The organism is Candidatus Photobacterium acropomis (assembly GCF_030685555.1).
GTDB lineage: Bacteria > Pseudomonadota > Gammaproteobacteria > Enterobacterales > Vibrionaceae > Photobacterium > Photobacterium lucens.
The window spans coordinates 1,038,086-1,095,756 of record NZ_CP131608.1 but is presented as its reverse complement, the minus strand read 5'-3'; the positions used below and the strand labels follow the sequence as shown (position 1 = coordinate 1,095,756).

Annotated in this window: 53 protein-coding genes (2 of these 53 running past the window's edge); 31 read left to right on the top strand and 22 right to left on the bottom strand. The window is 39.0% G+C overall.

The window, feature by feature from the left end; translation table 11 throughout:
* From Q7657_RS04940 to Q7657_RS04860, 17 genes are all read left to right on the top strand, one after another.
* Positions 1-16, top strand: the 3' portion of a protein-coding gene (locus Q7657_RS04940) for a DUF3450 domain-containing protein (RefSeq protein WP_107165841.1). The gene continues 758 nt to the left of window position 1, outside the view; 16 of the gene's 774 nt are visible here — the last part of the coding sequence; its start codon lies beyond the left edge, outside the window; its stop codon occupies positions 14-16.
* Positions 16-1,383 (top strand): MotA/TolQ/ExbB proton channel family protein, encoded by a 1,368-nt coding sequence (locus Q7657_RS04935; protein WP_107165840.1) that lies wholly within the window; start codon positions 16-18, stop codon positions 1,381-1,383. Before Q7657_RS04940 ends, Q7657_RS04935 begins: the two co-directional genes overlap by 1 nt.
* The gene (locus tag Q7657_RS04930; RefSeq protein WP_023934383.1) at positions 1,383-1,916 is read left to right on the top strand and encodes a MotA/TolQ/ExbB proton channel family protein; all 534 of its coding nucleotides are present in this window, start codon (positions 1,383-1,385) and stop codon (positions 1,914-1,916) included. Before Q7657_RS04935 ends, Q7657_RS04930 begins: the two co-directional genes overlap by 1 nt.
* Positions 1,913-2,317, top strand: a complete 405-nt coding sequence (locus Q7657_RS04925) for an ExbD/TolR family protein (RefSeq protein WP_008989397.1) — start codon at positions 1,913-1,915, stop codon at positions 2,315-2,317. The genes Q7657_RS04930 and Q7657_RS04925 overlap by 4 nt, the downstream gene beginning before the upstream one ends.
* The gene (locus Q7657_RS04920; RefSeq protein WP_107165839.1) at positions 2,317-2,973 is read left to right on the top strand and encodes an energy transducer TonB; all 657 of its coding nucleotides are present in this window, start codon (positions 2,317-2,319) and stop codon (positions 2,971-2,973) included. The genes Q7657_RS04925 and Q7657_RS04920 overlap by 1 nt, the downstream gene beginning before the upstream one ends.
* Positions 2,973-4,157 carry a tetratricopeptide repeat protein gene (locus Q7657_RS04915; protein ID WP_107165931.1) on the top strand — a complete coding sequence of 395 codons (1,185 nt, stop codon included), beginning with the start codon at positions 2,973-2,975 and terminating at the stop codon, positions 4,155-4,157. Before Q7657_RS04920 ends, Q7657_RS04915 begins: the two co-directional genes overlap by 1 nt.
* Positions 4,158-4,359: 202 nt before the next feature.
* Positions 4,360-5,541 carry a DUF481 domain-containing protein gene (locus tag Q7657_RS04910; RefSeq protein ID WP_107165838.1) on the top strand — a complete coding sequence of 394 codons (1,182 nt, stop codon included), beginning with the start codon at positions 4,360-4,362 and terminating at the stop codon, positions 5,539-5,541.
* Between the two features lie 144 nt (positions 5,542-5,685).
* Entirely contained in the window at positions 5,686-6,249 is a 564-nt protein-coding gene (locus Q7657_RS04905; protein WP_053989131.1) for an RNA polymerase sigma factor, read from the top strand.
* 589 nt (positions 6,250-6,838) lie between these two features.
* Positions 6,839-7,465 (top strand): PepSY-associated TM helix domain-containing protein, encoded by a 627-nt coding sequence (locus tag Q7657_RS04900; protein ID WP_107165837.1) that lies wholly within the window; start codon positions 6,839-6,841, stop codon positions 7,463-7,465.
* Between the two features lie 17 nt (positions 7,466-7,482).
* A complete protein-coding gene (locus Q7657_RS04895) occupies positions 7,483-8,007 on the top strand; it encodes a DUF2271 domain-containing protein (protein WP_107165836.1) in 525 nt (174 codons plus the stop codon).
* A 13-nt stretch (positions 8,008-8,020) separates the two neighbouring features.
* Entirely contained in the window at positions 8,021-8,851 is an 831-nt protein-coding gene (locus tag Q7657_RS04890; protein ID WP_045071290.1) for a DUF4198 domain-containing protein, read from the top strand.
* 91 nt (positions 8,852-8,942) lie between these two features.
* Complete coding sequence (locus Q7657_RS04885; RefSeq protein ID WP_107165835.1) at positions 8,943-9,266, top strand: hypothetical protein; 324 nt, start codon at positions 8,943-8,945, stop codon at positions 9,264-9,266.
* Positions 9,263-9,859: a DUF6162 family protein gene (locus Q7657_RS04880; RefSeq protein ID WP_107165834.1), complete on the top strand. Its 597-nt coding sequence runs from the start codon at positions 9,263-9,265 to the stop codon at positions 9,857-9,859. The genes Q7657_RS04885 and Q7657_RS04880 overlap by 4 nt, the downstream gene beginning before the upstream one ends.
* Positions 9,860-9,914: 55 nt before the next feature.
* On the top strand, positions 9,915-10,835 hold the full coding sequence (locus Q7657_RS04875; RefSeq protein ID WP_107165833.1) for a metal ABC transporter solute-binding protein, Zn/Mn family: 921 nt from the start codon (positions 9,915-9,917) through the stop codon (positions 10,833-10,835).
* Positions 10,832-11,590: a metal ABC transporter ATP-binding protein gene (locus tag Q7657_RS04870; protein WP_181319832.1), complete on the top strand. Its 759-nt coding sequence runs from the start codon at positions 10,832-10,834 to the stop codon at positions 11,588-11,590. The genes Q7657_RS04875 and Q7657_RS04870 overlap by 4 nt, the downstream gene beginning before the upstream one ends.
* Positions 11,590-12,465: a metal ABC transporter permease gene (locus tag Q7657_RS04865; RefSeq protein WP_008989385.1), complete on the top strand. Its 876-nt coding sequence runs from the start codon at positions 11,590-11,592 to the stop codon at positions 12,463-12,465. The genes Q7657_RS04870 and Q7657_RS04865 overlap by 1 nt, the downstream gene beginning before the upstream one ends.
* A 43-nt stretch (positions 12,466-12,508) precedes the next feature.
* The gene (locus Q7657_RS04860) at positions 12,509-13,393 is read left to right on the top strand and encodes a metal ABC transporter solute-binding protein, Zn/Mn family (protein WP_107165929.1); all 885 of its coding nucleotides are present in this window, start codon (positions 12,509-12,511) and stop codon (positions 13,391-13,393) included.
* Positions 13,394-13,573: 180 nt separating this feature from the next.
* Here the strand turns inward: Q7657_RS04860 and Q7657_RS04855 are convergent, their stop codons facing one another.
* The 3 genes from Q7657_RS04855 to Q7657_RS04845 form a co-directional block, all read right to left on the bottom strand.
* Positions 13,574-14,089, bottom strand: coding sequence for an NUDIX hydrolase (locus tag Q7657_RS04855; protein WP_107165832.1), 516 nt, complete (start codon positions 14,087-14,089; stop codon positions 13,574-13,576).
* An 11-nt stretch (positions 14,090-14,100) separates the two neighbouring features.
* Positions 14,101-15,153 (bottom strand): GGDEF domain-containing protein, encoded by a 1,053-nt coding sequence (locus Q7657_RS04850; RefSeq protein WP_107165831.1) that lies wholly within the window; start codon positions 15,151-15,153, stop codon positions 14,101-14,103.
* A gap of 228 nt (positions 15,154-15,381) precedes the next feature.
* A complete protein-coding gene (locus Q7657_RS04845; RefSeq protein ID WP_107165830.1) occupies positions 15,382-16,305 on the bottom strand; it encodes an alpha/beta fold hydrolase in 924 nt (307 codons plus the stop codon).
* 277 nt (positions 16,306-16,582) lie between these two features.
* Here Q7657_RS04845 and galE point away from each other — a divergent pair, with 277 nt between their 5' ends.
* Positions 16,583-17,602 (top strand): UDP-glucose 4-epimerase GalE, encoded by a 1,020-nt coding sequence (galE, locus tag Q7657_RS04840; RefSeq protein WP_107165829.1) that lies wholly within the window; start codon positions 16,583-16,585, stop codon positions 17,600-17,602.
* Positions 17,603-17,666: 64 nt separating this feature from the next.
* On the opposite strand, the gene Q7657_RS04835 is transcribed toward galE, so the two are convergent.
* Positions 17,667-18,263 (bottom strand): DUF2238 domain-containing protein, encoded by a 597-nt coding sequence (locus tag Q7657_RS04835; protein WP_107165828.1) that lies wholly within the window; start codon positions 18,261-18,263, stop codon positions 17,667-17,669.
* Between the two features lie 223 nt (positions 18,264-18,486).
* On the opposite strand from Q7657_RS04835, the gene Q7657_RS04830 reads away from it, so the two are divergent.
* The gene (locus Q7657_RS04830) at positions 18,487-19,827 is read left to right on the top strand and encodes a DEAD/DEAH box helicase (protein ID WP_107165827.1); all 1,341 of its coding nucleotides are present in this window, start codon (positions 18,487-18,489) and stop codon (positions 19,825-19,827) included.
* 133 nt (positions 19,828-19,960) lie between these two features.
* Here the strand turns inward: Q7657_RS04830 and Q7657_RS04825 are convergent, their stop codons facing one another.
* Entirely contained in the window at positions 19,961-20,512 is a 552-nt protein-coding gene (locus Q7657_RS04825) for an SPOR domain-containing protein (protein ID WP_053989117.1), read from the bottom strand.
* 304 nt (positions 20,513-20,816) lie between these two features.
* On the opposite strand from Q7657_RS04825, the gene Q7657_RS04820 reads away from it, so the two are divergent.
* From Q7657_RS04820 to Q7657_RS04795, 6 genes are all read left to right on the top strand, one after another.
* Positions 20,817-21,197 (top strand): LexA family protein, encoded by a 381-nt coding sequence (locus Q7657_RS04820; RefSeq protein WP_053989116.1) that lies wholly within the window; start codon positions 20,817-20,819, stop codon positions 21,195-21,197.
* 3 nt (positions 21,198-21,200) lie between these two features.
* Positions 21,201-22,505, top strand: a complete 1,305-nt coding sequence (locus Q7657_RS04815) for a Y-family DNA polymerase (RefSeq protein ID WP_107165826.1) — start codon at positions 21,201-21,203, stop codon at positions 22,503-22,505.
* A 232-nt stretch (positions 22,506-22,737) separates the two neighbouring features.
* The gene (locus Q7657_RS04810) at positions 22,738-22,974 is read left to right on the top strand and encodes a hypothetical protein (RefSeq protein ID WP_107165825.1); all 237 of its coding nucleotides are present in this window, start codon (positions 22,738-22,740) and stop codon (positions 22,972-22,974) included.
* A gap of 238 nt (positions 22,975-23,212) precedes the next feature.
* Positions 23,213-24,055 (top strand): tetratricopeptide repeat protein, encoded by an 843-nt coding sequence (locus Q7657_RS04805; protein ID WP_107165824.1) that lies wholly within the window; start codon positions 23,213-23,215, stop codon positions 24,053-24,055.
* A gap of 421 nt (positions 24,056-24,476) precedes the next feature.
* Positions 24,477-25,790, top strand: coding sequence for an anaerobic C4-dicarboxylate transporter family protein (locus Q7657_RS04800; RefSeq protein WP_107165823.1), 1,314 nt, complete (start codon positions 24,477-24,479; stop codon positions 25,788-25,790).
* Positions 25,791-25,978: 188 nt separating this feature from the next.
* Positions 25,979-27,928: a M60 family metallopeptidase gene (locus tag Q7657_RS04795; protein ID WP_107165822.1), complete on the top strand. Its 1,950-nt coding sequence runs from the start codon at positions 25,979-25,981 to the stop codon at positions 27,926-27,928.
* A 188-nt stretch (positions 27,929-28,116) separates the two neighbouring features.
* Here the strand turns inward: Q7657_RS04795 and Q7657_RS04790 are convergent, their stop codons facing one another.
* The 5 genes from Q7657_RS04790 to Q7657_RS04770 form a co-directional block, all read right to left on the bottom strand.
* Positions 28,117-29,067: a YeiH family protein gene (locus Q7657_RS04790; protein WP_107165821.1), complete on the bottom strand. Its 951-nt coding sequence runs from the start codon at positions 29,065-29,067 to the stop codon at positions 28,117-28,119.
* Between the two features lie 114 nt (positions 29,068-29,181).
* Positions 29,182-29,529, bottom strand: a complete 348-nt coding sequence (locus Q7657_RS04785) for a YdbL family probable chaperone protein (RefSeq protein WP_107165820.1) — start codon at positions 29,527-29,529, stop codon at positions 29,182-29,184.
* The gene (locus Q7657_RS04780) at positions 29,519-29,755 is read right to left on the bottom strand and encodes a YnbE family lipoprotein (RefSeq protein ID WP_107165819.1); all 237 of its coding nucleotides are present in this window, start codon (positions 29,753-29,755) and stop codon (positions 29,519-29,521) included. The genes Q7657_RS04785 and Q7657_RS04780 overlap by 11 nt, the downstream gene beginning before the upstream one ends.
* 19 nt (positions 29,756-29,774) lie before the next feature.
* On the bottom strand, positions 29,775-33,413 hold the full coding sequence (locus tag Q7657_RS04775) for an intermembrane phospholipid transport protein YdbH family protein (protein WP_107165818.1): 3,639 nt from the start codon (positions 33,411-33,413) through the stop codon (positions 29,775-29,777).
* A gap of 199 nt (positions 33,414-33,612) precedes the next feature.
* Positions 33,613-34,470, bottom strand: a complete 858-nt coding sequence (locus Q7657_RS04770; RefSeq protein WP_107165817.1) for a DUF4344 domain-containing metallopeptidase — start codon at positions 34,468-34,470, stop codon at positions 33,613-33,615.
* A gap of 306 nt (positions 34,471-34,776) precedes the next feature.
* On the opposite strand from Q7657_RS04770, the gene Q7657_RS04765 reads away from it, so the two are divergent.
* Positions 34,777-36,669: a CHASE3 domain-containing protein gene (locus Q7657_RS04765; RefSeq protein WP_498826245.1), complete on the top strand. Its 1,893-nt coding sequence runs from the start codon at positions 34,777-34,779 to the stop codon at positions 36,667-36,669.
* A 255-nt stretch (positions 36,670-36,924) separates the two neighbouring features.
* Here the strand turns inward: Q7657_RS04765 and Q7657_RS04760 are convergent, their stop codons facing one another.
* From Q7657_RS04760 to Q7657_RS04745, 4 genes are all read right to left on the bottom strand, one after another.
* Entirely contained in the window at positions 36,925-39,663 is a 2,739-nt protein-coding gene (locus Q7657_RS04760; protein ID WP_107165815.1) for a bifunctional acetate--CoA ligase family protein/GNAT family N-acetyltransferase, read from the bottom strand.
* Positions 39,664-39,989: 326 nt separating this feature from the next.
* Complete coding sequence (locus Q7657_RS04755) at positions 39,990-41,750, bottom strand: ricin-type beta-trefoil lectin domain protein (protein ID WP_107165814.1); 1,761 nt, start codon at positions 41,748-41,750, stop codon at positions 39,990-39,992.
* A 487-nt stretch (positions 41,751-42,237) separates the two neighbouring features.
* The gene (locus tag Q7657_RS04750) at positions 42,238-43,989 is read right to left on the bottom strand and encodes a ricin-type beta-trefoil lectin domain protein (protein WP_107165813.1); all 1,752 of its coding nucleotides are present in this window, start codon (positions 43,987-43,989) and stop codon (positions 42,238-42,240) included.
* A gap of 595 nt (positions 43,990-44,584) precedes the next feature.
* Complete coding sequence (locus Q7657_RS04745; RefSeq protein WP_107165812.1) at positions 44,585-45,094, bottom strand: hypothetical protein; 510 nt, start codon at positions 45,092-45,094, stop codon at positions 44,585-44,587.
* Positions 45,095-45,382: 288 nt separating this feature from the next.
* On the opposite strand from Q7657_RS04745, the gene Q7657_RS04740 reads away from it, so the two are divergent.
* Positions 45,383-46,327, top strand: coding sequence for an SPOR domain-containing protein (locus Q7657_RS04740; RefSeq protein ID WP_107165928.1), 945 nt, complete (start codon positions 45,383-45,385; stop codon positions 46,325-46,327).
* Between the two features lie 318 nt (positions 46,328-46,645).
* Positions 46,646-47,641 carry a D-alanine--D-alanine ligase gene (locus Q7657_RS04735; RefSeq protein WP_107165811.1) on the top strand — a complete coding sequence of 332 codons (996 nt, stop codon included), beginning with the start codon at positions 46,646-46,648 and terminating at the stop codon, positions 47,639-47,641.
* Between the two features lie 52 nt (positions 47,642-47,693).
* On the opposite strand, the gene Q7657_RS04730 is transcribed toward Q7657_RS04735, so the two are convergent.
* Positions 47,694-48,692, bottom strand: coding sequence for a tyrosine-type recombinase/integrase (locus tag Q7657_RS04730; protein ID WP_107165810.1), 999 nt, complete (start codon positions 48,690-48,692; stop codon positions 47,694-47,696).
* A 205-nt stretch (positions 48,693-48,897) separates the two neighbouring features.
* On the opposite strand from Q7657_RS04730, the gene Q7657_RS04725 reads away from it, so the two are divergent.
* A complete protein-coding gene (locus Q7657_RS04725; protein ID WP_053989098.1) occupies positions 48,898-49,251 on the top strand; it encodes a DUF3319 domain-containing protein in 354 nt (117 codons plus the stop codon).
* A 75-nt stretch (positions 49,252-49,326) separates the two neighbouring features.
* On the opposite strand, the gene Q7657_RS04720 is transcribed toward Q7657_RS04725, so the two are convergent.
* Together Q7657_RS04720 and Q7657_RS04715 are read right to left on the bottom strand one after the other, a co-directional pair.
* Positions 49,327-49,839, bottom strand: coding sequence for an ATP-dependent zinc protease family protein (locus tag Q7657_RS04720; RefSeq protein ID WP_107165927.1), 513 nt, complete (start codon positions 49,837-49,839; stop codon positions 49,327-49,329).
* 80 nt (positions 49,840-49,919) lie between these two features.
* Positions 49,920-50,549, bottom strand: a complete 630-nt coding sequence (locus Q7657_RS04715; RefSeq protein WP_107165809.1) for an HAD family hydrolase — start codon at positions 50,547-50,549, stop codon at positions 49,920-49,922.
* Positions 50,550-50,670: 121 nt separating this feature from the next.
* Here Q7657_RS04715 and yciH point away from each other — a divergent pair, with 121 nt between their 5' ends.
* Complete coding sequence (gene yciH / locus Q7657_RS04710) at positions 50,671-50,994, top strand: stress response translation initiation inhibitor YciH (RefSeq protein ID WP_107165808.1); 324 nt, start codon at positions 50,671-50,673, stop codon at positions 50,992-50,994.
* A 79-nt stretch (positions 50,995-51,073) separates the two neighbouring features.
* Here yciH and Q7657_RS04705 read toward each other — a convergent pair whose 3' ends face one another.
* From Q7657_RS04705 to Q7657_RS04695, 3 genes are all read right to left on the bottom strand, one after another.
* Entirely contained in the window at positions 51,074-52,162 is a 1,089-nt protein-coding gene (locus Q7657_RS04705) for a choloylglycine hydrolase family protein (protein ID WP_107165807.1), read from the bottom strand.
* 262 nt (positions 52,163-52,424) lie between these two features.
* Positions 52,425-53,447 (bottom strand): linear amide C-N hydrolase, encoded by a 1,023-nt coding sequence (locus tag Q7657_RS04700; protein WP_107165806.1) that lies wholly within the window; start codon positions 53,445-53,447, stop codon positions 52,425-52,427.
* A 146-nt stretch (positions 53,448-53,593) separates the two neighbouring features.
* Complete coding sequence (locus Q7657_RS04695) at positions 53,594-54,889, bottom strand: hypothetical protein (protein WP_107165805.1); 1,296 nt, start codon at positions 54,887-54,889, stop codon at positions 53,594-53,596.
* A gap of 211 nt (positions 54,890-55,100) precedes the next feature.
* On the opposite strand from Q7657_RS04695, the gene dtpA reads away from it, so the two are divergent.
* Positions 55,101-56,612 (top strand): dipeptide/tripeptide permease DtpA, encoded by a 1,512-nt coding sequence (dtpA, locus tag Q7657_RS04690; protein ID WP_107165804.1) that lies wholly within the window; start codon positions 55,101-55,103, stop codon positions 56,610-56,612.
* A gap of 8 nt (positions 56,613-56,620) precedes the next feature.
* Here the strand turns inward: dtpA and Q7657_RS04685 are convergent, their stop codons facing one another.
* Both Q7657_RS04685 and cfa read right to left on the bottom strand, forming a co-directional pair.
* The gene (locus tag Q7657_RS04685) at positions 56,621-57,562 is read right to left on the bottom strand and encodes a patatin-like phospholipase family protein (RefSeq protein WP_107165803.1); all 942 of its coding nucleotides are present in this window, start codon (positions 57,560-57,562) and stop codon (positions 56,621-56,623) included.
* A 45-nt stretch (positions 57,563-57,607) separates the two neighbouring features.
* A protein-coding gene (gene cfa, locus Q7657_RS04680) for a cyclopropane fatty acyl phospholipid synthase (RefSeq protein WP_053989089.1) crosses the window boundary here: on the bottom strand, positions 57,608-57,671 show its 3' portion. The gene runs 1,079 nt beyond the window's last position; 64 of the gene's 1,143 nt are visible here — the last part of the coding sequence; the start codon falls outside the window, past its right edge; its stop codon occupies positions 57,608-57,610.

The following is a 57,671-nucleotide window of genomic DNA, read 5'->3' as shown; positions in this document are numbered from 1 at the left end:
CGTGGAGAGCAAATAATGAAATTAAAAGCGTTAGCCATCGCACTATGTATGGCATCTGTGCCATTTACTGCATCGGCAGAATCTGTAGTACAACAAGCAAAACAAGAAAACGTTGCTCAGCAACAGCATAATGCACAGCGTGAAGCGGGCTTTAATCAATCGACACAAAAAATTCGCAGTGAACGTGATGCACTATTGGCACAACGTAATGCGTTAAAGCAGCAAACTGAAACCCTAAGCCAAAGCTTTAGTAAGAATGAAGCAGAATTAGCAAAGTTAGAACAACAGCTACAACTGGACTCTGGCAGTTTAGGTGAGCTTTTTGGTGTTGTTCGTCAAACGGCTAAAGATCTGAAAGCTGAACAAGGTTACGCTGTCACTGGTGTTGATGTCACTCAATATGTACCTTTGGTCAATCAAATTGTTGATGCCAAAGCACTGCCTTCAATGACACAGCTAAACGGCTTATGGCAAGCAATGGAAGCACAAATCATTGCAAGCGGTGAGTTGGCTAAAGTAAAAGTACCATTTATTAATGGTGACGGTGAGCAATCGACTGAAGATGCATTACGTTTAGGTGCGCTGGGTTTAGTGGCACAGCAAGGCTATTTAAAATGGGATGGTGCGCGTCATATTGCAATGGCTTATCAGCAGCAACCTGAAAATGGCCCACAATTAGCGGATTTAGCTAATATTGCAGCAGAAGGTAAAGAGAGTATCGCACTTGATCCTTCTCGTGGTGTGATGCTGGATCAATTAGCTAATGCACCAACGTTGGAAGAACGCCTAACAGCTGGTGGTGTTGTTGGTAAAATTATTCTGTTACTACTGGCTATTGGTGCGGGTATCGCCATTTTCCGTGGTGTGAAACTGGCAACGATCAAGCAACAAATTAAGAAACAGCTTAAAAATCCAGACCAAGTGGGTAACAACCCGTTAGGCCGCGTTCTGGCTGTTTATAATAAAGAACAAAATCGTAGCGTAGAAGCACTAGAGTTGCGTTTACTTGAAGCCATTGTTGATGAGCAACAGGGGCTAGAGAAAGGCTTATCTATGCTGAAACTATTTGCTGCACTAGCACCAATGCTTGGTTTATTAGGTACAGTGACAGGTATGATCGAAACGTTCCAAGTGATCACTCAGTTTGGTAACGGCGATCCAAAAGTAATGGCCGGTGGTATTTCAATGGCATTGGTTACAACTGTTCTTGGTTTGATTGCAGCTATGCCATTATTGCTTGCTCATAACGTACTAAGCACACAGGCAGAAAACATTCGTTCAATCCTTGAAAAACAAGGTATTAGCTTAGTCGCTGAGCAAGCAGAAAAGAATGATGCGAAAAAAGCGAACAATAAACCCGTAGTTGCAGGACAGGCCGCATAATGGATATCAGCATTTTACAAAGCTGGTGGTTCTCGCTTTCACATTTTATGGCGCAAGGTGGCGCCATATTATGGTGGCTTGCAGCGGTTGTGGTGCTGTGTTGGCTACTGGTGATTGAACGTGTGATTTATTTGTTTTTCTATTTTCCTAAACAAAAAAATCAATGGTTAAGCCAATGGATGGCACGACAAGATCATGAATCATGGCATGCTTGTGCCATTCGTGATGGTTGGCTTAACGAAGCGAAAATTGCTTTAAATCATAATCTTAATTTCATTAAAGTGTTAGTTGCTATCTGCCCGATGTTGGGTTTACTTGGTACGGTAACTGGCATGATTTCTGTGTTTGATGTGATGGCAACCCAAGGCAGTAGCCAGCCTAAATTAATGGCCTCTGGTATTTCATTAGCTACCTTGCCGACGATGGCGGGTATGGTAGCTGCATTGGCGGGTATGTTTGTTCATGCACGTTTATCTAAAGCTTGTCAGATGCGTGAGCTTAAATTGGAAAAATTATTAAGGAGTCAGCAATGAGACTCGGTCGTCGTTCTTCAAACCGTGAAGATGCCCAAATTGATTTAACGTCGATGCTCGACATTGTATTCATCATGCTGATCTTCTTTATTGTTACTAGCTCATTTGTGCGCGAATCAGGTGTTGAAGTTAATCGTCCTCAAGCAAGCCATGTGGTAAGCCAAAAAGATGCCGGTATTTTTGTTGCCATTACCTCTGCTAACGATGTTTATATTGATAAGCGCGTTGTTGATGTGGAACGTGTACAAGCAACATTAGAGCACATGTTAACGGAACAACCCGATGCATCATTGGTGATCCAAGCTGATGAGCATGCTTACAATGGTACGGTTGTGAAGGTAATGGATGCAGCGAAAGGCGCGGGCATTAAGAATATCGCATTGGCGGCGGAGAAAAACTAATGATCCGTTTATTAATGGCATTGCCACTCGCCATTGCGGTTGCGTTAGGTTTGTTTACTTTCATAGCGTGGATGGTGGATAACGGAAATCATAAAGCGCCGGATAATAAAGAGCCTTTGGCTTTCAATATGGTGATGGTGGAGCAAGAACAAGCACCGCAACGTCGTCAGCGAGTTGCACCACCGCCACCTGAAACACCGGAGCCACCGCCAGAAGCAAAGCCTTCTATGTCTAAAATGGCAACAGCAAGTGTTCAGCCTGTTGCTTCTGTTAATAGCTTAGGTTTAGACACCGCAGTGACAGGCATTGCGATTAATATGCCGAAGTTTAGTGATTTTAGTAGTGCTGCAGCTGTTGTTGGTGAGCCGAGTGTAGGGCTAAGCCAGCAAGCAATGCCGTTATATCGAGTAGAGCCTCGCTATCCACCTCGTGCTTTAAAGCAGGGTAAAGAAGGCTATGTGGTGTTGAAATTCACTATTGATCCGCAAGGTCGCCCAATAGATATTAGCGTGGTGGAGGCTAAGCCAAGTCGTCTGTTTAATAAAGAAGCGATCCGTGCGTTGCGTAAATGGAAATACCAACCTCAAGAGCAAAACGGCACAGCTGTGGCGCAGTATGGTCAAACCGCACGTATAGAGTTTAAGTTGAATCAATGATGAAGAAACTAGCATTTATAATTGCTTTAACTGTTGCGACAAGTTTACCGTTATCGAGTGCTTACGCGGTTGGGCAATTGTCTCAGCCAATCGCGGTAAAAGTACAACGTGCCAATAACTTACAGTTAGATAATAAAGTCGATCAGGCGATTGCTTTATTGGTGTCGTTAAAGCCAACCCAAGCTTATGACAAAGCGTTTGTTCAACGTATGCTTGGGGTGTTTTATTGGCAACAAGGTAATAGCGCCAAGGCAATCAGTAACCTAACTCAAGCAGTAAAAAGTGGCTTATTGCAAGACGATCAGGCTTGGGTCACTGAACGTATGTTGGCCGATATTTTGTTATCAGAGCAAAAGTACAGCCAAGCATTACCACATTATTACCAGCTCACAAAACGTATTCCTAAAAATCAAAAGGGATACGAGCTATGGCTTCGTATTGCGCAATCCCATTATCAATTAAGCCAATGGTCTAAAGTGCTAACGGCGATGAAGCGTTACGATGGTTATAACCGTAAAGACGAAATGTCGCCGCTATCAATTAAACTTGGTGCGCAATTGCAGTTAAAGCAATGGAGCGGGGCGACATCAACCTTAAATCGGTTAATTGCGTTAGAGCCGACTAAGCTGAACTGGTGGCAACAGCTGGCAAATATTCAGATCAGAGCTGGAAAGTCAGATGAAGCATTAAGTACATTGAAGTTAGCAAAATACCAAGGTGTGGCGTTAACACAGCAAGACTTACATCGTTTAGCTCAGCTTTATGCTCAACGTGGTATTCCCGAGCGTGCCGCAAAACAAATTGCTGAGCTTGATGGTGCTGATAGCAATACACAATTGTTGGTAGAGCAAGCGAACTATTGGCAAATGGCAAGAGAGTGGCAGTCAGCGATTAATGTATGGCGAAAAGCAGCTCAGCGTAATAACAAGTACCGTTGGCAGTTAGCACAGTTGTTATTGCAAGAAGGCCATTATCAAAAAGCGTTAACGGAATTAAATAAAGTAAAACGTAAAGATAAACAGGCTGATGTTGAATTGGCAAAAGTACGTGCGTATTACAAGTTGAATGATTTCGACAATGCAATTATTCATGCCAAACAAGCGAATAACATTAAAGCATCAGCAGCGGCATCTAGCTGGGTAAAATACTTATCGCAAATGCGCAAAATGGAAGAAACCAGTTAATCATTCATAAGCATAATTATCTGTTTTGAGTAAGTTAAAGAGGCGAGCCACTGTGCTCGCCTTTCTTATATTTGAGATATGGAAAATTAATTAAATTTTGCTGTGACTTTTCTTATTGCTATGGCGTTTGTGTAAATACAGTCGAGGTTTATCAAGGACTGAAAAGGCATAAAAACAATATAACAATTAGAGGAGTAGTATCATGAAATCAACAATCACTGCGGTTTCCGCTGCGGTTGGTATGCTGGTATCGTCAGTTTCTTATGCTGATACTGTTAGCATGTTTGATTATGAAGAAGCCACATCGGCTTATGAAGATGCTTATTTAGATGCTCAATTTGATTTACGTAGTGGTAATCAAGATCAAACCAGTTATAACGCGGTGATGAGCGCCAATTATGATCGCGTATTCTCATCTGCAAATCGCAATACTCGCATTGATTTTACTGGCGACGGTACTATTAGCCAAGGACCCAACGCCAATGATGAACGTAAAGAAACCTATCAAGCATTAGCGTCATTAACCAATGATATGTATTTTGCCCCAACGGTGAATGATTTTTTCTGGTACGGCAAAGCTGAAGTGGGTGCACAAACCGATATGGTTGACCCATTCACCAAGTTAACTGTTGGTTTGGGCTATGGTCGTGTGGTGAATGCAACCCCAATGGCAAAGGCGATCCGCGTGGTTCAGGCATTGCAAGAGCGTGGTTTACTACGTGGTAACGTCTCTCGTGAAACATACCAGAATGTTGCTCAAGTGATTGCTAAAGAGCCAGCTTATCGTAGTCGATATGGCTCTGCGGATTATGCGGAATATTGGGTTGAAGATATTGGTAAGGCATTAGGTGATAACCTTGGAGCAAGAGGGGCGATCAAATCTTACGATGTCTTAGTTAATGAGCGAATTTCTACTCGTAAATATGGTTGGTTAGTTCGCGCTGGTGTTGGTGCTGTATTAACGAACTATGATGGTTCTGATACAAAGCCAGCGCTAGAAGTGGGTGCTGAATATCATTATCCAATCAATAACCAAACCCAATTTTCTAATGAAGCGATCTTAACGGCTATTTTGGATGATGGTGATAATGGCTTTAATGCATCAAACACGATGTCGTTAACTTATGAGCTTCGTGACAATATCGATTGGGAAAATACATGGTTATTAACCTATGCAGCTAGCGATAAAACAGAAGATCTCATGACTAATTCGCTGCGCTCTACTTTCCGTTACTATGTATCTAATTCGATCAGTTTGTCGTTGTCGGCTGGGGTATCGAAAACTGAAGATAATATTGATTACAACCCAGCAGATCCAAGTACCAATCGAAATGATGATGTTGATACTACTGTCAACTTTGGTGTGACTTACCGTCTGAAATAGTAAATCAACCGCTTAGCAATAAAAACACATGCTTTCTTTTTTATAAGACAAGCATGTGTTTTTTTTTGCATATAGTAAATAGAGTAATAAAAAACTATCACTTTTTTGTCATTGAAAAAATAAAATCATTATATGGATGTGAAGATGACGATATTAAATAACGATCTAATGGATGAAAATGAACTAATATATCAATTTCAACATAACTATTTAAAAAGAAATGAGGTTTTCTCTTTATTGATGAAGCCTTATTGGTCAGCATTGTATTCGCGATGTTTATATAAAATAAAAGATAAAGAAAGTATTGATGATGTACTGCAAGATGTGTTGTTGAAAATTTATCAAGGGCTGCCTAAATATTACCACAATGGTGTGTTTAAAACCTGGATATATAAGATAGCTGATAATGTATGTTATTCATATTTAAGAACTAATATGAAATATATGAGGGGTAATATTTCAATTGATACTTTAGAACCAGCAACAAATGTTCATTCGATGAATGTTGAACACGAAATAGATGTTGGCTCAGTAGTCAGTGATTTACCATTTAAAGAGCAAGAGATCATTGATCTTAGGTTCTATCAAGATCTTACGCTTTTAGAAATCAGTGATATTTTATGTATTACTATTAGTGCATGTAAAATGCGCTTATATCGAGCATTGAAATCACTGAGCCATTTATTGTTTGGATATCGATATCATTAAAAATACAAAATCTTGTGAATCGTCTATTATTGTTTAAGTCTCTTTATAGAGAATGACTAATATAATTAAATATAAGCTAGTTTATTTTTTGTTTCCGTTATTGTAGAAAGTTATGTGCTTCGCTAATAGAAATTATAAAACAGCATGTTACTGTGCTGTTTTATAATTTAGATCATGGTTAGATATAGCAATAAGTAGGATTATTTATTACTTAGCCATGAGTTATCATGTGCTTGATATTGAACAATAAGATCAACTCAGTTGATTTGTTACATGTGGAATAAGGGAATGTTCGTCTTACTATTTATGCTCCGATTATGGATTTATGTTTTTGCTATCGGCTTTCACAGCATTAATATGTTTTGAATGTAAATGGTAACACGTGAAGTTAAAAGTCAGTGTAAACGTCATGTTTTGCTGACTTTTTTAATTAAAATTAGTTACTTAGCCTTAATTTTGCTGTTTGAATTATCCTTCCTTCTTTACGATCTAGTCACCAACGTAAACAATGTAAATTAAATGCCAATAAGAACGATTATCAATTAAATTTACATCCATTCTCAGTCGGTAGTTAGTTTCTTTGGCAACAATGTTAAAGCATAAAAGCGTTCAACTGTGGGCTCGTCGCCTGCACATTTACATTTCAATGGCACTGTTATTAGTCGTTTTGTTCTTCGCAATTACAGGTATTACGCTTAACCGTCCTGAAGTGTTTGTCTCTGATTCTCCGAACATTACAGAGCAACAACTGACTCTACCTACTGAACTGTTTTCTTCTCCGCAAGGCGATTTTGTACCCAATACAAAAGCGTTGCTCGATTACTTATCTCAGCATGCAAATGTGAGTGGTACACCTTCTGAAGTGGAAGTGTTTACTGATCTTGATGGTAACGAACTCATCGAAGGGGAGATCTCGTTCGATTACAAAGGTCCTGGTTATAACGCCACTGTTTTCATCGAGATGACGACTGCAGAAGCCACGATTGAAAGCACCCATTACGGGATCATTGCGGTTTTAAATGATCTTCATAAAGGGCGAAATAGTGGTGAAGTGTGGAAGTGGTTTATCGATATTACTGCAGTATTAATGATTTTCTTTGTTTTAACAGGTGTGTGTTTATTGTTACCGAAGAAGAAAACACTGATCACTTCAATGAAGTGGATGGGCGTTGGCTCAATCATCACAGCACTCATTTATCTTGCTTTTGTTCCTTAGTATTTAACAGGTTAACGATGACCATTAAAAATAAAATGAAAAAGACCTTACTGGCAACGTTACTGTTGGCGCCATTATCAACGGTATTTGCAAAGCCTTTACCAGAGTCAGCCAAATTAGATGTTGAGTTGACTTTACCGAGTATTGAAACCTCCATGTATGCACGCCCTTACGTTGCGGTGTGGATTGAAGATAGTCAACGTAAGCCTGTTCGCACTATGCAACTGTGGGTAGGTAAAGATGAGTGGCTAAAAGATTTACGTAGCTGGTGGCGAAAAGTTGGTCGTTACGATCGTGAACTGGTTGATGCCGTTACCTCTGCGACTCGCCCTGTTGGTGAATACCGATTCTCTTGGGATGGCTTAGACGATAAAGGTTATCGTGTAGAGCAAGGGGATTACACCTTCTATGTTGAAGTGGTTCGTGAGCACGGTGGTCGTAACTATCTGCGTCAAAAACTCTCTTTAGGTGAAAGCGAAGCTAGCCATGTTTTAGCACCAACTCAAGAAACAGGCACCATCAAGATTAACTACAAACTTTAAGTGAATTGTCATCATGAATAATAAATATAAAGCGCTATCTCTGGCTTGTTTGGTTGCTGCAGGACTTGGCATGACGTCAGTGGCTCAAGCTCATCCTCGTTGGGTTGTACCATCACACTTTACTGTTTCGAAAGAAGGCGGTGATTGGTTATCTTTCGATGTGACAGCGTCACATGGAACCTTTGTTTACGATAAGCCAGCAAGTATTGAAACGACCCAGGTGATCATGCCTGATGGTCGTATGACAAACCCTAACTTTACTATCCGTGGTAAACGTCGTGCGATTTTTGATTTCTTCTTTGAAGAAGAAGGGACACATAAAATTCAAATTAATCAGACGCCTAAATACTACACATATTATAAAGCGGGTCGTCGTGACACTGTTAAATGGGCCGAAGCTAATAAAGCTAACCGTTTGACCGTACTACCAGAAAAATCACGTGACGTTGTCACTCAGGTTAACTACACCCGTGCAGAAACCTATGTGACTGTTGGTAAGCCGTCGAAAAAGGCAATGGAGTTAACTGGTGAATACTTGGAAATGGTACCTGTGACACACCCATCTGACATTGTTGAAGGTGAGCCTGTGACATTCCAGTTCTTCTTTAATGGTAAACCGCAAGCAGGCGTGACAGCTGATATTACTCGTGAAGGTACTTTATACCGTAACCATCAAGAGCAAATTGATGTAGTGAGTGACAAAGACGGCATGATCACATTTACACCAGCTGTTGCAGGTCGCTACCTGATGAAATCGAACTACAAAGGCATGGTAGAAAACGATCCTATGTATGATCGTGCGAATGTTAACGTTCATCTAACCTTTGAAGCGCTTCTTCAGTAATTCATCGCCATTTACTGTTTCGTTAGGCGTGTGATTAATGCGCCTAACCTTTTATAACGTTTAAGCCATTAGTGGCTTGTTTGAGATAGTTATGAAAATTAAATCTTCCCTTTTATCGGTATCGTTATTTTGTGTGGGTACGTTTTCAAGCGCAGTTTTTGCCCACTTTCCATTGATGAGTTGTTGGTTTGAATCTGACAAGGTGCTTTGTGAAGCAGGATACAGCGATGGTAGTACTGCTGTTGAATACAATGTTGATATGTTTGACTACGACGACAACTTGATTGCTAAAGCGATGACAGATAAACGATCAATCGCGGAATTTACCAAACCTGATACCGATTTTTACTTGGTATTCGATGCTGGACATGAAAACCCAGTGGAAGTGGATGTGGTAGAGATTAAAGAGAAATGATCCGTCAATCTGTTCGATCTGATAACGGCGATCGTGAAGGCAAATGGGTTGGATTGTGTATTGGCTTAATTCTACTGATTGCGTTTGTGTTATTGCCTTATCACCAAGCGAAAGAACCAGAAGCCGCATTGCTTTCTCATCAGGTTGCAATTACTGATTTATTACCAGATGAACTGGCAATGGTTGCTGAATTACGTTTAGCCCATGAAGAAATTCGTAACTTGTTCCAAGACACAGCGCTAGAAAATGGCACAGGTAGTTGGCCAGAGCTTAATGAGCTAGAAGCGTTTTGGATTGCACCTTTTGTGAAAGATAAAAGCTGGCAACGTAAAGGTCGTCATCAATGGACACTGGTTGCAGACGGTACTTATCAAGGTCTTCGTCAAAGTGATTCGGGTTCGATGTCAATCGTACTAAACAGTCATACTAAAGATCCTGATATTTGGCTTGCTATGGATGACCAAGCTAAACCTTTTGAAACTAAACAAAAGGTTGATGAACAGCAATTAATTTCAAATGGTTGGACACAAATAGTCTTCCAACCTGTTGCTGAAAATACATCATCTTCAGCTAATTCAACCCATTCTCATTAAAAGAGGCAGAGCATTGGTCTCTGCCTTTTCTCAATCTACTGAGATATTTATAACAATGAACAAATTAATTAAATCAAGTCTTAGTGCTTTAGCTGTTTTGGCTGCAATGACGGCAAGTTTTAATAGCTTTGCGGCAGAAAAGAAAACCATAGGTATCACGCTTCAGCCTTACTATAGCTATGTAAAAGCTGTGGTAGGAGATAAAGCGGAAATCCTGCCGCTAGTGGATGCAGGCTTTAACCCTCATAACTATTTGCCTCAACCTAACGATCTTAAGCGTTTGAAACAAATGGATATCATTGTGGTAAATGGTATCGGTCATGATGACTTTGCCTTGAAAGTGATTCAAGCGGCAAACCGTGATGATTTAATTGTCATTGAAGCGAATAAAGATGTGCCACTACTGCCAGCAATGGGTCAATCAGTAGGCACTGGTGCGGTAAACCCACATACGTTTGTTGGTTTATCGACCACGATCCAAAAGGTTTACACCATTGCCAATGAACTGGCGAAAATCGATCCAGAAAACGCAGCTGAATATCGTAAGAATGCGCGTAACTATGCCAAACAATTTCGTTTGATGAAGCGTGATGCGATGTTGACGTTAGGTGACTTAGATACCGCAGGTATGAAAGTGGCAACTACGCATAACGCTTATGGTTATCTATTACAAGAGTTTGGTGTCGATGTGGCTGCTGTGATTGAACCAGCTCATGGGGTAGAGCCAAGTGCAAGCCAACTGCAAGAAACGATTGAAAAGATCAAACAATCGGGCATTAATGTGCTGTTTTACGAGCTAAATATGCCAAACCGCTATGTCGATACCATTGAAAAAGCGACAGGTGTTCAGTTATATCGTTTTTCTCACATGACTCATGGACAATACGATCCGAAGAAAGTCGAAATTGAAATGAATGAAAACCTGATGACGTTAGTTGAAGCAATGAAATTTGCGGCTAAGAAGGATCAAGCATGATCATTGGCCCAAGTATTCAGCTTAAGAACGTCAATCTTCAATATGGTGTGAATCAAATTTTGTCTGATATCACCCATCATTTTGAAGGGGGTCAATGTCACGTTGTAATGGGACCAAATGGCGGTGGCAAAACCTCACTGTTACGTTCAATTTTAGGTTTAACCCCGTTCGATGGGGAAATTGATATTTTATGGGATGAATCAGTCAATAACGGTAAGCCGGGAACCATCGGTTACGTTCCGCAAAAAGCCATGTTCGAGCAAAGCTTACCGCTTACCGTGATGGATTTTATTCTGCTGAATCAAACCCGTTCACCGCTATTTTGGCGTCAACGACAGAAAGACAAACAACGCGCATTGGCTCAATTAGATCGCGTAGGTATGGCAAGCCGTGCTGAACGACGTATGGGGCAGTTATCTGGCGGTGAGCAACAACGTGTTTTGTTCGCACAAGCGTTACTCGATAACCCAGATCTGTTGGTACTTGATGAGCCAACAACGGGGATGGATGAGCAAGGTGTTCGTTATTTAGAATCCTTGATCAAAGAATTTGTGGGACAAGGCAAAACGGTGCTGGCTGTTCATCATGATGTTACAGCTGTACGTCGATTACAGGCACAAGTACATGTTGTTAATCGTGTCTTGGTCGATAGTGGTGATTATAGTGAAGTTTTAGTGCCAGAAAAAATTGAGCGTTTATTCAATCACTATACTCAGCCGTTTGAATCAGATTCAGCGAAGAAAGAGGTCGCATAATGGAACTGTTAAGACATTGGGCACAATTAGGTGTTGATGCTGGTTGGTTGAGCGAAAGCTTCTCTTATGCGTTTATGGTCAATGCCATTGTAGCTGCATTGCTACTTGGGCCGCTACTGGGTGGTTTAGGGACATTAGTTATCGCAAAGCGTTTGGCGTTCTTTTCTGAAGCAGTTGGTCACGCTGCATTAACGGGTATTGCCTTAGGTGTGTTATTGGGCGAGCCACCAGAGAATCCATTTATTGGGTTATTTAGCTTCTGTATGATTTTTGCGTTGTTACTGCATTTTGTCCGTAACCGTACCAACGTACCGTACGATACCTTAGTTGGGGTATTCCTTGCGTTAGCACTAGCCGTCGGTGCTGCTTTATTGATGTATGTGGCACGTAAGATCAATATCCACATGCTAGAAAACGTGTTATTTGGTTCGATTCTAACGGTGACAGATTATGACTTAATGGTGTTAGCCGTTAGCTGTGCATTAATTGTGTTGCTATTAATCCCAACTTTTAATCGTATTTTACTGACTTGTATCAGCCCTGATATTGCCCGTGTCCGTGGCTATAAAACCAATTTTTACGACTACTTGTTCGTTATGATGATCACTTTAGTCACCATTGCATCTGTCAAAATTGTCGGTGCGGTATTGGTTGGTGCATTGCTGCTTATTCCGGGAGCAACAGCAAGACTGCTTACTAAAAATATGGGGAGTTTTGTTTTACTTTCAGCGTTATTAGCAACCATCAGCTGCGTCATTGGTACTGTATTACCGATGGAGCTAAAGATGCCAGTTCCATCAGGAGCTGCGATTATTATTGTGTCTGCATTCTTCTTTTTATCAGCAACGATTTTCCGCATTGTGCGTAAAGGTTAATAAAGGAAACATTATGTTTTTAATCAATCCGTTTTCTCGCGCTATGCGTAAGTCACAAACGTTAATCGTTGGTGCTTGTTTAACAGCATCAGTGCTGTTGCCATCAACAATGGCGAATGCTAAAGATATTTTAACCGCAACGCCTGTTACTTATATGTTGGCATCTGAATTGACCAAAGATACGGGGATCACAACGGGGTATTTGCCACCGAAACGCTACGGTATTTCTCGTTTACCTAATTGGTTTGCCACCAAAGGTTCAGAAGTTGCCAGTGCTGCAAGCCATTCCGCGACAGCAGTTGTTTCGCTAGGTGCTATTTGGCATCAAGACCCTTTGTTCCAGCATGCTCGTGAAGGCAATATTAAAGTTGTCGAAATTGATGCGTCACAAGCGATTTCACCGCGTGCGCAAGGGGTAGCGACGTTACGTTTAAATGATGGTTCAACATCCATGTACGCGTGGTTAAACCCGAATAACTTAACGGTGATGTCATCAATTGTTAGTCGTGATCTTCAGCGTTTATGGCCTGAAAAAGCACCGCAAATTAAACAGAACCAACAAGACTTAATGGCAGATGTACGTCAACTGATCAATCGCCAGCAAAAAGCGTTAATGGAAGCGAATGTTGATGCTGTTGTGTTGTTATCCTCGGAATTAGAAGATTTCGCATCAGGTAACCAACTGTTTGTTGTTGATCGCATCACTAAGCCAGAATTGGAATGGAATGACGAAGATAAAGCCCGTTTAGTGAAATTGGTGGCAGAGGATCCTTCAGTTACCTTGCTCACGACTAAAGCACTGAGCCAAAGTATGAAAAAATTAGTTTCAGAACAAACCAAAGTAATTGTTATTGATAGCATTGATCGTTGGGGAAGAGCTGGTATTAACAGTGAAAAACCATTACAGCGATGGGAAGTGAATATTTAAAAAGTCTACTTATTCATGTGGTTGTAAATAAATTGTAACCGTGAATTGTGATAGTAGAAGAGTCAAGCGTCCACTGCTTCGACGTGTAAGTACTTATCTGTTACCCATGAGAACAGATAATTAAAAGGTACTACTTTTGCCCAGCTTAATGCTGGGCTTTTTTATGGTGTTTTTAAGTGATTATAGATAGCCAGCAATACGGGCTTTCAGAAAGGCAGCCAAGGTTTTGTTATCTTGGATTTCGTTTTGAGCAATCTTTTGCTCGATGTCTTGTACTGAAAGTGTGACAACTTCAATAATTTCATCGTCATCCAATTCACCAATGGTGGGTGTTAAATCGGTAGCAACAAACAGGTATTGGATTTCGTCACAAAAGCTCGGAACGGGGAGAAGCTCACCGAGTGATTGCCAGCTCTCAGCTTTTAAATTCACTTCTTCAGCCAGTTCACGTTTAGCACATTCAAATACATCTTCATTTGGCTCTAATGTGCCTGCTGGAAACTCTAAGATCCATTGCTTAATCGCTGGGCGATATTGGTTAACGAGAACGATATGTCCTTGGCTATTAATAGGAATGATCACAACAGCGCCGGGATGCTTAATCGTTGTGAAATTCACTTGTTTGTTGTTTGGTAACAAGTGTTCTTGTTCTTCGACTGAAAAACATTTCCATTGATAGTGTATTTTTGAGGACATAGAAATAACCTTTATTCGTTGGTTGCGATTTGATTATATCCCCAACGTTTCGCACGCATCAATGCACTCTCAGCCTTAATGTAATCGTATCTAAAATCTTGATATTCCACCGCTGTGATACCAACGCTGATGGTGATGTTAATACGATGTCCTGTTTCTAATTCTAGTGACCATTTAGCGACTTCATTACGTAGTTGAATTGCCATAAATTCAGCTTTTTGAATATCGGCATCAGGTAATAAAATACAGAACTCTTGGCAACTTAAACGGGAAATTTTCGCTTTATCACCGCAATGTTCATTTAAACATTTCGCAAGCATCATAATGGTTTTGTCACCTGCATCTAAACCAAAGCGATCATTGATTTCTCGTAAATTATCAATATCAAGCAATAGCATCGAAATATCGCGGCGATAACGCTGACAGCGTGATGATTCAGTTAAATATAGTGGGACAAAACCTTCACGGTTAAGTAAGCCAGTTAGGTAATCGTGCGTGGTGGTGCGTTTTACTTGTTTAATAGCATCGTAACGGTGACGAGAAAGTAAAAATGCCATTACGAAAATAATGGAATAAGCACAGATATTCTGCAATGCAGAGGAGATCTGTAAGTGCTTATTGGTGATTTCTGAAATGCTTAATACAACATAAATAAAGCCAAAAATCAGGCTATACCAGCCTGCAGTTTTAATTCTAAGGGCAAAAAAGCACAGTAACGGAATAGTTAAACCAATAGTGTTACTGATATGACGTGCACCATCAAAGTAAAAACCACTGGCGCAAACAAGGGTGGTTGCAACTAAGAAGATCCAAAATAAAACTTTAGATGAAATGGCAGAGCGGTTAAGTATGGCTAAGGCATAACAAAGCAACATCCCAACAATACCCACAAAGGTAAAGTAGTATTCAGCGTTAGAAACAAAATAAGTAAATGCAATAACGGCACAAATTGCGCCTGCAAAAGGGAAGAGTAACGCTAACTGTTTTTGGAGGGTTTTTTCGCTTAGCTCAATGTAAGCAAAGTTGGTGGGTTGTAATTGATTACTTTTTATTAATGTCGTCATAAAGTTAGAAACGCCTATGCACAGATAAATGAATGCAACATGTTGTGCATGGGCGAGGATAACAGTATTTCACTTTATGTCTAATTATTTTTGAGAATTAATGTAACTAGCTATAACAATGACAATTAAAAAAGAGTGATTGTAATTATTTGTTGGCAATGTGATTAAATAAGTGTCTAAAAGGTGAAATATAAGAGGTAATTATTTACCTCTTATATATTCGATGAGTTATTGCTGTAGAAAGTTATTAATAAGTTTTGATGTTAATTCTGGTTGCTCATTGGTAACACCATGAGCAGTGTTAGGTAATACAACAATAGGGGCTTGGGTGTATTTACTTAATTTAATGCCGTTTGATAGTGGGAATATTTTGTCTTTTTCACCCCAAATAAGCATCAATTCTGGTAACTGTTTTGGATCAAATTGCTGTATGCGGTCACGATCTGAGGGCAGAGTTTGAATTAACTGGGTACGCTCTGGCTTCCATTGTGAAAAATAGCCTTGGTAAATCTGATTGGCGAGGAAATCAGGTAGCGGCTTTTTACTTACAAAAACGTTATCATATAGGCGACGAATACCATCCCCATTTTCTGGTACAAAGAGATCTTCTGGCGCTTTAACACCAGCACGTTGCACTAATTCAGCTAAATCATTATCGCTAAATAGTGGACCTGGGCTAGCAATAATAATCGCTTTGTTAATACGTTCAGGTGTTGTCATCATATCGTAAGTGACAAAACCACCGTATGAGATACCAACGACGTTGATCTTGTCGATGTTCATACTGTTAACTAATTGCCAAATAGCTTGGGTTTGAGTGGTTAATCGAGGCTTAGCATCACTTTGTGATTCGCCAAACCATAATAAATCCGGTGCTATAACACGGTAGTGGTGACTTAATTCAAGCATTTCTGCTTTCCATGTTGCAGCAGCAGTACCACCAAAGCCATGGAGAAGTAACAAAGGTTCACCTTTACCACCTTCCCAGTAGCTCAGTTTACCGCCTTCTTTTAATGCTAATGTATGTTTTGTAAAACCATCTTCATGTAGGGCTGTATTGTCGTGATCAGTTTTCCATTGAACAACTTCACAGCCAGTGAGAAGAGTGAAAAGGCTACAGACCATAAGGGTCTTGGATAATAAACGTTTCATAATGGCTCGACAGATAGAAAAACGTGGATTAAATAATACAGTGTTTTATAATTTTCAAGCAAGATGATAACAATGAGATTGCATCGATAATTGTAACCATACATAAATGGGATTAAATGTTTTTGATAACATACTTCAGCGTCATTGATTTGATTAATTGGTGTATTCTCATGATAATTATCGGCAACTAATTGATTAGCCTTTTGTTTGACGTTTGATTCAATGATTTGAGCGTAAGTTTATAGGTAGTCAGCATTTTTAAGGATTAGGAGACACTATGCGTGTTTTAGTTACTGGTGGCATGGGCTATATCGGCAGCCATACTTGTGTACAAATGATTGAAGCGGGTATGACACCGATCATCGTCGATAATTTATATAACAGTAAAGAAACAGTATTAGGTCGAATTGAAAACCTAACAGGTGTTAAGCCTGCTTTCTATAAAGGTGATATTCGCGATCGTGCATTTTTAGACAATGTATTTGCTGAAAATGAAATTGACGCAGTTATTCACTTTGCAGGCTTAAAAGCGGTAGGTGAGTCAGTAGAAAAGCCACTTGAGTACTACGACAACAACGTTCACGGTACATTAGTGTTAGTAGAAGCGATGCGTGCAGCTGGCGTTAATGCATTGATTTTCAGTTCATCTGCTACGGTTTATGGCGATCCTGCTTCTGTGCCAATTACAGAAGATTTCCCAACTAGCGCAACGAACCCTTATGGTCGTAGTAAGTTAATGGTTGAAGAGTGTTTAGCTGATATTCAACATGCTTACCCTGAAATGAGTATTACGCTGTTGCGTTACTTCAACCCAGTTGGTTCTCATAAGTCCGGTACCATGGGTGAAGATCCACAAGGTATTCCAAATAACTTGATGCCATTTATTTCTCAAGTTGCAGTGGGTCGTCGTGAGTTCCTATCAGTGTTTGGTAATGATTACCCAACGATTGATGGTACAGGTGTACGTGATTACATCCACGTTGTGGACTTAGCTGATGGTCACTTAGCGGCACTGAACCATAAAGGCACTGAAGCAGGCTTGCATATATATAATCTCGGTACAGGTAATGGTAACAGTGTACTGCAAATGGTTGATGCATTCTCGAAAGCATCTGGTGTTGAAGTAGCATACCGTATTGCACCACGTCGCCCTGGTGACATTGCTGAATGTTGGGCAGATCCAGCGAAAGCAAAAGCTGAACTGCATTGGGAAGCGAAGCTAACCTTAAATGATATGACGCAAGATACTTGGCGTTGGCAGTCAACTAACCCAAATGGCTACCCAGACGTTGAATAAGTTTTGATAGTTACAAATAAATAAGGCGCTCAATGAGCGCCTTATTTTTATCTAGGTAAATGCTTTAGTTTTCTTTTTGATAAGGTTTGAAAATGAAGAACAAACTCAAACTAAATAGTGCGCCTAGTGTATCAGACAGCATATCTTTTTGCGCATCCCAAATGTCACCTTGAGAGCCTAAGAACTCGATACCAGCTTCACCACCAGCACTTGCTGCGTACCACCATTCAATGATTTCGTAAGCGGCGGCGGTTGCCATAATAGCAAATAAGCCAAATAAACCAGCAATGAGCGGTTTACAGTGATTTTTTCTTACAAGGTATTCAGCGATAGGAAAAGCATAGAAGCCGATAGAAAAGTGGGCGAGGCGATCAAAGTTATTACGGCTTGAGCCAATCAAATCGTTGAACCAATCAAATGGGACATTTGCAAAAGTGTAATGTGCACCAATATTATGCAGTACCAGCCAAACTGCCATTAAGCTATATGCAAGGTTACTAAAGCGGAAATGGCGAAAAGAGAAAACAAGTACACCAAAGATCAGTATGAGTGGAATCGCTTCTGCTATCCATACTTCTCTAAATGCAGGGTTTATTCCTAAAATAATAAAAAAGAGGCCATAAGAAATGGCTAGCCATAAAGGAAATTTATTGTCTGACATCATATATCCCTATTGAATAAATCTCGGCTAGATTAGACTAAATGCTCATTAATTTCCAATTCACACGATTTTTCATTTTTGCTACGAAATGAAGCGGGTAAATTTTCTTTCTTAGTTAGAACTTGTGTTATAATCCGTGGCTAATGTTTTTCACGTTATTGTGATATTCATCATAGTTAACAGTAAACTCTATCCTGAGAGTTGTTTTTACCGGAGCATCATTTTGCATTTTAAAGATCTTGGATTAGACCCACGCCTACTTAAAAAAATTAATCACTTGGCGTTTGATCGAGCAACCGAAATTCAGCAAACAGCAATCCCTGTTGCTATCGCAGGCAAAGATATTTTGGCCTCTTCGAAAACGGGTTCCGGTAAAACATTGGCATTCTTGCTACCTGCAATGCAGCGTATGTACCGTAGCAAGCCATTTACACGTCGTGATCCTCGTGTAGTTATTCTTACGCCAACACGTGAACTAGCAAAACAAGTCTTTGCTCAGTTACGCACTTTAAATGCAGGTACACCCTACGATGGTACGCTAATTGTAGGTGGTGAAAACTTTAACGATCAGGTTAAAGCACTGCGTAACGATCCTATGTTTGTTGTAGCAACACCGGGTCGTTTAGCCGATCACCTAGAGCACCGTAGTACGCACCTTGATGGTTTAGAAATGCTGATCCTTGATGAAGCAGACCGTATGCTTGATTTAGGTTTCGCGCCACAGTTACGTCGTATTAATGAAGCGGCAAATCACCGTCGTCGTCAAACACTGATGTTCTCTGCAACACTTGATAACCAAGAAGTGATTGAGATTGCATCTGAAATGCTGGACAACCCGAAACGTATTTCTATTGGTCACTCAGCAGAAGAGCATAAAGACATTACGCAACGCTTTATTCTTTGTGATCACCTAGATCATAAACAAGCACTACTTGATAAAGTGTTAGAAACAACCGATTACAACCAGGTCATTATCTTTACCGCAACCCGTGCAGATACGGATCGTCTAACCAATGAGTTGAATGAACGTAAACTAAAAGCGGTGGCGTTAAGTGGTAACTTAAACCAGAACCAACGTAATAGCATCATGAGCCAGTTCGAGCGTAACTGTCATAAGATCTTAGTAACAACGGATATCGCGTCACGTGGTTTGGACATTGATAACGTATCGCTAGTGATTAACTTCGATATGCCAAAACATGCTGAAGAATATGTTCACCGTGTAGGTCGTACTGGTCGTGCAGGTAACAAAGGTGATGCAGTATCACTTGTTGGTCCTAAAGACTGGAAGAGCTTTAAGAACGTTGAAGCTTTCCTTAACCAACGTATTGAATTTTCAACTATCGAAGGTTTAGAAGGTAAGTTTAAAGGTCTTAAGCCTGCACTGAAGAAGAAATTCGTTAAGAAGAAACCAACAGGCGAGAAAGTGGTTGCACAGAAGAAGCAAGCACCTAAAGCGAAGCGTAAAGTGGATAAGCGTTTTTACGAGAACCAAGCGGTGGGTAATGACGTATTTATTCCTAAGAAAAAGCGCAATGTTGATGTGAGCAACGATGGCGAATAATCAACACTAATGATATAGAAAGTCAGGGCAGCAGTGCTCTGACTTTTTTATTATTTGTGAATACTGAATTTCACGCATTAAAAAAGCCAGCAGTTATGATGTTGGCTTTTTTGTATCGGCTTACGAACAACGATTAACGTAGTTGGTAAACTTGACCTTCTTTATCCGCTTTAACAGCAGCAAAGCTTAGTGGGAAAGGCCCTTGTGCTTGAACTGATGCTGGTAGGTATTGAATAGCTTGGCGTGCTTCTTCTTTTGTTGCGAAGTTACCGTAGATCACAGCATACCAGTTACGACCATTTACACGCTTCCAGTTAACCCAGATTGGCTCGTTACCGTGAATTGGTTGTAGGTAACCACGAAGGTTACGCTCTTCACTTAACGCAAGAATTTGTACAGTGTAACGAGAAGGTGAGATATCACCGAATGCTTGATCATTCGTCATTGATGTTTCATCTTCTAAATGCGCGTTATCGTTATTGATGTAGTCGCTGTCAATCACTGGTGGTGGTGTTACTGTTGTTTCAGGTGCTACAGTGTCAGCTGGTTGTTGACACTGAAAGTTAGAGCCATCAATTTTAGATGGCATTAGGTAACCTGAATCACATGGGCTGTCAGAAGAAGCACAACCAGATAATGCGAATAGTCCTAAAAGAATAGCTGCCTTACGATTCAGCAACGTCATACGTCTCTCCATAATCTTTAGACGAGAATACTAAATTGAAAAATACCGTTAGTTGAAGGTATGGATGTTTAGTATCAAATATTATTTCGTCTATTGTATCCAATAAAGGCATATTTACCGCATTAAAATATTATAAAAAACGTTGTTTGATGTTTTTTTATTCGATTAAAACAGTATTTTATTGGTTTTTTATATGTTTGTGCTTTCTATCATTTGAGTGGTGAAGTGAAAGCAATAAAAAAGTGATTTTAAGGTATGAATTGTATTAGACTGTATAAGTGTACAGTGTGTTGAGTGTTATCTAATGAGTGCGTATCCGTACTTTATTGAATCCGTTCCTTGTGGTTTTCCGTCTCCAGCTGATGGTCATCAAGAGAGCTTAGATCTTGATGAATATCTTATCCGTCATCCTAATGCGACTTTCTTTCTGCGTGCTTCTGGCGAGTCCATGATTGGGGCTGGCATTTATGATGGTGATTTGCTGGTGGTCGATCGTGCTGAAACGGTAGCTCCGGGCAGAATTGTGATCGCACGTATTTATGATGAATTTACCTGTAAACGTTTAGTTCGCCATGAGGGAATGTGGTGGTTAAAAGCTGAAAATCCTGCAATGAAGTCTTTTCCATTACCCCAAGATGCAGAAATATTTGGTGTCGTCACTCGTAATATCCATAACTTGCTATAGCGTATGTCTGACAATCTTATCGGAAATCGGGATCAAGTATGGGCATTAATTGATGCCAAAAGCTTCTATTGCTCCTGCGAACAACTCTTTGATCCTACTATTGCCAACAAACCAGTTGTAGTGCTTTCTAATAACGATGGTTGTTGTGTTGCGTTATCTGAACAAGCCAAAGCTCTTGGCATTACTCGTGGGGCTCCTTGGTTTAAAGTCGAGCGAGAAGCGCGTTCAAAAGGTGTTGTGGTACGTAGTTCTAACTACACTTTATATGCGGATATGAGTCGACGTTTTATAGAAGAGCTTTCTAACTTTTCACCTTGTGTGGAGCAATACAGTATTGATGAAGCCTTTGTTCGTTTAGATGGTTTTAAACTTGAACAACTGGAAGATTATGGCCGTCAAATCAAGCAGACCATCTATAAAAATATTGGCTTACCGGTACGTGTTGGCATTGGTGCAACACCAACATTGGCGAAATTAGGTAACCAAGCTGCAAAAGTTTATGAGCAACGTGTTCAAGGCGTGGTTCAAATAGATAGCGATCATAAAAGAGAATGGTTACTAGCTCGTACTGATGTGCAGAATATCTGGGGAATAGGCGCAAAAACCGCAACTCGATTACGGACGATGGGGATTGATAACGCGCTGCAACTCTCACAAAAAAGTGCCCCAGAGATGCGACGAGTATGGAATGTGGTGCTGGCACGTACCGTTATGGAGTTACAAGGTATCGCCTGTATCGATCCCGGTGATATTGATGAAACCAAAAAACAGATATTATCCAGTCGCAGTTTTGGTCAAGGCATTACTGATTTTGAAGAGCTGAAATCAGCATTAGCGTTTCACTGTCAGCGAGCAGGTGAAAAATTAAGACGGCAAGGTAGCCAAGCAAATGTCGTCGGTGTTTTTCTTCGTACTAACCGTTATAAGCAATTACCACAATTGAATCGCAGTAGTGCAGTACCCTTAATGTGCCCAAGCCAAGATAACTATAAGTTTATTGATTCAGCGCTGCAGCAGTTAAAACAGATCTATAAGCCCGGATATGAATACCAAAAAGTAGGGGTGATCTTAGATGAACTAACGCCTGCTATAGATGAAGGTTTTCAACTAGATATGTTTGATACCAGTGCCTTTGATGAAGCTAAACGTCGAGAGTTAATGGCAATTACCGATATTATGAATGCTAAGTTCAAGAATGGTATAAAACCCGCCTCTGTTATCGCCACCTCAAATTGGCATATGAAACAAGCATTTCGATCTAATCGTTGGACAACACGATTAGATGAATTACCGATTGCTAAATGTTGAATCTCTGTCGCTTCTCAAAACTAAAGCGTTGTTATAACCAATAAATAAAAATGTGTAGATAGTGAAAGTTAAGCGTGAGGCTAATAATCGCTATGTACGCTTTTGCTTATAGATGCGTGATTTATTTATATATACAGAGCTAGATAGATCTTTTTCCTCTATCAAATAGTGAATCGATATTTTTTAACATTCTTCACTCTATTAGTATTAATAGAACAGATAGGAGTGAAGTATGAAAAAATGGATACAAGAAAGAAATCATAAGAAAGCCAGAGTGACTGCTGCAATACTGGCTATTGGGCTAATCATCGTGTCTCTAATGACATCGGGTTTAGCGAGTGCGTTATGTGATCTTGCTGCATTTTTAATTTTGATCACTGTTGTGTGGATGAAAATAGACAGCAATAAAGAACAGTCTCAAAAAAAGATCTTAGTTAATAGCAGTGAAAAGTTAGAGATTGAACCTTAAAATGTGGGGTAATTCGTGAATAACTATCTCATTTGTTTAAATATGCGGAATGATGATTTTATAATGGTGGCACTTCATTGCTATTAACGAGATTGTGCTGATAAATTGTTCTTTTTATGACTAATTAACTATTTATACTTAGAAAATTTAGCAATTTTTCCTCTATCTTTGCTATTTAACCTCTCCATTTGCTATGGTTTCTGAAGATATCTCTTCTATTCATGCAAAAGGAATGCTTATGCGCTTGCTTATAAGTCTATTAGCCTCTTTACTTATCTGTTTTTCCGCTCAGGCAAGTGAAAAAAAATATTCAGAAACCGACATGTTAGAAAAGCCATTCATGGAACGTTATATTCTCGATGAGCTGAAAGATTTACGTGAATCTCAGCAAGATCTTGAACGTCGAATGGTGATTGAAATTACTGACCGTGAGTTAGCTGTTGCTGATAAATCTCTGAATTACGCCAATGTAACTGTGACTTACTTTTTCTATATTATTGCCGGTGTAGCATCACTGATTGCTTTTGTTGGTTGGCAGTCATTACGTGAGTTCAAGAGCAATACAAAAGAGATGGCAGATAAGCGTTTGGAGCAAATCGCCCAAGAATATGAAAAGAAATTCTTAGCACTAGAGCGAGATTTAAAACGTAAAACACGCATTATCAGTGAAAATAATAAAGAGATAGAGAAAATTAACGAAATTCATAACTTATGGCTTCGTGCACAAAGCTCTCAAACGCCAGAGCAGCGTATTGATGTTTACGATGAAATATTATTGATCCGTCCTGGTGATCTTGAAGCATTAACGTATAAAGCGGATGCTGCGATGGAGATAAAAGAATATCGCTGGGCATTAAGTTTATGTAATCGCGTGTTAGAAGTAGATGACACCAATGGTCCAGCGCTTTATCAACGTGCTTGTGCTTATTCTCGCCTAGGTATTGAAGAGCAAGCGATTGAAGATTTAGAACGAGCAATTCTTGCAAGTCCTTCAATCAGAGACTTGATTGCAGATGAGCCAGATCTGGATATCTTGCATGGTAATAATCGTTTTGACTTATTGCTTATATCCGTTGACTAAACCTCCGGTTTATATTTTTCTGAAATTAGTTGCTCTATTAAAGAGGCGGTAAATAATTACCGCTTCTTTTTATTTTAAAATAAGCATCTCATTAGAAATATATTTATCTTTATTTGGTATAAGTTAATTCTATTTAAAAATAACAAATAATAATATCTAGAAGGCTTAATATATCCTCATTTGGAATTATATTGATAATGCATACAAAACAATTACATTAAAACTTATATAAATAAACTTAACCATAAATAATATTTCATATCTTTTATTTATTTGTTTTTAAATTTATTAATGTGTGATTAAGCGCTATTTTCTGCTGTTGTAAACTTAATATTATCGCCTCGAATTTACCGCAAAAATACAAGTGACATATTTTGTATTTTGACTTTGTTGTTTAAAAGCGATCATCAGGGAGAGCGATGTGTTTTTAATTGAGTTTTTAATTGTATTAGGTTGTATCTTGATCGGTGCCCGCCTTGGCGGTATCGGTTTAGGTGTTATGGGTGGTGTAGGTTTAGCGATTTTAAGCTTTATCTTTGGGTTGCAACCAACAAGTCCACCTATTGATGTCATGTTAATGATCATGGCGGTTGTCGCAGCAGCTGCTGCAATGCAAGCGGCTGGTGGTCTTGAATACTTAATCAAAATTGCTTCAAATATCCTGCGTAAAAATCCTCGTCATATTACCTTTATTGCACCATTAGTGACTTACACTTTTACCTTCTTAGCAGGTACGGGTCACGTTGCTTATTCAGTATTACCTGTGATTGCAGAAGTGAGCCGTCGTAGCGGTATCCGTCCTGAGCGTCCAATGGGTATGGCGGTTATTGCTTCTCAGTTTGCGATTGTTGCAAGCCCAATCGCTGCTGCGGTTGTGGCACTTGTTGCGTTTCTTGAACCACAAGGTATTACCTTAGCTGACGTATTAATGGTTACCATTCCGGGTACATTCTGTGGTTTAGCATTAGCTTGTGTGATTGTAAACAAGCTAGGTAAAGAGCTAAAAGACGATCCTGAATACCAACGTCGTATGCAAGATCCTGCTTTCCGAAAAGAAATGGAGCAGGAAGTGAAGGTTGAAGAAATCGCAATTAAACCAGGTGCGAAAAAAGCGGTAGGCTTATTCTTATTTGGTGCATTAGCTGTCGTTGTGATGGGCGCGTTTCCTGCCTTACGTCCACACTTTGATGGTTCACCAATGGGGATGGCACATACCATTGAAATCGTGATGTTAGCAATGGGTGCATTGATCATCTTGATCTGTAAACCAGACGGTTATGAGATCACTCAAGGCTCAGTGTTCCATGCAGGTATGCGTGCCATTGTAGCGATTTTCGGTATTGCATGGTTAGGTGATACGTTTATCGCAGGTCACGATCTGATGGTGAAAGAAGCGGTATCTGGCCTTGTAGAAGTTGCACCTTGGACATTTGCTTTTGCTTTGTTTGCTCTTTCTGTGATGGTGAACAGCCAAGGTGCGACAACAGCTGTGCTTGTACCTGTTGGTATTACATTAGGCTTACCACCTGAAGTGATTATTGCAACGTTCGTTGCTGTGAACGGTTACTTCTTTATTCCTAACTATGGCCCAATCATTGCCTCAATTGACTTTGACCGTACAGGTACGACCAAAATTGGTAAGTTTATCTTCAACCACAGCTTTATGATCCCAGGTTTATTGAGCATGGTGTTCAGTATTATCTTCGGATTCATTTTTGCAAGCTTTGTGCTGTAACTGATTAAATTGTAAAAAGAACAAAATATAAGCCTTTATATCGTATAAACTCGGTATGAAGGCTTTTCTGCTTCTGTCCAGTCAATAACGTCTCGTTTGTTAGAAAAAGTGTCTCGATAATGAGATGCAATATGCGAATCTCTTCTACACTTAAATTCAGGTCACGATTTTAAGAGCGGAGATCACGAATGAAGAGGGTAACAACATTACTTACATGCGGTACTGCTGTAATAAGTTTACTGATTTCATTTAGCATATTTGCATCATCGCCTCCAATAACACCGATTTCGCCTATCACGGTTATTACTCCTGAAATCAATGAAGCTGTGGTTGCGACTGTTAGTGTTGATCCAAGGCTAAGTAAATCAGCCTTAGCGAATGACATGAAAAATAGGTTACGCCCAAATCGTGGTTTAACGCATTACATTCCAACCAGTACATATGTTAAATCTGGTGATTTGCTTCGTGTAACCTCTGTTGATGGTCGTAATGTTAAAATCTGCATCAATGTACTTTCAACCCCAAAATTATGTGATCAACGTTCGGTGATTAACAGATCCAATGACGTTTACATCCAATCAACTTACGATGGTGAAGTGTACATTGATAACCAGTTATCAAGTACAGATCCAGTGGTTGAAGTGACGGTGACAGGTGGTCGTGAAATGCCTATTTTTCGCTTAGGTGAACATACCGATAGCGACTTCCTTACAATGTTAGAAAGTGCGACATCACCGAATATCCATTTAGTTTCCCCATTTATGGTGATCACCGGACCTATCGAAAAATTCAAATCTTATGGTGTTACTAACCCAACAGAATTAATGCAAGGTTGGGAGCAAATCATTGCGTGGGGCGAAGAACATTATGGTTTTTCACTTGATTTAGCTGAGCACCATCAACCGATGAAGCATAAAGTGTTATTCCTTGATGTGGGTGAAAATGGGTATGGATTAATGTATGCCACGACTCACCATTTAGGTACAGGGACGGCGAATGCCTTCAATCCAGTGGTGAATACCAATAAATTGTTAACGGATGGGGGCTGGGGACCATGGCATGAGTATGGACATACGCTACAGCCTCGATATTTACAATTTAATAAAATGACTGAGGTAACGACCAATATTACCTCTCAGAAAGTCCGTGCTTCACTGGGGTATGGAAGTCGATTAGAAACACGTTGGCAGAGTAGTATTTTCCCGTATTTAGATCAGCCAAATAGTGGAAAAGATTACTTTAATGATGATTTAGGTCCATTTGAGCGTCTAGGTTTATTTTGGCAACTTGATCTGACGTTTGGCCCTCGTTTTTACCAACGCATGAGTGTGATCATGCGTAATGGTTATAACACTGTTGAGCGTAATTTTGATGGTAATTCGGATCATCGTGTTCAGGTTTTTATTCGTGAAGCGAGTTTAGCAACCGGTTACGATTTACGAGCGTTTTTTGCTGATTGGGGTGTACCAACAAATAGCGCAAATAATGAGTTATTAGATGGGCTGTCAGGATATCTGAAACCTTCGACTAACATGTCTAATAATAGTGATTTTGAAATAGAGAAAAAAGATCATGATTTTGGTCGTGATGTTGCGATTCATTATCGTCCTCGTAGTCAAACAATCCAAATTTCCTACGATTACTATCGAACATGGCTGCCAAAACACAGCGCAAAAGTATATGTGAATGGTCGTTTTATAGGCAAGATCAGTAATAATCAAAGCGATAGATTCAACGTGAAAATTTCACCGGATACCGCTATCACACATGCCACATTAAATAAACGTCTTCGCCAAGGCGATAGAGTGAAAGTGGTATTTGACACGCCGCAAACGGATCAAGTGGTATACAACTATCGTTTTAATGATCTTCGTATATGGGCAAACTCAGAGAAAGAGCGAGTAGTCGTACGAGTTAGCAAAAAACGTTTTAATAGTGATAATTTTTCTTTAAAAGCTTACTCAAACGGTAGTCTTATTTTTAGCTGTCAAAATCAAGTATGTGATCAGGCTGATGTGCGAGTTAAAAATAATAAAGTGGTGATTTCAAAAGGTTATCAGTTGGAACCAGACCAACCGATACACCTTATCATTGGGCATGGCAAAGGATACTCAGATAGAGTTATATATGCCAAATAAATCATAATGTTAGCTGTTTCTATTTTAGTGATTAAATAAGCATAGATGTTTATGATAAAGTTCACGAAGCGACCAAGTAAAGGTCGCTTTTTTCTTTATTACTGCGTATTTGAAAATAAATACAAAAAGCCAGATCAATGATCTGGCTTTGTTGTTTTTACGTGTCTGTTTAAAGCTGTTGTGCTGATTTAAGGAATAAACATTTCGATATAAATCAAAGAAGCACTACCGATTGCCAGCCACAGTAATACGCCTAATAGCATAGGTTTCGGCCCTGCATTGCGCAATTTATTAACGGTAATACCTGAACCAATTAAGAATAAACACACCACCAATAAACGCTTAGATGCCGTGAAGATCATATCGTACACAGGTTGGAAATGCGGTAAGAAGTGGGCGACTAAAATCGCTACACAGTACAGTACGATAAAATAAGGAACGGCAATTTTCTTGCTATTGCCTTTAAACAGTAGTGCGCTGATAAAGGCTACTGGGATGATCCACAATGCGCGAGCAAGTTTAAGTGTTGTTGCTGTTTTTAAAGCTTCATCACCGTATGAACCTGCAGCACCAACAACGGAAGAAGTATCATGAATCGCAATAGCCGCCCATGTACCAAAAGTGTGTTGGCTCATATCGAGTAAATGACCAATAGCTGGGAAGATAAACAGAGCGACTGCATTTAATACAAATACCGTTGCTAATGCCAAAGAGGTTTGATCATCACGGGCATTGATCGCTGGGGATACTGCTGCAATAGCACTGCCACCACAAATAGCCGTACCCGACGCAATAAGGTGACCGGTTTTTTTATCCAGACTTAAAAAGTGTGTTGCAATCCAACCTAGTAGTAAAGTGAAGAAGATAGAACAAATGATCAGTCCTAAACCAGCTTTACTTGCTTCAATTGCCTCATTTAAGTGAATACCGAAACCTAAACCAATAATGGAATATGACAAAAGTTTTTTGGTGAGGGCGGCGATATTAAATTGCGTTGGAACAAATCCGAAACTGGCTAAGAGAAAGCCTAAAATTAAAGCGATAGGTGAGCTAATAAATGGGGCAAGACACAATAGCGCTGTGCAAATAAACACAGCGTCTGTCGGTCGAAGGCGTTTGAAATTGTCGATAATGGTCATGTGATAGCGATAATAATAGAGTTATATATTTAAAAATTATACGCTTACCACTGAATCTGTAAGAGTTAAATTGATTGAGCGTGGGGTTAAGAAAAACTTAACATTTTTGTGGGTTTATTTTTTAATCCATTCACCCGCTTTTGTTTGAAAATAATACCCAGGTAAGGTCTTTTGTTTGGCTTTAGCACGTCCCAATGCCGTTACTTCTTCAATGCTTATGTTATTTTGTTGGCTAATTTGTTGGTAGCCTAGCTTTCTTTTTTGATTGGTATCATCGACCAGTTGCTTTACTTTTGCTGTTGGCTGAGATTGAACACTTGCCACGTAGCCATTATTGGCCTCACCGATCAAACCTTGTTGCTTTGCTTGCTGTAAGGTGAGCGCCATTGCAGTGTTAGCTGAGCATAACATGCCAATGAATAGTACTGCTTTCACTTTGGTTGAGCGGAAATTAGAAAACATTTTTGTCCTTGAATAATTCATTAATTTCGTGATCAGCTTTAACATTGATTTCATGCTTAATATTGATATTTAAGTTAATTTCAATCGGCTTTTCAGAAAGTGCGACTTCAACTTTCGGTGTACAGCCAACCATTAGTACAGTTCCGATAATGAGTGCAAAAGCACTCGGAAGATTGCGGAAATGAAACGTCGGAAAAAATTGGCAAAGTTTTGTATTAGTTGTCATACGATTTTTAATCTTCTTATTATTGAACGCCAAGTTGTTGTTTTATTTGAGCAACAAGAGGTGATGAGTCAATGAGTTCCTTTGAACGTAATAACTTAGGGATATTATCATTAAGTTTAAGATTGACGTTAATAGGACGTCCATCTTGGAAATCTGGATTTTTACCTTCGATACGTGTTTTTAACGATAAATCGCCGCTTTTAGCATAATCAAAAGCAAACGCAATGGAGTTGTAATGATAATTATCTAATACTTCCACAATATTTAGTGGACTATAAGTACCTGCTTCTTTAACTTTTTTATCGATAGTTGAACCTTGGATATAGCGTAGAACACCACCAGGTTTTTGGGTTTGTAGTTTTGCGTTACGTATCACGATACTACCGTCTTCTAACGCGATTGGAATAACGCCATCGATACGACCTGTTAATTCAATATTATCTTGATCGGCTTCAGCGATGACACGAGCGAGATCAACCCCAGAGACGGTAACAGGTACTTGTTTAATATTACTTAGGCTAGTGATTGTAATTGGCTCGATGCTAATATTACCGCCATACAGTTCAGTCGTGCCATGGGCAATGTGGTAGTAATCTTTGCTGGTATCAAATTCAGCCAATAGGCGAGGGTTAGACATAGGTACACCTATATCAAGATAATCTGCTGAGATCTCTAACGGCGATTGCGTTTTAACGTCAGTCGATGATAACGCAAGGTGGAGATGACTATGTACGTTACCAAATCGGAACGCCTCATATTCGCCAGTGATGCGATGAGTGGCAAGATCAATAAAACCAGATACCTGCTTATCTTTATTAACTGTTATATCAGCACTTGTTGTTAGTTGACCTTGAGTAATGTTCAGATTAATGGGTAGTGCTGGAATATAAAAGCTTTTCAGATCTTGCTCTGGTGTAAAGGTAAAAGTATGGCGTTTTAATTTAATGTTAGACATACCTGTATCGAAATTAGACAGCAAACTCACATCAGCAAACAAAGCATGATTACTGTTTTTAAACTTACTATTAATATTTAACTCTGAACCGTCTAGTTGTGCGTGACCTTGGCTGTAGATCTTACCCAGTTTTTGTGTATTACGTTGCGCACTAAAAGTAATATCGTAATCAGATTTAAATTGTAACGGCTTCACTGTTACTGACTCATATAAAGCTTGATGTTCAGCACGGATCTTTGCTTGGATCGCTGCAATATCGGCACCTACTTTATAAGGTGCGGTAAAATCGATTTGTGGTGATAAATCTTTTAGGTGTGATAAACCCATTAGCTCGGCCAACTTTTTAATAAGTCGTGTATCGATGCTATCTGTCTTTGCTTTTTCTTTAACAACCGCTGGCTTTGCTTTAACAGGAGGCAGTGGTTTGATCAATTTGAACTCTTGGCTTAAGTAAAAGTTATTCACTTTAATACCTAAATCTGCACGATAGCGACTTAATGAATCATGAGTATTATTATCAAAATCTTCATTACGGTTAACAATGAACTCGGATGTTAAAGAAGCTTTGGTGTCTGCGGGTTGGTAAAGTATAAAGTTACCTACAGTTTTAAACCTGTCTTGACTGTAAATTCCGACTAAAGAGTCCAGATGGAAGTGAATATCTTTACTTAGGCTTTTTTGTAGTCCGGGGATCCCTTTAACATTCACTTTATCCATGGCGATATTATTGTTGGTCATTTGGGCTATCAATGTGTGATTACCCCATGTTGCAACCATATGTGTTTTGAATGCGAAGTCGTTAATTTGGCTTTCAGGCATTGGGTAAATGGTCTTTGCCTGTGCTTCTACTTCAGCATTGATGTGACATTGCAGATTAGGATATAAGCAGTTCAAGACATTGAAATCAAAGTTTATAGATGACTGGGTACGCTTATTTACCAAGCTAATTTTTTCTTTTTTGTCCTTTAAAATCACACGTAAAAGCTTATCGTAGAAATTGACATTAAAATCAATTCTTCCATCAGTGATCATCTGTACATCGGCAAGCTGTTTTTCTTTTAATTGATTAGATGTTTTCTCAGCTTTCTTTTTAAAAAGACCTGCTGGTATTGCATATTTATTAAGAGAAATAGCAAAAGATTCAGGTAATTCAAAACCCACATCGTAGTATGCAGTGGCTAGTTTATTATCCACCAGCATACGTTTATCTTTCGGAGCATCAACCGGTGCTTCGGTTTGCACTGCAACAAAACGTAAAGGGCCATTGATTTTGGCGTCAGGCAAACCTTTAAGACCAAGGCGATCGGTAAATTCTTTAGTCCCCTTAAACTTGGCATTACAGTTCATGTACTTAGGTAGAGGTTGATCAAAGAGAATGACCGTATCACAATCGAGGCGATTCCCATCACCACGCACCAAGCTGGTATGGACTCGGGCATCAGTTTTCGTTAAATGACGAACCGTTACATCTAAGTTATAAGGATTCGGTGCAAGGGCTTTACCACGCACAATAAACTTGGCTTTGGTATGGGTTTCTTCTGCAATATTAAGTTCTTTCGCTTGCTGCTTCGCTTTAAGCTCTGCTTCTTTCCTATCAAGATCTTGCTGTGTAAGAATTTTCTTCTTCTTTTTTTTCTTCTTTTTTGTTGCAGGCTTATTGTCTGATAACGGTGTTTCAAGTAGTACGCGCGAATCTAAAATTAGATCACCATAAGTAAATGACTTAACTCTAAATTTGTGCATGGGTAACTGAGCCAAATTAGCAATGGTTTGGCCTAGGTGGTATCCCTTGTTATTGATATCAGCACGTTCAACAAATTTAGGTAAAAACATTGGCTCTTCAAGGTGGATTTTGTCAGCCGTTAATACCATAGATTCGGTCGGCTTTTTGAAATCGATTGAAAAGCCTAACTGGGTTAATTCTTGTTGTTCCAAGATGGAATATAAGGTTTTCCACTCAGGATACATAGCCCCTACGTTGACCTTTAATGGCGTACTGTCACCTTGCCAACTAATCGAAAAATCACCATCGTTGAAATGCAAACGATAGTGAGGTGAAGGGTTGTAGTCAGGGAAAAATAGTGTCATTACACCATGTGATACATTGCCGGTTAGCGCAATATGAGGATCGCTATTAAAAGCAACGTCCACATCTTCAAGAATTTGAACCGCATTAGGCCAACCTGTCACACTGTTAGTATGCAGAGCCGAGGATGTCACTTTTCGCGCATGTGCGGTGAAGCGAAACGGTGCTGAAAAGTGGGTAAACTTGATGTCAGCATCGTAAAGGTGGATATAGTTAAGTTTGATATTTTGATCAGCTAACGCTTTAGTCGCAGCTTTTGGCAGTTTTATTGAAGATTTCACCGCAAACACATGATAAGAAACATCACCCGTGTCTTTATTTAAGTTACGGTGTAATGAAAGATCTTCTAGTTCAATCGTGGTATTTTCAATACTGACAGAGATATTCTTTGCTGTGATGCCGTTATTGAATTTCAAACCAGAGACATGGTTTAAACGGATATCTTTGGTATACAACCAGCTTGAGAGGATAACAGGCGGAGTAACAACAAATATTAAAATGGACCAGAACAGGAAACGTCGAAAACGCTTGTTTTGTGGTACTACTGCAAGCTGTTCATCAGTGTTTGATGACTTTGGTTCTATATCAATACTTTGTTGTTCTTTTTTATCTGACATAGAACTTAATCTTTCCCCAAAAAACAATAAAATTTATCACTAATATTAACATGACAATAATAAATATATTAATTACTTATAATAAAGGTGATGATTTTTTGCTTTGTCATATTTAGGTTATTTATGAATAATCCTTACAAATAACCCTGTATTGTGACAATGTCACTTATTTCGCTTGGGTGCAGGAGATTACCGCAGACTACTCAGCTAAATAATGTAACCAGCCTTGATTGATCACCGTAAAATATTCGGGACAACGTAACTTTTGTTGTTTCCTTTCTGATGCTGGCAACTCATCAAAAATGCGCTGATAACGATTTGGATTACTTCCATACACTAAACATAAAATATTGTAGTAGCGTTGTAAGTCTAAACTGTGTTCGCTGACAAAATCAGCATCATCAAAACTGTCAGTATCTAAATCTTCTAGTGCGAACAAATCTGCAGAGTTAATAGCAATGTCATCACCGCGCGGAATGTCGTTAAGTAGCAGAATTGTGGCAAAGTTATCAACTGAATCTTCTTCTTTCCCTAAAATGGGAATGGCTCTATCAGCAATATAGGCATGTCCAATTTCATGGAGCAAAGTATGAAGCAGCGCATCCTCTGTAGCTTGGTTCACTTCACGTTGAGTTTTGAATAATCCTTTATTTTTAAATAGTTGGCGACTTTCATTGACGAATTGATAGGGGATGTGAATTGAATTGGTTACAGGATCAAATAAAGGACCATCATCTGAACCAAAGACAATATTTAGGGCTGGTGAGAATACAAAACGCTTTTGGCTTAATTGCTTGATGGTTTCAAGTACTGGTGATTGCTCAATAAATTGCTCAGTCTGTCGCATGGCTGTATTTGATGGAAGAAAGCGAAAATTAACCGTAGGTGTGGGCTCTAACACCAAGCCGTATTGATCATCAACGGGTAAGTTTGTACCAATGTTTTTGGTTGTACCTGCCTGACTTATTGTTGAATAAAATAAAAAACTAATCATGAGTACGAGAATATAGATACCTAACTGAGGTTTATATTTCGTTGTGAGTAAACTGCTATACATCCTACTTCCTCACATATTTTATGTGCTATGTCTTTTTCGTGATAATTATAGTGTATAAGGCAAAATATCTAGATAAATATGCTATCTATCTACAAATAACTTTCTCAATATGAATATATATTCTCATTTCTAAAACAAAATGGGTTATCTATTTACACAGAGTTAATAGGGTTTTCTATAGTGTGTATGCAGCGCTAAAAGTAAGAACTTATTGTTACACAACGAATACTTACGGAAGGCTAGATCACAATGAATATGGAAAATATATCAATAAGAAACAAACTACTTATAGGGAATGGGCTTATTGTGCTGCTGTTAGGCATATTATGCGCAATTGTTTGGAATGCCATTGTAACAATGGATAAAACAGCGAAGATGGTTGAACACACCTATAAAGTTATCGATAACTCAAATATCTTAGTGTCTTCGATGGTTGATCAGGAAACAGGTTTACGCGGCTTTGCCATTGGTGGGCAAGAAGAATACCTTGAACCCTATATTTCAGGTAAGAAAGAGTTTGATAAACACTTAAATATAGTCACTGAATTAACCAGCGATAATCCAGCACAGCAAGAACGCTATGCTTTTGTTGCCACTGAAGCCAAAGCTTGGCAAGCATACGCAGATAAAATTATTCAGTTACGTAAAGATATCCAAAACGGCGAATATTCTGAGCAAGCTATTCATGAGTTGTTAGCATCAGGCATTGGTAAACAGCTGATGGATAAAATTCGTATTGAAGCTGAAGATCGTCGTTTTGGTTATCAAAGTAATGAACTTTTGCAGGCAATGGTGAATATGGAAACCGGCTTGCGAGGCTACATCATTAATAAGACGGATGATTATTTAGAACCTTACTATCAAGGAAAAAAAGAAGTTAATCGTATTCTGAAAACTAACGATCTTGATGATAAAAATATCAATGCATGGATCAGCGATTACGCCGAAGTTGCGATTAAACAAATCAAGCATGGGCTTCAATACAAGGTCATGAATGATCTTTACCTTGAGTTAGAGAAGAAACAAGGTAAGGCGTACATGGATGATCTTCGTTATCGTGTTGCTGAGATCATTAATGTTGAACAAGCATTGATGCAACAGCGAAAAGGCTCTGCAAATGAAGCAGCAAATCTCGCGATAATGGTTATCGTTGGTGGAGGTATTATTACGGCGATATTAGCTTTTGCTGTTGGAGTCTTTATTTCTCAAACGATTACTAAGCCTATTGGTAGTGCTGTTGACGCTGCAAAAGAGTTAGCACAAGGGAATTTAACCGTACATATTCCACGTTATGGTAATAATGAAGTCGGTGTCTTGCTGACAGCGTTGCAAACTACTGCCGATAGCTTGAAAAGTATCATCGTTAAAATGAGTGATGCCAATGATCAGCTTGGTAGTGCTTCAGATAATTTGACTGCTATTACTACTCAAACCAGTCAAGGTGTCACAGAGCAGCAACAGAAAACGGATGAAGTGGCAGTAGCAATGAATCAGATGTCGATGTCTGTTCAAGAAGTTGCACAAAATGTGGGTACAGCTGCGCAATTTACCAATGAAGCACATACTGAAGCACAATCAGGCATTGTTATTGTGCAGAATACTGTAAAAAGTATCAGTCAGCTTGATGAAGAGATTAACTTAACGTCAGTGAGGCTTAATGAACTGGTACATGAAACAGAAAACATTGGTGGTATTTTAGATGTCATTCGAGCTATAGCCGAACAAACCAATTTATTAGCACTCAATGCAGCGATAGAAGCGGCTCGTGCTGGTGATCAAGGTCGAGGTTTTGCCGTTGTAGCTGATGAAGTACGTGAACTGGCAAAACGTACTCAAGATTCAACCACAGAGATTCAGTCGCTAATTGAAAAAGTTCAGCATGGTACCAATGAACTTGTATTGAGCATGGATAAGAGCAATAGCATCGTAAAAGAAAGCGTGTCAAATGCGACAAAATCAGGTGATGCGTTTAGCGTGATCACTGAATCTATCGCTAAAATTAATGATATGAATATTCAAAATGCGAATGCTACCGAGGAGCAAAGTACGACAACAGAGGAAATTAACCGCAATATGGAATCGGTTAATATCATTTCTCAGCAAAGCGCTCAGAGTGTCGGAGAAACGGCGAAATCTACGCAGGTGTTATCTGAATTATCGCAACAAATGCACAGCATTATCAGACAGTTTAGAATTTAGCTTAGCTGGTGGAGCAAGGCTTTGTATTAGCTATAACAGTCATACGATGATAAAAAAGCAGCCTCAGAATGGTTCTCTTTCTAGTTGAAAAGATCTAGGCTGCTTTCATTGGCTCGGTATAAATTGATCACTTCGTCTTGCTCAATCTCTTTACTGATTTCGACTATAACACTCATATTCTTTGTGACTTCCTGTCTTGAATGCATTTTAAAAAGGTAGCAATAATTTCAATCGGCGTTATTACTCCCTAAGAACTTAGCTATCTTTTTTGTCAATAAGAGGGAGTAGCATTTCAACTATGCCATCTTCTAGTTGAACGTCGATACTAAAGCCTACTTTCTCTGCTAAGTGGATCATACCGTGATTAGAAGGCATGGTCATACCCGTCATAAACTGCAATCCTCGCAGTTTGCAGTAGTTCACTAGCTTGTTCATTAAGATGCTACCTAAGCCCAAGCCTTTCATATCGGAACGTACCAGAATAGCAAATTCTGCATCATGGTTTTCAGGATCAGAAAGGGCACGAGCAACACCTAATACAACGTCTTCTTTTTCATTAGTTTCAAGGTTGATATGGGCATCTTTGGCAACGGCAACAAATGCCATTTCACGGTCGTAATCAATTTGTGTGAATTTGGCTAAGGCTTCGTGGTTTAGCTCACCAATATCGGAGAAGAAACGTTTATATAAATCTTCTACCGAGACTTTCGACATAAAGGTTTTATGAAGTGGCTCATCTTCCGGCAAGATAGGACGTAATAACAATGTTTGTCCGTCTTTCAAGGTACAGGTTTCTTCGTATTCTTTAGGGTAAGGACGGATCGCAAGGCGTTTTTGTTTATCACCAGTGAATGGCTCGATATCCATTGAGGCATCAAGCACAGTCAGATCACTACCACTAACGAGTAGCGGGTGAATATTTAACGCTTTGCTCTCAGGACAATCAATGATCAATTGTGAGATCTTAACCAATAAGCCGCATAGCGCAGGAATATCTATTTTCTCTAATGTACTACGTTGTTTGATTTTGCCGGTTTTAAGGGCGTTAATCACCATATAGCGAGCCAGCGCCATATTCAGCGGTGGAATAGCGACCGCTGCGTCACGGTGAATATCCCAACGGGCGCTATCTTCACCCATTAAGATCACCGGACCAAAGATAGGATCGTTGTGAACATCAATCCGCAATTCTTGTGCTCCAGAACGATCAGCCATACGTTGTACTAACAAACCATCGATCCGTGCTGTTGGGTAGTGCATAGCAACACGATCAAAGATCGCTTGAACGGCATTTTCAACTTCGTTAGCAGTACGAAGGTGCAGTACAACACCGTGAATTTCAGACTTATGACGAATATCGGGCGATCGAAGTTTTACCGCAACGGGGTAGCCAATTTGCTCGGCAATATGTACGGCTTCTGCGGCATCAAGTGCAATCCATGTCGGCAAGGTAGTAAAGCCGTAAGATTCTAAGATTGGACGGGCTTCATGGGTTTCTAAGTGACGAATATTATTGGCAAGTAACTCAGCAATTTGTTCATGAGCTTGATGAGTATTGTGGTTGCTATAACCAATAGAAACGGGGGTTTCCATTAATTGTTTTTGGTTACGACGGTACTCGACCATGTGCATGAAGGCTGAAATCGCACTCTCAGGCGTGCGATAAGCGGGATAACCAGCTTCGGTAAAGGTTTTACGGGCAATGTTCGCTTCGTTCTCGCCAGCCCAATTTGTCAGAATATTAAAGCGTTTGGTTCTTGGATGCTGATGTAAAGTTTCAATTAACGCATTGGCAGTTTCAATATCGGGAGCAATGGCCGACGGGCTGTGCATGATCAGCAAACCATCAAAGTCGTCGCTATCTAATAGAATTTTTACCGTTTGCTGATAACGATGAATGTCAGCATCACCAATAATATCGATAGGGTTGGCATGAGACCAACAAGAAGGTAATACGGCGGATAAGCGATTAATGGTTTCTTGGCTTAATTTAGCTAACTTACCGCCACGATCAGATAAGGCATCGACAGCCATGATCGCAGGACCACCACCATTGGTTAATATTGCTAAACGTTCGCCACGTAATGGTACAGAGTGTGCCAAGGTCTCTACCGCAGCAAACAACTCATGGGTATTGTTTACCCGTAACATACCTGAACGTCTTATGGCGGCATCGTAGACAGCATCTAAGCCAATATCACCACCAGTATGTAAGTGTGCAGCAGAACTGCCTGCTTGGGTCCGTCCACTTTTTAATACCAGTATACGTCTATTACGGGCTGCAGCTCGGGCAGCAGACATAAAACGTCGGGCGTCTTTAACTGAATCGATATAAAGCAATATCGCATCGGTTTTGGAGTCTTGACATAAGGTATCAAGTAATTCTGCAAAGTTAATATCACAGGCATCACCTAATGATAAAAACGTTGAGAAACCAATACTCTTGTTTTTAGCCCAATCCAAGATCGTGGTACACACTGCCGCAGATTGGGAAATAAAAGCAATCTTACCTTTGTTTGCGCTAATAGGAGAGAACGAAGCATTCAAGTTTAGCCAAGGTAGGATCAACCCCATGCTGTTAGGACCAATCAAGCGCATGCCGTATTCTTTGGCTTTTGCCAACATTTGCTCTTCTAGGCTTGGCTGGTGGTTTTGACTAAAAGGGTTGGTATGCAGTTGAGGATTGTTCATGCCTGCTGCAAGAATGATGGCAGCTTTAACCCCTTTCTTGCCAAGCTGCTCAACAATATCAACATTTAGCTCTGCGCGAGTGCAAACCACCGCAAGATCTGGAACGCGAGGTAAACTGGCAATATCAGGATAGGCAAGAATACCGGCTACGGCATCATATTTAGGGGTAACGGGCATAATAGGGCCACGAAATTGCCCTGATAATAAGTTACGGATCACCACATTACCTGCACGTAATGGGTTATCTGATGCACCAATAACGGTAATTGATTTCGGTTTGAGTAAGCTTCTCATCCCATCCATGATTGATATCCTACTGTGTTGAATATTATCTGTTTATAGAGGATAAGCTTTTATCTTTAAATAGGGGGAAAACAGTAGAAGAGCTGTGATCTGAACACGCTAAAAATTCATAAAGTAAAATATCCTTACAATATTTTATAAAATGAAAAGCATGCGCTGTGAAAGTGATAGATACACTATACGTTTATATATTAATTGCTTGCTGTGACGGGTTTTATCATCTCAGCACAATAAAAATACCCTCATTCGCTGATTGCTTTAGCTACAAGCGAGATGAGGGTATTTGTGTTATCGCGTTATTTAACTTGATAGTTTACGTTGTCGGATTAATTGCCCCAGTGCCATTGTGAGCCTTTGGCAGTTGCTGATACAGGGGATGTTTGGCCATTGAAAGTCGCTTGCTGACCTAATGCATTGATAAGGTGCTTATTATTATCAAGGTGCCACTTTTGTTCTGGAGCATTTGTACATTTCACAATATTTGAGGCGGCAAAACATAATTGAGGCACATTGTGAGGATGTAAAAAACCTTCACTTGTTAGTGTCCATTTTTGATTATCACTGCCATCACATTTCGTAGTTAAAACTAACGCACCATCAAATGTATAATTATTATAAACATTCAAACATTGTCCCTGTGTCACTAATGGTCGCCATTGTACTTTGGGTTTAGTATTTTGAGCCGCTGCGTTAATTAATGTATAGACAATCGATGATAGTGGCTGAGCATTTTTAGATGATTCTACCGCTTTATCTTGCCAATCAGTTGGGACAGGATCAGCTATATTCCAATTACCTTTACCATCGATAGCTGATTGTAAAGTGTCACCTTTTTTAATCGTCCAAAGGAAATCAGGATGTTGGGTTTGTCTATACCACTCACCACCGATAATATCACCATGATCATTGAGTTCGAGATCATAGGTATAATTCACAACCGTCACTGCATCGTCAGCTTTTGTGTCTGGTGTTTTATGATTAGGCCAACTCTCATCTGTGTACTTGAACGACATATTCACGCCAACAATTGAAGCCGTATTTTTACTACGGTAGCTAGAGAATCTATCTCTAGTGTAATCTGAACGTGCAACTTTCACTTTATCAGGATTTGCTGATTTCTCACCTGTCTGAGGGTTAAAGTACTCAATTGAATAACCAATAGCGGGCTGATTCCAAACTTGGGCACTATAGTCAGCATCAAGTACAAAGCTTCGATGGCTTAGACCTAATTGGTTTAAAACAACGATATGCCAAACTCCTGGGTTGACGTCGCGGCAGTCAGAATCCTTCACTCTAGCATTGTGGTCTGTTGCAGGATCTGATTTGAAACATCGAGCACCAATTACCTTATACTGGCTATACATAAATGCTTCTGACCAAAGTTGATCAGCTAGTGCTTTGATGTCTGAAGGGTAAAAAGTGAGATCGTCACCACTTGGATCTTTAACTGTAACGGCATTTGTAGGGCGAGGAAGAACGGATGCTGCAGAAGCCCAACCATTACAGATACCCATCCAACTTTCAATATTCGCACCATTTAAGCCGCCATAATTGATGCCAACTTGCCACGCAGACTTAGTCAGTGATAATGATTTATCACCAACTAGTAGGTCATATTTTTCTGCTGGAGATAAGTCGTTGCGATCATCACCTTGATAGGTATTTATTGGCCTTACTTTGTATGTGTAATTGTAAAGGTCTTTAAAGGTAGTATCACTAGTCGTTTTGTTATTATGATAACGCCAAGCAATACCACCGTATACTGTAGGCCAATAAGTATCAGACCAAGGCTGTTTTTTTAATTCAAAACTATTAGGTGCTACTTTTGTCAGCTCTGTAATGTTGACGATTGTTTTATTGCCTAAATCTGTGAAATCTTGGGGGCGGTAAACTTCTGCAATATTAGGATCATTGTTAACCGTGGTAGGAAACGCACTAAAATTTGATGGTTGTTTTAATGGCAGGATCATTGGAGCTGTCAGATTGCGAATAGTTAATGCTTTATTTGATAAAACATGAGGTACATCAAATGATTCTGCTGTAGCACTAGCCGACATTAGTGGAAGTAATAATATTATTTTTTTCATTGTTGTCAGTTTATTTTATTAGTGAAGTTTAAGTCCCATATAGTTAAGCAGTTAATTTGAATAATAAATAGACTATTAGCTCTAATAAATACTTAAAAAAACATATTGTTATATTTTTAAACAAAAAGCAGATAATAATAATGATAATATTAATTTAATGAGCGTTAGGTTAAATTTTAGGAGGTGTAATAAAACAAAATAAAAAAAGATTATTAGTTTTTTATGCCAAAAAGTCAGAATTATTTGTAAATATATTATTGTGTTCGATTGTATTTTACTATTTATAAATTATAACGTTTGTCAAATCAATAACTAATTATGAAATGACTTAACTTTTCTTAATTATTGAATGTTATTGTTTGAGAATCTTGTCACCATATTATTTCCAATAAAAAAACACCCTCATTCGCTTGATTGTTTTAGCTACAAGCGAGATGAGGGTATTTGTGTTATCGAGTTATTTAACTTGATAGCTTACGTTGTCGGATTAATTTCCCCAGTGCCATTGTGAACCTTTGGCTGTTGCTGATACAGGAGATGTTTGACCATTGAAAGTCGCTTGCTGACCTAATGCATTGATAAGGTGTTTATTATTATCAAGGTGCCACTTTTGTTTTGGATCATTTGTGCATTTTACAATATTTGAGGTGGCAAAACATAATTGAGGCACATTGTGAGGATGTAAAAAGCCTTCACTTGTTAGTGTCCATTTTTGATTATCACTGCCATCACATTTTGTAGTTAAAACTAATGCACCATCAAATGTATAATTATTATAAACATTCAAACATTGTCCCTGCGTCACTAATGGTCGCCATTGTACTTTGGGTTTCACATCTTGAGCAGCGTTAACTAAGGTATAGACTATCGATGATAGTGGCTGAGATTGTTTAGATGATTCTACCGCTTTATCTTGCCATTCTGTTGGGATTGGCTCTGATATATTCCATTTACCTTGAACTTTTACATCAGATTGAATCACCATACCTTTTTTGGTCACCCATAAAAAGTCAGGGTGGTTTTGTGAGTGCCACTCACCACCAATGATGTTACCGTGATCATCTAGCTCTAAATCATATATATAGTTAGCTACATCAGTTAAATCATCTGCTTTAGTATTTGGTGTATTGTGATTTGGAAAATTCTCATCCGTATATGTAAACTTCATATTAACACCAACGATAGAAGTGGTACTGTCATCTCGGAATTGAGAAAACTTATCTTTTTTATATTCTGAACGAGGGATCGCTACCTTTAATGGGTTGGCTGATTTTTCACCTGTCTGAGGATTAAAATATTCAATTGAATAACCAACAGCGGGTTGGTTCCAAATTTCACCTTCACCATCTATATCAAGTACAAAACTTTTATGAGAGATACCTATTTGGTTTAAAACAACAATATGCCAAGAGCCTGGGTTTACATCACGGCAACCACGGTCGGTTTCTCGGCCATTGATGCGTTCAGGATGTAGGGGATAACAACGTTGTCCAAGTTGTCGATATTGATTTTGTTTCAATGCATTGCCCCAAAGTTGATCTGCTAATGCTTTAATATCTGATGGATAAAAAGTAAGATCTTCACCATTTGCATCTTTAACGGTTACTGCATTCACAGGACGTGAAACTTGCATTGCAGCACCTGCCCAACCGTTGCAGATCCCTAACCATTCACTAAGGTCACCATCCCCTTGAAGGCCACCAAATATAATACCAACATCCCATGCTTGTTTAGTTAGTGTTAACGCTTTATCACCGACGAGCAAATCATATTTTTCTGCAGGAGATAAATTATTGCGATCATCACCTTGGAAAGTATTGGTAGGACGTTTCTTAAAAGTATAATCATAAAAGGCTTTAAAATTACTACCATCAATATCAGATTTGGTGTATCGCCAAGCAATGCCACCATAACGCGTTGGCCAATAGCTATCTGACCATGGCTGTTTTTTTAGCATAAAAGTGTTGGGGGCTTTTTTTGCTAAATCAACTAAATTTACGATTGTTTTGTTACCTAAATCTGTAAAATCTTGAGGGCGGTAAATAAGTGGTTCATTCGAATTATGGTTTTCCCATGTAGGGAAAGCACTAAAATTTGATGGTTGCTTTAATGATAGATTTGCCAGGTCTGTCTTATTGTGAACAGTTGTTGCTTTATTAGGCAAAAGATGTGGTTCATCAAATGATTCTGCTGTAACGCTAGCCGACATTAGTGGAAGTAATAATATAATTTTTTTCATTGTGGTCAGTTTATTTTATTAGTGAATTTGAAGTCCTATATAGTTAAACAGTTAATATTAATAAATAATAGAGTATTAGCTCTAATAAATTGGTATTAAATTTACATTGTTCTTTTTTTTAACAAAAAACAAAGAGTAAGATTGATTGTATAAATATAATGAGCGGTGTGTTTAATTTTTTATGTATAATAAAACAAGTTAAAATAATATCATTTATATTTATGGTGATAATATCAGGGATATTTGTAAATATATTAAATTTTTCGATTATATTTTTGATTTATAAATTACAGTGATGTTTAAATTAATAAATAATGGACTATGAACTATATTATATAAATTATTAAATGTTATTGTTTGTGAATGCTTTAACTTTGTACTGTTATATACTTATTACTTAGATATGGATTAATTGAAGAGATAAGTGAATCTCTAAGTAACTACCTTTCAAATACAATGGTTAATGATTATTGCTTAGGTATATTGATGAGTATGTTCTGATGCTTACAGCAAAATAGCCCATTGTTAGGTAAAAAGAGCTAATCTGAAACTCATCAGTTAGCTCTTTTCGTTATTGGTGCATATATTAAACCCATTACACTTGGTAACGGGTTTTATCGCCAATATCAAAATGTAGTGGCATACGCCATTTATTAAATGCTGCTAAAGCTAATAAAATTGCACCTAACATAGCACAAGCTATTACGCCAGCTTGTACATTAAAGATTAAGCAAAACCAAAAGCCAGCTAATACTAATGGTGTTAGTAAGAGCGCTTTTATCTGAAAGCAAAAGTATTCTTTTACCGCTAAAGCACTAAATACAAATAAGGCAGCACCTAATGCTAATGGTTGCCATAATCCAGCGATTAGCCACATAGCAGCAAATAAACCAGCACCTTGAATTAACCAACGAAAGCGTTTGTCGTAAACATGGACTGTTGTTGATGCTAATAAAGCAACGATAACGAGAAACGGGGTAGCTTGAACGGTTTCGTAACCAATGATCGCCATGATTAAAGCGCCAACACTTAATGCTGAGCGATAAAGAATCACGGTTAGTTTATCTAACATATCAAGATCGCACTGAATATGGGGATCAGCCATACAAACTCCTAGGGGACAAAATTAATAACAAAATTGTTCATATTTTACGTTGTAGGGTGATAAGCATGAAATAGTATTTAAATGATTTGGCATTTCATTGACTTGAAGGACTATAAACTACAAATTGGAGTCAAAAATGGCTTTTACTCGAGTGAAAAGATCGTGAACACGCTAGCATATATTAACGATGCCTGAACTTAGTAAAGGTTATAGTTGATTGGTGAATAAAGGGACGGCAAAATACCGAGCATGATGTTGCTTCACTTAATCTTAGGTCTGAATATAATTATGAAAAAAATCCTCGCCATCAGTATGCTAGCCACACTTACTGGTTGTATGTCTCTGTCTGATAATCCAGCACCTGTCGAAAAGGTTAACCAGCCAGTTAATGCGCAAAAAATGAAGCCTATTGATACGGTTGCTCAAGTTGAAGCATCTGTTGTTTCAGAGCCGTTATATCTTTCCAGTGATTCGGTTGCGATCAGTGAAACACAACTGCCATTAAATAATGCGAATGAACATGCAGCGTCAGTTGATAATACTGAAGCTGCCCATACTGAGCATCCAAATTCAGCCCCTGAGACACAAGAGCCAGCAGTTGCTGATGCTTCAGAGCAAACACATCCCGATCAGGTGAATAATGATCAAGAGCGTATGGTTGAGATCGTCGGTGAAGATCATCAGGTTTCTCCGGATCGTGTAGAGCAAACAGCAGAAGCTCATAATGCAGAAGTTGCACCTGCTGCGGTAGCGACAGAGCAAGCAATAGATAATACTGCAACACATTCAGAACAAGCTGTTGAACCAAAACAAGAAAGCCACACGGCAGTTAAACATGAAAGCGCTGCTTCTGATGAACAGACTATTGAGGCTACTCAACCTGAACAAACAACAGTTGAAGGTGGAGAAACAACGACAACAGAAGAAACGCCTGTCGGTGAAAAGACTACATCGATTACAGGTTATAGTATTCAGTTATTAGCATTGCGAAATGCGAGTGAATTCATGCCGTACTTAAACCAATTACCAAGTGATCAGCCTGCATGGTTAAACGATAAAACTATTAATGGCAGCAGTGTGTATACCTTGTTGTATGGTCATTATAGCGATTACGATGCTGCAAAAGCGGCACTGGCAGCTATGCCGAAAAAGATCACTCAAACAGGTGCTTTTGTACGAAATCTTGCAGATATTGAAACAACCCAATTTCCAAAGCTAGAGCGTATTCGTTAATCATAACTTACGTTTTAATATAATAGTGAGAAGCCATTTACTTAGGTAAGTGGCTTTTTTATGGAACAAAATCGAGCTTTGAATCTCAATTGATTGTTAGTCCTGTGTTAGATACGTTGATTTACTAAGCAAGTAAGTAATCAAATTAAAAATAAATCACTAATCACGCGAGCAGAGGGTGCACAGTTTAGTGTTTTTTGATTACTATATTCTCCACACAGACTTTGACGATTTTGCATTGGTTTTATCTATATCAAAGTTATTACTTATTTTACGTTAACGCATTTAATGGGTTAGCGGTATTTACAAGGGATGATGATGAGTTCTATCCATGTTTTATTACTATGCGGCGGTGGTAGTGCCGAGCATGAAGTTTCTCTCGTATCAGCGAACTTTATCGAAGAACAACTAAAAGCGATCAGTGGCGTTACTTACACTCGTGTAGAAATGACGAAAAATGACGGTTGGTTAGATTCTGAAAATCGTCCATGTGAGTTAAACCTAGATAAAACATTGATCGTCGGTGATCAAGAAGTTGTGATTGATTACGTTATTCCTTGTGTTCACGGTTTCCCAGGTGAAACGGGTGATCTTCAATCTTTACTAACATTAGCGGGTCTGCCATTCCTTGGTTGTGGCGCTGAAGCAAGCACAAATTGCTTTAACAAAATCACGACGAAACTATGGTTTGATGCGCTGAACATTCCTAACACGCCTTACGTTTTCCTAAGTGAAAATAACCAAGAAGCGCATCAAGAAGCACTTGAAGCGTTTAAAAAGTGGGGCAAGGTATTTGTTAAAGCAGCATGTCAGGGATCGTCAGTTGGTTGTTATTGTGTAACCACTGAGCAAGAGTTAACAGATGCTGTAAACAATGCATTTGGTTACTCTGATCAAGTACTTATTGAAAAAGCGATTCGTCCACGTGAACTAGAAATTGCTGCTTATCAATATGGTGACGAGCTTGTGATCACTAAGCCGGGTGAAGTCTCTTGTCCGACTGATAAGTTCTACAGCTACGAAGAAAAATACAGCTCAGATAGCCTATCAACAACGAAAGTTGAAGCTGATAACTTAACGGAAGAGCAAATTGAAGCGATCCGCACTTACGCACGTAAAGCGTTTGTACAAATGAAGTTGAAAGATTTGTCTCGTATTGATTTCTTCCTAAGCGAAGATGACGAAATTCTACTAAATGAAATCAATACCTTCCCGGGTATGACGCCAATTTCTATGTTCCCTAAGATGTTAGAGCATCATGGTCATAAGTTTGCTGAGTTCATTGAACAAGCGATCAAGAACGCAGTGAAGTAATCATCACGTTTAGCAAAATATAAAGCCCGTTAACATGCTTATAAACAAGTAGTTAACGGGCTTTTTTGCTGGTGGATGTTAAATTATTTATCACTGTTCTTCTAGCGAATTTCTTCAATTCATTGTCCCGCTTACCACGTTGACCAATATATTGCGCAGGCATTGCAGGGCTTCGCCAACGACCTTGGTGCTGTATTTGGCTCACGGTTAATCCAGCATCAGCGAGATCTTGGCTGGCACCAACACGAGGGGATTGCCCTGAGAAAATCACATCAGTAGGTAAGTCTAATTCTTGGCTGGCCCGACGAAATACACGATAGATAGAAGAGTGATCCAGTGGGTTATCACCGATATTACTATGACGGTCTATGCGCCTAAATAGGTAACCTTGTGCAATCATCCCAAGGGTTAACCAGCGTTGTACTGCTTTAGATGACACGTCACTTAAAGCAATGATACGTCCATCAACAGTGATATTAATTAATCCTGATTGCTCAATTTCAAGATCATCAATGGTCAATGCCGCGACTTCAGAACGTTTTAACATTGCCTCAAAAGTGATAGCCCAAATTGCCATATCACGAACGTCTTTCGGTTTGGTAGAAAGGGAGAAGGTATCCAATAGGGTTTGTAAGTGGCCATCTCTAAAGCCTTGTGCATGAGTATAATCATCATGTTTATCAAGTCGTTGCTTATGCATCGCTAATTTGATTTCTTGGCTTTGGCATGGATTAGGTAAGGCGTGGCACTTATGAATTAAACTGATAGTTACAACGTAACGCTTGAGGCTGGATAGTTTACGACTTTCTGCCATTTTTTCGATAAAACGATGTACTGTTGAGGCAGAGGCCGGTAAGGGCGTTACTTTATTCTTTTCACAAAAGACTAAGAAGTGGTTCCAGTCGTTTTTGAACGCGACTAAGGTATTGGCTGCATAATGATTATGCGTAAGTGATTGCCAAAGTGAAAGGTTATCTGAGACTTGACTAAATTCTGCAATACTCGATTTCTTTTGTGTGTCGCACTCAATAACAGGAATTTTTTTTGCCATTTACACACCTAACGCACTATAACTTTATACATTGACTAAATTGTAACATATAAAATTGAACAAGGTAGGCAAAAACGTACAAATAAGCCTTAACAGCATGGAATTGCTAGTTATAATTAAAAAAGGTGATTAAGTTGTTGAACATTTATGACAATCAGCAATGCGATCACTATGAGCATTTGGTAGTAGAGCAGGAATAAACTGTATGAAAAAACGGATTTTTCACCGTGGATATACGATCGAAAATACAACAGGTGTCACCAATGAGTGGACATCTTCGATTAAAGGAAATCCTGTCAGCGGTACACTAACCGAGGTGAAAAAAAGCGTAGATTGGTGGTTAGATATGAGTACTTTTATTCCGCCCCAAAAGTTCTCTTCTCAAACGACGAAATCAGGTTCCACTTCTGAAAACTATCGTGGTTTTACTATCCGTAACGATACGGGGAAATCTAACGAGTGGTACTTGGTATTACGAGGTCAGTTACTAAAAGGTAATGCAACGTCTATTAAGCAGTACCTAGATAAAGTCATTGAAAAACAAACTAAAGCACAATAAATAAAAGCAGTAGAGTCAGCTCAAAACAAAACAGCCTGCAATAAAGCAGGCTGTTTTATTTAGAAATCAGAACAATTAATCATCTTCATCATTTTTGGTTACGTCAACAAGGTAGTCATTAGCTAACCAGTTACGGCCAATCAATAGCTTGTATTCTAACTTGCTGCGATCGCGTAGGTTAACTGGAATTGCTTTATGTTGACCGTTCCAAATTAAATCCATAACGACTGCGTAACGGCGTTCTACACCTTGAGCATTACGGATTTTACTGACCTTGATGATCTTAGCGGTATGTGAAACTTCCTGACCAAGCTCATTTTTAGTTTTAAACGTCACCATATGACCAAGGTTGTCGTACATTGCCTTTTTACTGTCATCAGTATCCGGTTTACCATCTACTTTAATATCGTAAGCATTGATAGATGTTGTATTAGCACCTGTATCTATACGGGCTTTGTAGCTAATCCCTAAATCTTTTACTTGGATCGTTTCAACAGGGCCGACAATCGATTTACCATCACATTGCGGGGCTGCAAAGGTTGTTCCTGAGGCAAGTAATAGCACCGCAGAGATAAGAATGTTTTTCACACGTACTCCTGAATGAACATTATTATTCTTTCAAATAATAGACTTATTTCATGATCATTGGTTCAAATATGTGTCAGAAATTATTTAACTAACTGTGTTTTTACACTAAACATAGCAAGGAGTTCTTCTATTTCATCAATGCAAGATTGAGTAGGTGTAAAATGTACGGTGTTAAACCCTAAAGATTTTGCGGTTTCAATATTAGGGTAATGATCATCAATAAATAAACATTCATGAGGATTTAGCTCATAACGTTTGCATAAAAGATGGAATATTTCAGGCTCAGGTTTCATGGTCAGCTCTTTTCCTGAAACAACGCCACCATCAAAGAACGATATGAAATGATGCTTTTCATAAAGGGTTTCAAAAAAAGCACTACACATATTTGTTAAGTAATAAAGTGGGTAATTCTGATCGAGTAATCTATAAAATAACGCTTCAGTTTCAGGAATTTTCTCTAGGCTTAATTGAATATGATTAAAGAAGTCTTCCATACGTTGAACGGAGATATTCGTTCTTGCTGCAAATTTAGGGATTTCTTCAGCAATAAGCATGGTGCCACGATCAAGTTCAAGCCAGTCTGGGTGTGCCAGTACTTCACGCATTAAAATAGTCTGCTCATCAACAGATTGAGTGAAAGTTTCAACAATATGTTGAGGCTTCCATTGAAATAACACTGCGCCAAAATCAAATATAACGTTCCGAATCATAAGCAGTTCCGTTTAGTGTTCTTTTCTTGATAATATTAGCTGAAAGTGAATAAGCAAGGCTCATACCTGAACTTTAAGGCTTATTCACATTAACTCCGCAAATGATGAGACTGATTGCATAATGAATGATAACAGCCGTTTAGTTTTCTCAACCGAAACTGGTCGAATTAAAGAAGAAAAAGCAGCACCTGAACGTCCAAAAGGTGATGGTATCGTACGTATTCAACGTCAAACAAAAGGACGTAAAGGCAAGGGCGTTTGTATTGTGACGGGCTTAGATGTTGAAGATACACAACTGAAATTAATTGCGGCAGAGTTGAAGAAAGTGTGTGGCTGTGGTGGTTCTGTAAAGGACGGCACAATTGAAATTCAAGGTGATAAGCGTGATGTGATTAAAGCGCATCTTGAAAAGAAAGGGCACACAGTTAAATTAGCCGGTGGTTAATTAATCTGAACAAACGAAAGACCAGTCGATAACGACTGGTCTTTTTTATTGCCAACGACTTTTTATTCGTTATTGTTATTTATTTTTGAGCAAATTGTGCTGTCACATCTTTATAAGTATGTGTTGATTCCATTTCGATTACTTTAGGTGCTTTTAAGCCTTTAAGTGATTCAACGATGTTTAACTTCATATGCTCAGGTGTTAGGTAAGTTTTGAAGTAGTAGTTTTTATTTTTAGTATCTGCAACAGAAGTCCATACTGTGTAATCAGTAAACACACCATGTTCTGTTTTCTCACGGATCACACCCTTTGGAATATCGAATGCATTTAAGATATGGAATGCATTAAATACGGCATCATCAGCGTTCTTAGTTGGCTCGGATGCGTTCACAAAAGATGTTGCACGAACAAAACGGCTTGGTGAAGTGTAATCGCCAGGTAGCCCCATCATGCCAGTACCTTGACTTAGTGCGGTCAGTTTAACGCCGTTAATGGTCATTGGTTGTGTGTTGTATGGTGATAGACCAATGTAGTTACGAACATTCATTTCATGCCAGTCGTACGAAGGCGTGTTAGTTACCACCCCCAGTTTATTATCGAAAATCTTCATGCCCGCTTCAGAATATTCAATAACAATCGAATGACCATTGGCATCGGTTACAGCGTAATGTAATGGTGCAAAACCGTTAATTTCAGGAATAAAAGTACCGACAACAGCGATATTTTTTAAGCCTTCTTTTACTTCTTCTACGTTTTGGAAATTAGCAAGAATGTAGTTACCTAGTTCTTCACTTGATACTGCTTTTGATTGGTTTTCTGCTGTTAGTTTTTCGTATTTCGCCAGACCTGAGAAATAGAAAGCACCAAAGTACAGACCTTTCTCGTTCATACCATCTGCGATAATTTTACGATCTAAACCATTAGCACCGCCAAAGCCATATTTTGCATTATAAACAAGACCTGTTTTGTCTTTGTCTCCACCCAATGATTGAATTTCTGTACCTGCAGGAACCATTACAATGTCTGATTTGATATCAAAGCCAAATTCCATCGTACGAGCAGGGATGGTTGCGCCATCTTGGCTCTTTAAAACAATGCCTGTACATGCTGATGCAGTTGATGCCGCAAGTGCCATACCAATAGAAAGTGGTAATAGATATTTTTTCATTATGTTTGCCTTTAAGTAAAAAACTGCAGTTACAGTACGAGAAAAAAAGTCAAATAACCTAAATGCAGCTTTGAATTGCACTGACTTATGTTTTTTTATGTTGGTTTATATGGCTGGTTTTAAAAGAAAAATTGAAATAAAGCGGAAAGGTGCCTCGATTTTACAAGGGGCGATGGAAATGGGGCATTACTAATGTAAGCCCCATATTATCTAGCATGATGCTGGATTAAGGTGCATTCAATGAGACGAAATGCATTCAAGATTAAAATAACGATGTTAGATCTTGGAAGTGATGTGATGATTCCATTTCAATCACTTTTGGTGCATCTAAACCTTCAAGTGCTTCAACAATATTTATCTTACATTGCTGTGGAGAAAGGTAAGTTCGGAAGTAATAGTCCTTATTTCGGGTATCAGCAACGGATGTCCAAATGGTGTAATCATTAAACACACCATGTTCATTAACTTCTGAAACTAAGCCTTTTGGGATATCAAACGCATTAAGGATATGGAAGGCATGGAAAACGCCTTCATCAACACTTTTTGATGGGATAGATAAATTAACGAAAGCCGCAGCACGTAAAAAGCGGCTTGGTGATGTGTAATCGCCAGGTAACCCCATCAAGCCTGATCCTTGACTGAGTGCGGTGAGTGTAACGTTATTATTTATCGCAACGGGTTTCACGTTCTCGGTGGATAAACCAATATAATTGCGAATATGAGTCATATGCCAGTCAAAGCTTGGTGGGTTGGTCATCACACCAATTTCATTATCAAAGATGGTTAAGCCTTTTTCGCTATACTCAATAACAATGGCACCGCCGTTTGCATCAACAACACTATAGTGCAGAGGGGCAAAGTTCTGGATCTCTTTGATAAAAGTTCCTACCACCGTCACCTTGTTTAATCCCTCACGCACTTCATCGACGGTAGCGAAGTTAGCAAGAATATAGTTACCTAGCTCTTCGCTTGATACAGATTGCGATTGATTTTCTGGTGATAACTCAGAATATTGTGCAAATCCTGCAAAGTAGAAAGCACCAAAATACAATCCTTTTTCATTCATACCATCAACAATGATATTACGCCCAAGACCGTTCAAACCGCCAAAACCATATTTCGCTTTATAGACTAAGCCTGTTTGTAACTCATCACTAGACAGTGAAGATATTTGTGTGCCAGCAGGAACAATAGCGATATTGGACTGAATATTAAAACCAAACTCCATAGTTCGAGCAGGAATAGTAACGCCATCTTCACTATGTAAAATAATACCTGTACACATTTTATAGTCCTAATTTTCATGAGTAATAATATCGAATATAGCAAGTTATATTCGGTTAACTAATTTTTATAGTGAGTATTGCTAACGAGATAAAAGAAAGGCCGATATAGAGGCTAAACTATATCGACCTTGTGAGGTGTTTATTGTTAAGGTGAACATCTGTCATCAATCATGGCTTGAATATGTGTACCGTAGAAAGAATCATCGCCAACCCAACCTGCAGGATCTGCGGCATTAGGCATGGTTTGATTTGCTGCTTTTTTTAACAGCATATTGCAGTAACTAAAGGAAAGATCACCGATTTCATGACAACTTGCGCAAGCTCCGTCACCTAATTCAGCAAAAGCAGGGGGATTACTCCAGCCTTGTGATGAAACGGGCTGATAACGCACATTCGGATCAATATCATAATCGCTAGAAATATCGATAGTTGTGCCAGGGTGGATTAAGAACACATTCTTACCTCGGTGACATTGGGTACAGTTTTCTCCAAGCATATCGCCATTATGAATGTCGGCAATTTTGAACGTGAGATCTTCACCACCGCGAAGGCGTTGTCCGGTTTCTTTGCTGATATTGTCCCAAAAACACGCTTTACCGGTGTTTTTACTTTGGCAAATAATACCCAGTAGATCGACTTCATTAACACCTGCTGCTTCATTAATACGCCAGCGTGGTAATGCCATACAAGCACCCGGAACTGTGGGATCACTGTATGCCCATACTTCAGTACGATCACTGCCTAAGAAATCAGTTTCTGCCACACCACGGTATTCCCAATCACTTGATCCCCAATCTGGTGGGATTGGTACATCGTTATCACGACAAGTTTCAATGTAATCATCAGAATCTTGTTGCTGAGGTGGAATAAGTATTAAGTGTTCAAGTAATGAACGTTGGCTAAGAAAATCCAGAATCCAAGAATAATCGGCTAACCGTGAAATAGGATAAAGCAAGTGAGTGTGATGACGGAATAAACGAAAAGAAGGGAAGTACTTATCTTGTACTGCTTTGTCTGCATTACTTAACATGGCATCAATAAGGCTATTTTTAAATAATACTTTATCGATATCTTGTGAGTCTTTTAATGTTTCAAACGCGGTTTGTGCTTCAGAGAATGTTTTTTGTTGCTCGTCGGTGAGGTTTGGTAAGACATCGTTGATGAGCTTATCTTGCATGAGCAGCACTTGATCTTTATCTAGCTCAAGTTCTTTACCGTCATTATCGTAAATCAAGCCATAATAACCATTTGAAATGTCATCAACGGCAAACTTAGGTTCAACTTGTTGATCTTCGGTCTGATCTTGTACTTGGTCTACTGCATCATTAACGGTATCAGCAGCGTCTTGTACAGCATTTGTTGATGAATCGTCAGAGCCTCCACCGCCACATCCCATAAAGGCCAGTGAAGTAAACACAATTAAGAGTGAAGATAGTTTCATGATTAAGTCCCATATTAATCGTAAGGAAAGCACCTAAAAACATAATAGTGAGACTAAAGGTGTAACGAGATTTCAGAGTTAAGAATCGCAGAACAAAAACAGGAATGTTCTATAGTGAAGGGGGAGTTATTGCTAAAGAGGATATTGATACTGCTAGGTTATATACATAATTTACAAACTTATGTTTCAGCACATAAATACTTTTTCCTAAATGCTGCGTGATAATATCTTAAAAAAATGCTTTAAAACGCAAAATAAGAGAACAAATATGTCAGAACTCAACGTTTTTAAACAGCCAAAACCCTTTTATCTTATTTTCTCAATAGAATTTTGGGAACGCTTTGGCTTCTATGGCATGCAAGCCATTCTCACTGTATATCTAGTTGATGTACTGGCAATGACAGAAGCTGAGTCCTTTACGCTATTTGGGGCTTTCTCAGCATTAGTGTTTGGTTCCATTGCGATTGGTGGATGGGTAGGTGATAAAGTCCTTGGTACAAAACGCACTATTGTTTTAGGTGCTATCGTGCTAATGACTGGTTACGCCTTATTGGGTTTTTCAGCGTCTAGTGAATTTAATAGTAAAGAGCTTATTTTTATAGCAATGGGCTTTATTACTATGGGTAACGGTTTATTTAAAGCAAACCCATCAAGCTTACTAGCGAAAGTGTATGAAGAAAATGATCCGAGATTAGACGGTGCATTTACCATGTATTACATGGCGATTAACCTAGGCTCGTTTATTTCAACACTACTAACACCTTGGATTGCAAGTAAATTAGGCTATGGCATGGCATTTGGGGTAAGTGCTATTGGTCTATTGATCACTGTTGCAAACTTTGTGGTTAGTCGCCGTTTGGTTAAAAATATTGGTTCAGAACCAGATAAAAAGCCGGTAAATGTTGGGAATTACCTACTTATTGTTGTTGGAACGATTGTACTGAGTTTAGCAAGTGCTTATTTGCTACAGCATGTTTTCTACGCACACCTTATTTTAGCAATAGTGGGTGTTACCATTGTCGCGCTTTACTTTAAAGAAGTTGCGAAAACAACAGGTTTAGAGCGTTCAAAAATGTTGGTGGCTTTTGTACTGATGCTACAAGGTATTGTGTTTTTCGTGTTGTATTTCCAAATGCCAACCTCGTTAAACTTCTTTGCTATCCATAATATTCACCACAATATCTTTGGTATTGATGTTGAACCTGAGCAATTCCAAGCATTAAGCCCATTCTGGATCATGGTTAGCAGCCCAATCCTTGCGATGGTTTATAATAAAGCAGGTGAGAAGTTCTCCATGCCATATAAGTTTGCACTAGGTATGGTGTTATGTAGCTGCGCGTTCTTAGTTTTAACGCTAGGTAGCCATTACGCAGATAGCAAAGGGCTATTAAGTTCTAACTGGTTAGTATTTAGCTACTTATTACAATCACTGGGTGAACTACTTGTTTCAGGTTTAGGTTTGGCAATGATTGCTCAGTTAGTACCACAACGCATGATGGGTTTTGCGATGGGTATGTGGTTCTTAACATCAGCAACTGCTGCTGTGATCGCTGGTTGGGTAGCAACATTAACAGCAGCACCAAAGGGGATTACTGATCCGCAACAAACCTTGCATTTATACAGTACAGTTTTCCAAGAAATTGGTATCGCAACAGGGGTAATTGCACTTATTACATTGCTAATTGCACCTAAATTAACCCGTATTATTCAAGGTCAAAACTAACAAACTAACTAAGCTGATTGGCAACAGTCACACTGACAATAAGACATCATGGTGCGTAAGAAATACTGACCAATATGTTTTCCATGTTCATAATCATGGTTAAGTGAGTGAATATCGCTGCCAATTAGCTTAGATTTCAATGCCCGGTGAGGATGTATTTCAAAAATATTAACGTCATCCGGTGGATTCAATAAAAACGCTTCTGTTTCGTTGTATGCCTGTTCATGGGTTAACAACATATCGATTAACTCAGCCGTCTTGGTTCTGGGTAGCCCTAATTTCACTTTATTCAGCCATTCATGATTGCCATTACAGCCAATAGGGTTGGTGCGAATAACAACAATATTCTTATAACCCCGTTTATAAGCTTCAATAGCAGGGATCGGCGCATGTAAGCCACCATCGACCCAGTAATGCTCTTCGGAGTATATTGGTTTGCGATTCAAAACAGGGATCGCACATGAAGCCTTTAAATGTTGATCCCAATTATCTGAATTGAGATCAAAATAGCCTGTCTCTTTATGATCAATGCCTGAGGCTGTGGCTAATACCGTTCGATTAGCCATATTCTTTCTACCGGTTTCCCAATCTAATTTTAAATTGGTTTGTGTCTGCTCCAATAACCAATCTAAATTCATTCCACCGCGAGCAGAGAAGAGTTTGGTATAACTAAAGAACTGTTTCTTTGTGGTTATTTCTGTGATAACACGATAAGCGTGTTTTTTTTGCTCACAGATATAAGAGGCAAGATTCAATGAACCAGCAGATGTTCCAATTAATAATGAAAATGGATTAAATTCATGTTCAAGGAATATATCAAGTACACCAGCAGTAAATATACCTCGTTGACCACCACCTTCAGTGACTAAAGCGATCTCATCAATATGTGATTTTTCTGCATATAAAGCTTCTAAATTATTTAGACAGTAAGAAATATGTTTCCCGGTCATGAATTAAATCCATTTCAATATTAGTTATTTTTATTAATGAATACTTTATGCAGCACGAACAGTTAATGGCAGTTCACGACCATTTTTAGTCAGTGATAATTGAATCAGG

Excerpts from the sequence above, each read along its gene's own strand:
- Q7657_RS04935 (WP_107165840.1), top strand. The coding sequence starts at position 16 with ATGAAATTAAAAGCGTTAGCCATCGCACTATGTATGGCATCTGTGCCA.
- Q7657_RS04930 (WP_023934383.1), top strand. The coding sequence starts at position 1,383 with ATGGATATCAGCATTTTACAAAGCTGGTGGTTCTCGCTTTCACATTTT.
- Q7657_RS04925 (WP_008989397.1), top strand. The coding sequence starts at position 1,913 with ATGAGACTCGGTCGTCGTTCTTCAAACCGTGAAGATGCCCAAATTGAT.
- Q7657_RS04920 (WP_107165839.1), top strand. The coding sequence starts at position 2,317 with ATGATCCGTTTATTAATGGCATTGCCACTCGCCATTGCGGTTGCGTTA.
- Q7657_RS04915 (WP_107165931.1), top strand. The coding sequence starts at position 2,973 with ATGAAGAAACTAGCATTTATAATTGCTTTAACTGTTGCGACAAGTTTA.
- Q7657_RS04910 (WP_107165838.1), top strand. The coding sequence starts at position 4,360 with ATGAAATCAACAATCACTGCGGTTTCCGCTGCGGTTGGTATGCTGGTA.
- Q7657_RS04905 (WP_053989131.1), top strand. The coding sequence starts at position 5,686 with ATGACGATATTAAATAACGATCTAATGGATGAAAATGAACTAATATAT.
- Q7657_RS04900 (WP_107165837.1), top strand. The coding sequence starts at position 6,839 with ATGTTAAAGCATAAAAGCGTTCAACTGTGGGCTCGTCGCCTGCACATT.
- Q7657_RS04895 (WP_107165836.1), top strand. The coding sequence starts at position 7,483 with ATGACCATTAAAAATAAAATGAAAAAGACCTTACTGGCAACGTTACTG.
- Q7657_RS04890 (WP_045071290.1), top strand. The coding sequence starts at position 8,021 with ATGAATAATAAATATAAAGCGCTATCTCTGGCTTGTTTGGTTGCTGCA.
- Q7657_RS04885 (WP_107165835.1), top strand. The coding sequence starts at position 8,943 with ATGAAAATTAAATCTTCCCTTTTATCGGTATCGTTATTTTGTGTGGGT.
- Q7657_RS04880 (WP_107165834.1), top strand. The coding sequence starts at position 9,263 with ATGATCCGTCAATCTGTTCGATCTGATAACGGCGATCGTGAAGGCAAA.
- Q7657_RS04875 (WP_107165833.1), top strand. The coding sequence starts at position 9,915 with ATGAACAAATTAATTAAATCAAGTCTTAGTGCTTTAGCTGTTTTGGCT.
- Q7657_RS04870 (WP_181319832.1), top strand. The coding sequence starts at position 10,832 with ATGATCATTGGCCCAAGTATTCAGCTTAAGAACGTCAATCTTCAATAT.
- Q7657_RS04865 (WP_008989385.1), top strand. The coding sequence starts at position 11,590 with ATGGAACTGTTAAGACATTGGGCACAATTAGGTGTTGATGCTGGTTGG.
- Q7657_RS04860 (WP_107165929.1), top strand. The coding sequence starts at position 12,509 with ATGCGTAAGTCACAAACGTTAATCGTTGGTGCTTGTTTAACAGCATCA.
- Q7657_RS04855 (WP_107165832.1), bottom strand. The coding sequence starts at position 14,089 with ATGTCCTCAAAAATACACTATCAATGGAAATGTTTTTCAGTCGAAGAA.
- Q7657_RS04850 (WP_107165831.1), bottom strand. The coding sequence starts at position 15,153 with ATGACGACATTAATAAAAAGTAATCAATTACAACCCACCAACTTTGCT.
- Q7657_RS04845 (WP_107165830.1), bottom strand. The coding sequence starts at position 16,305 with ATGAAACGTTTATTATCCAAGACCCTTATGGTCTGTAGCCTTTTCACT.
- galE (WP_107165829.1), top strand. The coding sequence starts at position 16,583 with ATGCGTGTTTTAGTTACTGGTGGCATGGGCTATATCGGCAGCCATACT.
- Q7657_RS04835 (WP_107165828.1), bottom strand. The coding sequence starts at position 18,263 with ATGTCAGACAATAAATTTCCTTTATGGCTAGCCATTTCTTATGGCCTC.
- Q7657_RS04825 (WP_053989117.1), bottom strand. The coding sequence starts at position 20,512 with ATGACGTTGCTGAATCGTAAGGCAGCTATTCTTTTAGGACTATTCGCA.
- Q7657_RS04820 (WP_053989116.1), top strand. The coding sequence starts at position 20,817 with ATGAGTGCGTATCCGTACTTTATTGAATCCGTTCCTTGTGGTTTTCCG.
- Q7657_RS04815 (WP_107165826.1), top strand. The coding sequence starts at position 21,201 with ATGTCTGACAATCTTATCGGAAATCGGGATCAAGTATGGGCATTAATT.
- Q7657_RS04810 (WP_107165825.1), top strand. The coding sequence starts at position 22,738 with ATGAAAAAATGGATACAAGAAAGAAATCATAAGAAAGCCAGAGTGACT.
- Q7657_RS04805 (WP_107165824.1), top strand. The coding sequence starts at position 23,213 with ATGCGCTTGCTTATAAGTCTATTAGCCTCTTTACTTATCTGTTTTTCC.
- Q7657_RS04795 (WP_107165822.1), top strand. The coding sequence starts at position 25,979 with ATGAAGAGGGTAACAACATTACTTACATGCGGTACTGCTGTAATAAGT.
- Q7657_RS04790 (WP_107165821.1), bottom strand. The coding sequence starts at position 29,067 with ATGACCATTATCGACAATTTCAAACGCCTTCGACCGACAGACGCTGTG.
- Q7657_RS04785 (WP_107165820.1), bottom strand. The coding sequence starts at position 29,529 with ATGTTTTCTAATTTCCGCTCAACCAAAGTGAAAGCAGTACTATTCATT.
- Q7657_RS04780 (WP_107165819.1), bottom strand. The coding sequence starts at position 29,755 with ATGACAACTAATACAAAACTTTGCCAATTTTTTCCGACGTTTCATTTC.
- Q7657_RS04775 (WP_107165818.1), bottom strand. The coding sequence starts at position 33,413 with ATGTCAGATAAAAAAGAACAACAAAGTATTGATATAGAACCAAAGTCA.
- Q7657_RS04770 (WP_107165817.1), bottom strand. The coding sequence starts at position 34,470 with ATGTATAGCAGTTTACTCACAACGAAATATAAACCTCAGTTAGGTATC.
- Q7657_RS04760 (WP_107165815.1), bottom strand. The coding sequence starts at position 39,663 with ATGGATGGGATGAGAAGCTTACTCAAACCGAAATCAATTACCGTTATT.
- Q7657_RS04755 (WP_107165814.1), bottom strand. The coding sequence starts at position 41,750 with ATGAAAAAAATAATATTATTACTTCCACTAATGTCGGCTAGTGCTACA.
- Q7657_RS04750 (WP_107165813.1), bottom strand. The coding sequence starts at position 43,989 with ATGAAAAAAATTATATTATTACTTCCACTAATGTCGGCTAGCGTTACA.
- Q7657_RS04745 (WP_107165812.1), bottom strand. The coding sequence starts at position 45,094 with ATGGCTGATCCCCATATTCAGTGCGATCTTGATATGTTAGATAAACTA.
- Q7657_RS04740 (WP_107165928.1), top strand. The coding sequence starts at position 45,383 with ATGAAAAAAATCCTCGCCATCAGTATGCTAGCCACACTTACTGGTTGT.
- Q7657_RS04735 (WP_107165811.1), top strand. The coding sequence starts at position 46,646 with ATGAGTTCTATCCATGTTTTATTACTATGCGGCGGTGGTAGTGCCGAG.
- Q7657_RS04730 (WP_107165810.1), bottom strand. The coding sequence starts at position 48,692 with ATGGCAAAAAAAATTCCTGTTATTGAGTGCGACACACAAAAGAAATCG.
- Q7657_RS04725 (WP_053989098.1), top strand. The coding sequence starts at position 48,898 with ATGAAAAAACGGATTTTTCACCGTGGATATACGATCGAAAATACAACA.
- Q7657_RS04715 (WP_107165809.1), bottom strand. The coding sequence starts at position 50,549 with ATGATTCGGAACGTTATATTTGATTTTGGCGCAGTGTTATTTCAATGG.
- yciH (WP_107165808.1), top strand. The coding sequence starts at position 50,671 with ATGAATGATAACAGCCGTTTAGTTTTCTCAACCGAAACTGGTCGAATT.
- Q7657_RS04705 (WP_107165807.1), bottom strand. The coding sequence starts at position 52,162 with ATGAAAAAATATCTATTACCACTTTCTATTGGTATGGCACTTGCGGCA.
- Q7657_RS04700 (WP_107165806.1), bottom strand. The coding sequence starts at position 53,447 with ATGTGTACAGGTATTATTTTACATAGTGAAGATGGCGTTACTATTCCT.
- Q7657_RS04695 (WP_107165805.1), bottom strand. The coding sequence starts at position 54,889 with ATGAAACTATCTTCACTCTTAATTGTGTTTACTTCACTGGCCTTTATG.
- dtpA (WP_107165804.1), top strand. The coding sequence starts at position 55,101 with ATGCTGCGTGATAATATCTTAAAAAAATGCTTTAAAACGCAAAATAAG.
- Q7657_RS04685 (WP_107165803.1), bottom strand. The coding sequence starts at position 57,562 with ATGACCGGGAAACATATTTCTTACTGTCTAAATAATTTAGAAGCTTTA.